This is a genomic window from Methyloceanibacter sp. (assembly GCF_050726195.1).
Classification (GTDB): Bacteria; Pseudomonadota; Alphaproteobacteria; order Rhizobiales; family Methyloligellaceae; genus Methyloceanibacter.
Genome location: NZ_JBOHJC010000007.1, coordinates 1 through 55,083, shown reverse-complemented (window position 1 = coordinate 55,083; position 55,083 = coordinate 1). Strand labels below are relative to the sequence as shown.

The following is a 55,083-nucleotide window of genomic DNA, read 5'->3' as shown; positions in this document are numbered from 1 at the left end:
TATGCCGATGTGATGATCCATGCTGGTGACGGCGACGCACCGATAACCGCCGTTCCGAACAGTGCCGTCATCGACAGCGGCACGCGCCAGGTCGTGCTCGTCGTCAAAGGCGAGGGGCGCTTCGAGCCGCGTGAGGTCAAGATCGGACGGCGCGGGGACGGCTACACCGAGATCACCGAGGGTCTGGAAGATGGCGAGGAAGTCGTCACCTCCGCGACCTTCCTCATCGACGCCGAGAGTAATCTCAAAGCCGCGCTTCAGGCCTTCAGCCAGGAGGAGCCGCAATTGTGATTGCCGCCGTCATTCGCTGGTCCGCACGCAACATCTTCCTAGTCGGGCTCGCCACGGTCTTCGTGACGTTGGCCGGCCTCTACGCCGTGTCGCGCGTGCCGCTCGACGCCATCCCCGATCTGTCGGACGTCCAAGTCATCGTCTTTACCGAGTATTCGGGGCAGGCGCCTCAAGTGGTCGAGGATCAGGTGACCTATCCGCTGACCACCAGGATGCTGACGGTGCCGGAGGCGCGCGTGGTCAGAGGCTTCTCGTTCTTCGGGGTGTCCTTCGTCTACGTGATTTTCGAGGACGGCACGGACCTCTATTGGGCCCGCTCGCGGGTGCTGGAATATCTCAGCGCCGCCGCGCAGCAATTGCCGGCGGGTGTCACGCCGAGCCTTGGGCCCGACGCGACCGGCGTTGGCTGGGTGTACCAATATATCGTGCGCGGTGAGCAGAAGAGCCTGGCCGAGCTCCGCACGCTTCAGGATTGGTACGTCCGCTTCGGCATCGTCAATGCGCCGGGGGTCGCCGAAGTGGCGAGCGTCGGTGGCTTCGTCAAGCAATACAGCGTCGTTGTCGACCCGCGCCGCCTGCAAGCCCTCAACATCCCGCTTTCCAAGATCCGCGACGTGATCCGCGAAAGCAATATGGATGTTGGCGGCCGCACCGTTGAGATATCGGAGACCGAGTTCGTCATCCGCGGGCGCGGCTATATCAAAAGTCTCGGCGACCTCGAACAGATCGTCGTCAAGACCGAGAGCGGCGTGCCGGTGCTGCTCAGGGACGTGGCGCGCGTCGAGCTGGTGCCCGACGAGCGCCGCGGCATCACCGAGCTCGACGGCGAGGGCGAGGTCGTTACCGGCATCGCGCTCCAGCGCTTCGGCGAGAATGCGCTGACCGTCATCAAAAACGTCAAGCAACGCATCGCGGCGATTACACCGAGCCTGCCCAAGGGCGTGACCATCGAGACGGTGTACGACCGGTCGGACCTGATCTATCGCGCCATCGACACCTTGAAGCGCACCTTGATCGAGGAAAGCCTCATCGTCGCGCTGGTCTGCGTGATCTTCCTCCTACATGCCCGCAGCGCGCTTGTGGCCATAGTCACGCTGCCGCTCGGCGTGCTCATCGCCTATATCTGCATGTGGGTCCTGGGGCTCAGCTCGAACATCATGAGTCTGGGGGGCATCGCCATTGCCATTGGCGCCATGGTCGACGCGGCCATCGTCATGGTCGAGAACGCGCATAAGCACCTGGAGCGCGCGCCGCCGGGCAAGCCGAGGGGCGAGGTGATGATCGAAGCGGCGGTCGAGGTCGGTCCGGCGCTGTTCTTTAGCCTGCTCATTATCACCGTCTCCTTCCTGCCGATTTTCACCTTGGAAGCGCAGGAAGGCCGGCTGTTTAAGCCGCTGGCCTACACCAAGACCTTCGCCATGGCCGCCGCGGCACTGCTCTCGGTCGTGCTCGTGCCGGCCTTGATGATGCTTCTGGTGCGCGGACGCATCCTGCCGGAGCGCAGGAACCCCGTGAACCGATTCCTGATCTGGATCTACCGCCCGGTGATCGAGATTGCGCTCCGCTTCAAGGCCGCCACCATCGCCATCGCGCTCGTAGTGCTCGCAGTGAGCCTGTGGCCCGCGACGAGGCTCGGCAGCGAGTTCATGCCGAACCTCAACGAAGGCACGCTGTTCTACATGCCGACCACCTTGCCGGGCATCTCCGTCACCAAAGCGGGCGAACTGCTTCAGACGCAGAACAAGATCATCAAGAGCTTTCCGGAGGTCGACTCGGTGTGGGGCAAGGCCGGCCGGGCGTCGACGGCGACCGATCCGGCGCCGACCGAAATGATCGAAACGGTGATTAACCTCAAGCCGGAGAGCGAATGGCGCGAGGGCGTGACCATCGACACTCTCATCGCCGAAATGGACAAATCGCTGCAATTCCCCGGCGTGTCCAATGCCTGGACCATGCCCATCAAGGCCCGGATCGACATGTTGTCCACCGGCATCCGCACCCCGGTCGGGGTCAAGGTGTTCGGCACGGACCTCGGCGAGATGGAGAAGCTTGCCCGCAAGATCGAGGCGGCCATCAGGACAGTCCCCGGCACGACCAGCGCTTACGCCGAGCGCGCCATTAGCGGCTACTACCTGAGCGTCGATCCAGACCGCGCGCAGCTTGCCCGCTACGGTCTCATGGTCGGCGACGTGCAGGACGTCATCGCCATGGCGCTTGGCGCCGAGCCGGTCACCACGACGGTCGAGGGCAGGGAACGCTATTCGGTCAGCATCCGCTATCCGCGTGACTACCGCTCGGATCCCGAGACTATTGCAAGCCAGGTGCTGATCCCCACTCCGGATGGTGGCACCGTTCCGCTCGGCGAGGTCGCCAAGGTCAGCCGCGAGCAGGGGCCGTCTAGCCTCCGCACCGAGGATGCCCAGCTCGTGCTCTATATCTTCGTCGACTTCCGCGATCGGGACGTTGGCGGCTATGTCGCCGACGCGCAAAAAGCGGTGGAGGAGCAGGTTGAGTTTCCGCCGGGCTATTACGCCACATGGAGCGGCCAGTTCGAATATCTTGAGCGCGCCAAAGCGCGGCTCATGATCGTGGTTCCGATCACCATCCTGATCATCTTCCTGCTGCTCTACTTGAACTTCAGGCGCATCACCGAGACGCTCATCGTCATGCTGTCCGTGCCCTTCGCGCTTGTCGGCGGCTTCTGGCTGATGTGGTGGCTGGGCTTCAATCTGTCGGTGGCTGTCGTCGTTGGGTTCATCGCGCTCGCCGGCGTGGCGGCGGAGACGGGCGTCGTCATGCTGATCTACTTAGACAACGCGCTGAAAGAGCTGAAAGCGAAGCGCGAACACGAGGGTCGCGCCTTCACCCGCGAGGACCTGCACGCCGCCGTCATGTCCGGCGCGGTCGATCGCGTCAGACCCAAGATGATGACCGTCGCCGCCATCATGGCCGGCCTCCTGCCCATCATGTGGACCCATGGCACCGGCGCCGAGGTGATGCAGCGCATCGCCGTGCCGATGATCGGCGGCATGGTCTCCTCGACTCTGCTCACCCTGGTCGTGATCCCGGCGATCTATGCCGTGGTGAAGGGCTTCGGTGTGCCAAGGCACGGCGCACCGGAGCGTCGGGGCCGCTCGCTCAAGAACCCTGAGGCCGCCGCACATGTGTAGGCAATCATGCAAAAAGGGAGCGCAAATCCGCAATTGGCTCGCAACTATGGAAGGAAACACACCATGAAGAAGGCAATTTGGCTAAGCGCCGTCATCGCCCTCCTCGCGCTGCCGCTTGAGGCCCTGGCGGGTTCCACCCACGCGACGCTCTACAAGAATCCACACTGTAGCTGCTGCGAGAAATATGTCGCGTATTTGCGCCAGGAAGGGTTCGAGGTCGAGGTCAAGGTGACCAACGATCTCGAGGGGGTCACTCTGAAGGCGGGCGTGCCTGAGCAGCTTGAAGGCTGTCACACCATGTTCGTCGACGGCTACGTCGTGGTCGGTCATGTGAGGGCGGACGTCGTGCGCAAGCTGTTGACGGAGCGTCCGGCGCTCGTCGGCATTGCCATCCCCGGAATGCCCTCAGGGGTGCCCGGCATGGAAGGCCCGAAGGAAGGCCCGATCGCCATCTACGCGGTGAGCAAGGACAAGGCTCCCACAGTCTACGCCGTCCAATAGCGGGGTTGGACGCGGTGCGCTTGACGTTGCCAGCTGTGTCCCATGGTGACGGTGCCCAAGGGCCCGTCAGTGCCCATGCTCTAAGGCAGTTGCCGAACTTTTGATCGAGGCTCCCTTGATTTCCTCGGCCAGGGGTTCAAAATAACGATTGAGGTCAACAGTTTGGGTTCCCTGATGGTAATCGGGATAACCATAAGACTGACCCTTGGGGTCCTGCTTGCCGCCGCGGTGGGTGCGATCCTCGTGCTAAGCGCAAGTGCCACTATCGCCCACGACAGGAGCTTTGACGGGATAACCCAAGCGGTGCTCTCGGCGCCTCCAAGTACCGGCGACTGTGACCAGTGCGAGGACTGCGCCAAGCCCTGTGCTGCCTCGATGACATGTAGCGCCGCCTGCATTTCGGGTCTTGCTCCCGCTGCTCCACGCGCTGCGCTTCACGGCCACTGCCGGCGATTAACCGGGTATCCGGGCTGGCAGCGCTCTTCCGCCGACCTCCGCACGCCTACTCCACCTCCTCGGCTTAGCCACTTGGTTTGAGCCAGCGCCGCATGGCGCTGCGCTGATCGCTGTCCTTCCGAAGGGAAGGCCAGTTCCTTGTCCGTTGCTACGGACAAAGCATCAAGCTCAAGGAGTTGAAACATGAGAACCTCACTAGCACTCGTCTTTGCAATTGCGCTTGCAGCGGCGGCGCTGACCTTCGGCGCACCTGTGAGCCCGATTTCGGGCACGGCTGTCGCTGGTAGCCCGGCGGCGCCTTGGACATGGTGCGGCAAGAACCTCTGCCCACCGAAGAAGACGCCCTCAGGACAAATTCGTGGGCGGTAGCCGCGATGAGCTCAGCCGGCCTTCCGTCGAGAAGGCCGGCTGATAGTCCTTCGGTATCTGACCGGACTTAGATTAGGGAGCACGAAATGTGGCGACCGACAACGAATAAGATGAACGATGAACCACGGTTTATGCAGCTCTTGGAGCCCATTCTCCTGCTCGTGTTCATCGCCATCATCGCCGTTCTATTGCGGCTGCTCTAGTTGAGAGGCAGCCCGCAAGTAGTGATTGGCCTGAGCGCTTGTCCCTGACCCCCGCGGAATCCGTTGAGCCAGCGTCAGGGAGCGATCACCCGCAGCGCCTTGGGCAGTGAGCGATAGTGCAGCGGCGTGTGCAAGACCCGCACCTCGCCGTCGAGCGCCACCGGGAGCCGGCTCGACTTTGCGGCGATCTCCGCCTCACTTAGCTCGAACGTGTCGAGGTCACCCTCCGGGTCGAGGTGGCTGAAGCACATGCGGCAGGCGATCCAAAAGAGCCCGAGCGGGCTGCGCGGCTTCACCACGTAGAACCAGAGCTTGCCCGTATCCAGACGCCGGCGGCGCCCCAGGGTAAAGAGGTCGGTGCCGTATTCGTTGTTGCCCACGAACACGCAGGGCGTCCGGTAGGGCCTCTCGAAGCCTTCGGCCGAGATACGCAGGCGCCGCCACGGGAGATGCCGTAACATGCGGAAGAAGGCCGGCACCATGGCCATCCATTTGCGAAGCCTTTTGCGGGCGCGCCGCCGCTCGCGGTCCATGACCAGGTAGGGATAGATGCCGATGGAGGAGTTGTTGACGAAAGTTTCGCCGTTGACTTTGCCGAGATCGACGAGGCGGGAGCGGCCCCTGGCAATGACGGCGGCTGCGGACTCGATATCGAGCGGAAGACCGAGATCCTTGGCGAAGTGATTGAGCGTGCCGAGCGGCAGCACGCCGAGCGGCACGTCCGACCGGGCGAGCAGGCTGGCCGCGGTATGCACGCTGCCGTCGCCCCCGCCGATCACGATGGCATCGATCTCGCCCTGTTTGGCCTGTTCAAGCGCTCGGGTTATGGCCCCCTTGAGCTGGCTGCCATCGACGAGCTCGATACAGGTCTGAATGCGATGGGCCGCGAAGGCTGACTTCGCACGATGCTCAAGCGTCTCGAAAACCGGCTTGCCAGCTCCGCCGGCCCGAGCATTCAGCACGGCGGCGACGCGCCGTATGGCGCGATCCTGGCTCAGGATCTTCGCGCCTCTTCGATGTAAAGCCCGCGAAAAGCGCGCGCGATCGGCCCCGGGCGCCCGTCGCCGATCGGCCTTCCGTCGATCTCGACAATCGGCAGCACGAATGCGGATGCCGCGGTCATGAACGCCTCCCGTGCGGACAAGGCTTCCTCGATCGTGAACGGGCGCTCTTCCCCGCGCAACCCTTCTTGCTTCGCGAGCCTGAGCACCGCGCGCCGCGTCACGCCGGGCAGGATGTGGGACCCGAGCGGCTGGGTCCGGAGCACGCCTTCAACGTCGAGTATGAACGCCGACGACGAAGTGCCCTCGGTCACGAAGCCGTCTTCCACCATCCAGGCTTCATAGGCGCCTTTGAGCTTCGCCGCCTGCTTGCCCATGGCCTGAGCGAGCATCGCCGTCGACTTGATGTCCCGCCGCTTCCAGCGCAGGTCGGGGATGGTCACGATCTTCACCCCGGTCGTGGCGTACGGGTTGTCCAACAGAGGGCGCGTCTGGGTGAAGGCGACGACCGTCGGGGCAGGGCTCTCCGGATAGGCGAAGTCGCGTTCCGCCGGCCCCCGGCTGATCTCCAGATAAACGATGCCCTCGTCAACGTGGTTCAACGCGATCAGTTCCGTATGAATCTCGCGCAAGCCCTCATGGTTGAGGGAATGTTCGAGCGCGATCTCCATGAGCGAGCGGTCGAGGCGGGCGAGGTGAGCGTCGAAATCGACAAGCCTTCCGCCGAGCACGGCGGTGACCTCGTAAATCGCGTCGCCGAACAGAAAGGCACGGTCGAAGACCGAGACCTTCGCCTGCTCTTCGGGCACGTAGACGCCGTTCACATAGACGATGCGGGACATGGGCCGGGGGACGTTGGCAGGGTGTTCGGGATTGGGTAGCGCCGCCACAGGTCAAAGGCAAGACGCGACGCCGTGGCTTCCTTTTCTTGTTTTGTCGCTTGAGGCATACTCGCCTTACTTTGGCAACGAGTCGGCTCCGCAAGCAGAGCCGGTCGAATAGGGGGGAGATATGACATCAGCGAGCCTCTTGATTGTTTTTTTGGTAGGAACCGTCGTTGGAGCGCTGACAGGGCTGGTGCTGGGCGGCTCCATCGGCACCGTTTATCTCGCGATCCTTGCCGGGTTCCTGGGCTCGATCGCTGCGCTCTTCGTGCGCAATACCATCATCGCAAGAGGGGCCGGCATCGGGCCGGACGACTCACGCACGCCCATCCTGGTGATCATTTATGCCGCAGTGGCATCGCTGGCGGGCAGCCTGGCGGCAAAAGAGGTGCTGGATCTCAGCGAGATTTCTTCTGCACCGGTCGGGCTCGGAGCGCTGGCCGGCTTGTTTTCGGCATTCCTGCTGGCGATGCTGATGATCACCTACTACACCAATCCCGGCGAGCCGCCGATGCTCCGGAAGCGAAGCTGATCACCGAGCGCTGGGCGCTTTGACGCGCAGTCCTGCCTCCGCGATCAGGGCGAGGTCGTCGTCCACGTCGGGGTTGGCGGTGGTAAGCAGCTTGTCGCCGTAGAAGATCGAGTTGGCGCCGGCGAGAAAGCAAAGCACCTGCGCCTCGCGGGTAAGCGCGGAGCGCCCCGCCGATAGCCGCACGGCGGATGTGGGCATCAGAATGCGCGCCGCCGCCACCATGCGCACGAGATCGAGGGGATCGACGGGAGGCTGGTCCTCGAGCGGTGTGCCGGGCACGGCGACCAGAGCGTTGATAGGTACGCTCTCCGGGTGCGGGTCGAGCGTGGCGAGGGTCTGGAGCAGCCGCGCCCGGTCCTCGATGCTCTCGCCCATGCCGATGATGCCGCCGCAGCAGACTTGCAGTCCGGCGGCCCGTACATGGGCGAGCGTGTCGAGCCGGTCCTGATAGGTGCGCGTGGTGATGATCTCGCCGTAGAACTCTGGCGACGTGTCGAGATTATGATTGTAGGCGGTGAGCCCGGCTTCGGCGAGGCGGATCGCTTGATCCTCGGTCAGCATGCCGAGGGTGACGCAAGCCTCCATGTCGAGCGCACGCACCCCGCGCACCATGGCGAGCACGCTATCGAAGGCCGCGCCGTCCTTTACCTCGCGCCAGGCGGCACCCATGCAGAAGCGTGTGGCGCCTGCGTCCTTGGCGATACGCGCCTTGCCCAGCACGTCATCCACGTCGAGCAGCGCCTCACGCTCGAGCCCGGTCTGCTTGGCGTAATGGGCCGATTGCGGACAGTACTTGCAGTCCTCGGGACAGGCCCCGGTCTTGATCGACAAGAGGCTCGCGAGCTGGACTTGGCCATCCGCGTGGTATCGCCGGTGGACTTCCCGCGCCTCGTCCACGAGGTCGAGCAGAGGCGCGGTCAGGTGGCCAACGATCTCATAAGAGGTCCAGTCATGGCGAATGCCGAGCGAGGGCTCCTGCGCGCGCGCAGTCTCCGCCCGCCGGGCCTTTCCGTTGATAGGATTCACGCTTTCCAGGGCTTCTGACACGGTTTCCAAGGGTTGCGATTGCTGGCGGGTAGGCCCTTCGCTAATACAGGATCATGGTTGGAAGCGAAAGCCGGTACCAGGCCTTTCTCGATGCGCTCGGGCAGGATCGCCTGCGGCGCGAGCTCGTCACGGTCACGGCGCGCGATTCGCGCACCCTCGAAGCCGGCGGCCGGACTTATGTCAATCTGGCGAGCAATGACTATCTGGCGCTGCGCTTCCATGACGCACTGATCGCACGGGCGGCGGAGTGGGCGAGGGACTACGGCGCTGGGTCCGGCGCCTCGCGCCTCGTCACCGGCAATCTCGATCTCTTTGCAGGCATCGAAACCAAGGTCGCGGCGCTCAAGCGGAAGCCCGCCGCCCTCGTCATGGCCTCCGGGTTTCAGGCGAACGCCGCGGTGCTGCAGGCGCTGTTCAACCGGACCGTGCTCGGCGCCGAGCCGCTCGTGTTCGCCGACCGCCTCAACCACGCCAGCATGCATTTCGGCTGCAAGGCGGCGGGCATCCGCCAGCTTCGCTACCGCCATGGCGACGTGGCCCATCTCGCCGAGCTTCTGACTCAGTATCAAGCAGATAGCCGGCCGAAATTCATTCTCACCGAGAGCGTGTTCTCGATGGACGGCGACATCGCACCGCTGCCTGAGATCGCGCGTCTGGCGCGAGGCCATGACGCGACCTTGATCGTCGATGACGCGCACGCCACTGGCATTCTGGGCAAGGGCGGCAGCGGGCTGTCCGAGGGCGCCGAAATTGTCATCGGCACGTTCTCCAAGGCGCTCGGCAGCTTCGGCGCCTATGTCGCCTGCTCGCAAACGGTGCGTGATTATCTCGTCAACAGGTGCAGCGGCTTGATCTACTCCACGGCGCTGCCGCCGCCGGTGCTCGGCGCCATCGATGCCGCGCTCGACCTTGTTCCCGGCATGGACGCCGCGCGCCGTCATGTGGCGAGCATCGCCGCGCGCTTCCGTGCCGGCGCACGCGCGCTCGGGCATGACACCGGTGCCTCCACCACCCAGATCGTGCCCGTCATCGCCGGTTCCGCCGAGGCGGCGCTTCGCTTGAGCGCCAGACTGCGCAAGGCCAGCTTCTGGGCCACGCCGATCCGGCCGCCGACGGTGCCGCAAGGAACTGCCAGGGTGCGGCTCGCCTTCACCGCCGCACATACGGACGCGGACATCGGCCGCTTGCTCGACGCCCTTGGCGAACCGGCCTCGATCGAACCAGCGAAGGCCGTTTTGCTCTAACGCCATGCATTTCGTACTCGTCCATGGCTGGGGCTTCCATGCCGGCATCTGGGCCGACGTCGTCGGCCATCTCGGGGACGTGGACACCACGCTTGTCGACCTCGGCTTCGTGTCCGGCGGCCCTAAGGGCGATGCTGAATGGCCTGAGGATGCCATTGCCGTCGGCCATTCGCTCGGCTTGCTCTGGCTGCTGATGCGCGGGGAGGGGCGGTACAGGGCGCTGATCAGCATCCAGGGCTTCGACCGCTTCTGCCCCCATGTGGCGCCCTCTCGGGTCGCGTCGCTCAAGCGGGGCTTGGAGCGAGATCCAGGCGGCACCCTGCAAGCCTTTTGGCGGACTTGCGGCGCCGCCGGCTTTGCCCTGCCTGAGGCGCTGAACGTCGCGAAGCTCGACGAGGGCCTCGATTGGCTGATGCATTGGGACGCGCGAGAGGCTAAGGAACGGCTCGGATGCCCCGTTCTCGCCCTTGGCGCCCGCGACGATGCCATAGTCACCCCCGCCATGACCGAGGCCATCTGGCAGGAGACCGGCATCGTCTGGTCGCCGGACGGCGGCCATGTCCTACCCTTGAGGCACCCGCGCTGGTGCGCCCGTCATGTCCTTGAATTCGCCAATTCTCTCCCGTCGTAGCGCCGAAATCGCGGCACGCTTCGGGGAAAGCGCCGCGTTCTACGAGGCACATGCCGGCTTGCAGGCCGCAGTCGCCGACCGCCTCGCGCGGCTCCTGCCGGATTTCGACACGCCGACCGTGCTTGAGCTTGGCTGCGGTACCGGCCTTCTCAGCCGCCATCTCGTCAGGCGCTACCCGCAAGGGCGCTTCGTGCTCACCGACGTGGCCCCGGCGATGATCGCCGAATGCCGCCGCAATCTTGCGCAAATTGGGACCCCGCGCATCAGCTACGAGGTGATGGACGCGGGCGAGGCGGGCGGTCATGCCGAACTCGACCTCATCGTCTCCAGCATGACCTTGCACTGGCTGCCGGACCCGGCGGCGAGCCTTGAACGGCTGCGTCGGCTTCTCGCTCCGGAGGGCGTCTTGCTCTACGCCACGCTCGGGCCCGCCAGCTTCGCCGAATGGCGCGCCGTCCTTGTCGCGGAATCGCTGCCGAGCGGCATCGCCGACATCCCGGCGCTTCCCGGCGTGGTCGAGGACGAGCATGTAACGCCCGATAACGATTCGCTGTCTTTCTTGCGCCGCATGAAGGCCGTTGGCGGCCTCACGCCGCGCGAAGGCTATGCGCCGCTCACGCCCGGCGCGCTCCGCCGCGCCATCCGCGCCACCGATTTGCGCTTCGGCGGCCGCGTCACCTGGCACATCGTCTACGGCCGGCTCTACGCGCCGGAGGCGAGCGCGTCGAGCCCGTCGATCATGCCCGCATAGGCGCGGGCGAGCTCCTCGTCGGTGATGCAGTAGGGCGGCATGAGGTAGACCGTCGCGCCCATGGGCCTGATGTTCAGGCCGTGGGCGAGGTACCAGTCCCGAAGCGCCCGACTCTGCTCCGACTGATACTGGCCGCCTTCCTTGACCTCGAAGGCAAGCACCGAGCCGAGCACGCGCGGCTTCGTCACATCGGTCCGCGCCGCCAAAACGCCGAGCATGTCGCGGTGACGCGCATGGATGTGGGCAATACGATCGAACGTCCGCTCCTCATCGAACAGGTCGAGCGAGGCGAGCGCCACGGCGCAGGACAGCGGGTTGGCGGTAAAGGAATGACCGTGCGGCAGCGCGCGCTCGAAACTGTCGCCAAGAAACATATCGAAGATCGCATCGCGTGCCACGGTGGCCGAGAGCGGCATGTAGCCCGCGGTGAGCCCCTTGGAGAGGCAGATCAGGTCCGGCACCACGCCTGCCTGCTCGAGCGCAAACAAGGTTCCTGTGCGCCCAAAACCCGTCGCCACCTCGTCAAAAATCACAATGATTCCAGCTTTTTGTGCCGTCTCGACGAGACGCTTGAGAAAACGCGGCCGGCAGAAGCGCATGCCGCCCGCGCCCTGCATCAATGGCTCGATGATCAACGCCGCGATGGTCTGCCCGCGCTCGGTGAGGAGAGCATCGAACGCGCTGAGCGCGCCGGCTTCCCGCTCGTCCGCGGCGTCGTCACCATCGAACGTCGCCGGGTAGGGCAGCACGCACACTTTGCACATCAGGTCGCGGAACGCGCCGAACATCTGCGAACCGCGCCCGACCGACATGGCGCCCAACGTGTCGCCGTGATAGCCGCCGTCGAAGGCGAGCAGCATGCGCCGCCGCGGCTCGCCGCGATTGATCCACGACTGGTAGGCGATCTTGATCGCCACCTCGACGGCGGTTGAGCCGTCGTCGGAGAAGAACACGCGATTGAGGTCGGCGGGGAGGAGGGCCGCGAGCCGCTCGGCGAGCGACACGGCAGGCTCGTGGGTGAAGCCCGCGAACATCACATGATCGAGTCGCTCCGCCTGACGCGCCAGCGCCGCGTTGATCTTGGGATGCGCATGTCCGTGGGTGCAGGTCCACCACGAGGAGATGAGATCGAGGATCTCGCGGCCTTGCGCGTCGAACAGGGACGCGCCCTTGGCCCGGGCGATGACCGTGGGCTCAGCCTCGGTGCCGTGCTGGGTGAAGGGATGCCATACATGGCGGCGGTCGCGCGCGATGAGATCGCGGGCGGCGGGCGAAGTCTGATCGGTTCGCTTGTCGTTCACGGCAGCACCGTCGCCAGCTTCACGAGATCGAATTCGGGCTGAATGGCCCTGAGCACCGAACGGTCGATGGTTTCGAGCCAAGGGATTTCCGCGATCACTTCGATCTGGCCGTAGCGCTCGATTGCGGCGCGATTATGCGGCGTCTCCGGCCCGGTGATCACTACGCCGGCAAGCGGCAACCCGCGCCGCCTGATCGCCTCGATCGACAGAAGCGTGTGATTGATGGTGCCGAGCGTCGAGCGGGCGACGAGAATGATCGGCAGATCGAGCTCGGCGGCGAGATCGATCACATAGGCCTCGTCGGTGAGCGGCACCATGAGCCCGCCGGCACCCTCGACCACCAGCAGCCCCTCATGCTCCGGCGCGTGAAGCTTTGCCATGTCGATAACGATGCCGGCCCGCCGCGCGGCCTCGTGCGGCGCGAGCGACTCCGGCAGAAGATAGGCCTCCGGCAGAATACGCGCCGCATCCACCTCGGCAAGGCGCCGCACCGTGGCGGAATCGGTCTCGGGCTCAGTACCCGCCTGCACCGGCTTCCAGTACGACGCATCGAGCTGGCTCAAGAGCCACGCCGCGACAAGGGTCTTGCCGACGTCGGTATCGGTTCCGGTGACGAAGAAGCCATGCATGGTCGGAAAGGGCCTCCAACGGGGCCGTTGAGCGCGGGGAGGGCGACTTTATCGGCCGGAGCTTGCGAGGCAAGAGGCTGGACGAGGCCGTTGTTTTCAGGTGACAAAGTACCCGCCCATGCGTCTCTGCCTGATCCTCCCCGTCATTGCGCTCCTCGCTTTCGGCCCCGCCGTAGCGGCCGGGGACAAGACCCTGCGCATGGCCTATGACGCCGATCCCACCTCGCTCGATCCCCATGAGCAGCTTGCCTCGGCGACGCTGCAGCTGTCGCACCTCGTGTTCGATCCCCTGGTGCGCTTCCGCCAGGACATGACCCTCGAACCGCGCCTCGCCAAGAGCTGGGAAGAAATTGATCCGCGCACCACCCGCTTTCATTTGCGCGACGACGTGCGCTTTCACTCCGGCCGCAAGCTGACCGCGGACGATGTGGTGTGGACCTTCGACCGCCTGAAGCGGAGCCCGGATTTCAAGGCGCTGTTCGAGCCCTTCGCGGCGGCCAAGGCGATCGACGAGACGACCGTCGATCTCATCACCAAGGAGCCCTATCCGCTCGTGCTCAACCTCGCCACCTACATCTTTCCCATGGACCGCGCGTTTTACTCAGGCACCGACGCGCGCGGACAGCCGAAGGACGCCGTGGTCAAGCACGGCGCTTCGTTCGCCTCGACCAATGTGAGCGGGACGGGACCGTTCATCGTCACCGAGCGCGAGCAGGGGATCAGGCTCAAGCTCAAGCGCTTCGACGGCTATTGGGACAAGTCCTCGCCCGGCAATTTGGATGAGATCGTGCTGACCCCGATCAAGGAGCCGGCGACGCGGGTGGCGGCGCTCCTTGCCGGCGATGTCGACTTCATCACGCCCGTGCCCCCCACCGACCTTGCGCGCATCGAGAAGGCGGGATGCTGCACCCTTGTGACCATGCCGAGCCCGCGCATCCTGACCTTCGAGCTCAATCGGGAGCGTGTGGAGGCGTTCAAGGATCCGCGCGTGCGGCGCGCCATCAGCTACGCCATCAACCGCGAGGGCATTGCCAACAAGATCATGCGCGGCTTCGCTACCGCGGCGGGCCAGCTAAGCCCGCCGGGCTACGCCGGACACGATCCCGAGCTCGCCCCGCCCTACGACCTCGCCAAGGCCAAGGCGCTGATGAAGGAAGCCGGCTATGCGGACGGCTTCTCGGTCACCATGATGGCGCCGAACAACCGCTATATCGGGGATGCGCGCATCGCCGAGGCGGTCGCCGCCATGCTCGCCAAGATCAACATCAAGGTCGATCTCCAGACCTTGCCCAAAGCGCAATATTGGCAGCGCTTCGACGAGCGCGCCGCCGACATCATGATGATCGGCTGGCAGTCGGACACCCAGGACTCGGCCAACTTCTACGAATTCCTGGTGATGACGCCGGACGCGGCAACCGGCTACGGCCAATACAACGCCGGCAACTATTCGAACCCGGAGGTCGACCGGCTGACGCTCGCGACCCAGACCATGACGGACGCTGCGGCACGCGCTGCGGTGCTGAAGAAGATCGAGCGCATCGTTTACGACGATGCCGCCATCCTGCCGCTCCAATGGCAGCATCTGTCCTGGGCCTCGCGAGAAAATGTGAACATCGCGCCGGTGGTCAATGTCATCGACATGCCGTATCTCGGTGATCTCGTGATCGAATAAGGCCCAAGGGGAGGGACATCACATGCTCAAGAAGATTTTGTTCGTGCTGGCGGCGCTGATCCTCGTGTTCGTGGTGGTCGTCGCGCTGCAGCCGTCCGAGTTCCACGTCGAGCGCACCGCGACGGTCGACACGCCGGCAGCGGCGGTATTCGCCGAGGTGAACGACTTCCACAAATGGGACGCCTGGTCGCCGTGGGCGAAGCTCGACCCGAATGCCAAGGTCACCTTCGAAGGGCCTGAAGCCGGCGAGGGCACCGTCATGACCTGGGCCGGCAACAGCGAGGTCGGCGCCGGCAAGATGACCCTGGTCGAAAGCCGCCCTGACGAGCTGGTGAAGATCAGGCTGGACTTCACCGAGCCGTTCGAGGGCACGAGCGGCTCCGAGTTTGTGTTCAAGCCCGAGGGCGACAAGACTGCGGTGACCTGGAGCATGAGCGACCATCACAATTTCATGGAAAGGGCCGTGTGCCTGGTGATGAACGGCAAGAAGATGGTCGGCGACCAGATGGAGAAGGGCCTGGCCAACCTCAAGTCGGTGGTCGAGTCGAAGAGCTGACGGCAAATCGGCGCTGCCGCCTTCGCGTTGGTCAGCCTGACAGGCCTCAGGTATAGTGGTCCTGGGCGCGAGAAATCACTGAGGGGGGCGGCAGCGCAGTTGGAATTGCCCGCTAGCGGGGATGAAGTGGCATTTCCTGAGGGCCGATACGCCGCCGCGGCCGCCGCCGGGCCCCCAAGCCGTTGCCATCATGGCGGCCGTGGGCGTCCTGACCGGGCTCATCTCAGCCATTCCCTCTCCGCTCCCCGACATCCGCCTCGACGACACCGGTCTCTTGATCAACGCCGAGGTCGTGCCGCTCCATGCAGGCATTGCCTTCGGCGCGGCCATCGCCGCCATGTTGTGGCTGTGGGTTGCGCGAGACCCGGCGAAATGCCTGCTCGCCATGGCGCTCGTGCTGATCGGCTGGCTCGCCGCCGTCAATACCGCCAACGACGTGTTCACGGCGACGGTCGGCTCGGAGCTGTTCGGCACCGTCGAGGGCGCCAAAGCGAGGCGCGAGACCATCGGCCTGCTGCTCGCCGGCTTGAGCGGCGGTGCGATCGGCGCAGGCCTCACCGCCTTCGGCTCTGGCATCCCGGCCGAAGCCATCAGGCGGCCGCGCGCCTGGATGCTGATCGTGGTGGTGGGCGCGCTGCTGGGGTTGCTCCTTTATCCCGCCGCGGACCTCGACGCGCTGGTCATCCTATTTGTGCCATGGCAAGCCGCAGTCGCCGCCGCCATCGCCTATGGCCTGACCCGGGCCTGATGCGTTCATGAAGGCCTTAGCGGAGGGAGCCGCTTTCATCGCGCGACGGCTCGCCCAGGCCTTGCTCGTCATGCTGGCGATCCTCATCATCGCTTTCGCCGTGCGGCAAAGCCTCGGCGATCCGCTGCGCGAGATCATGGGTCAGGCGGTGCCGGAATCGGAGCGGGCAGAGCTCCGCCGCGCGCTCGGTCTCGATGCGCCGTGGCCGGTGCAGCTCGCCCGCTATCTCGGGGGCGCCGCCACCGGCGACCTCGGCACCTCAATCATCTATAAGCGGCCGACCGTCGAGGTCGTGCTCGCCAAGTTTCCGGCGAGCTTCGAGCTCGTTTTGGGCGCGAGTCTCATCGTGCTTCTCTTGTCGCTGCCGGCCGGCGTCTATTGCGCGGTGCGCCCGCGAAGCCTCACCGCTAAGCTGATTTTGGGGTTAAGCGTGCTCGGCATCTCGGTGCCGGTGTTCCTCACCGGCATCTTCCTCATCACCATCTTTTCCGTATGGCTCGGCTGGCTGCCTGCCTTCGGCCGCGGCGAGACGGTCGATCTCGGCATCTGGCAGACCGGGCTTCTCACCCTCGATGGGCTCAAGCACCTCATCCTCCCGTCGCTGACGCTCTCCTCCATCATGCTGCCGCTCTTCATCAGGCTCGTGCGCGGCGCCATGCTCGACGAGCTCGGCCACGACTATGTCCGCACCGCCCGCGCCAAGGGCGCGTCGCCCTTGCGTGTGTGGATCGTTCACGCGCTCCGCAACGCGCTGTTGCCCCTCGTCGCGGTCGGCGGCCTCCAGGTCGGTACCTTGATCGCCTACACGCTCCTCACCGAGACGGTGTTCCAATGGCCCGGCATGGGCTTCCTGTTCCTCGAAGCTGTGACCCGCGCCGACATTCCTCTCATCACCACCTATCTCGTTCTGGTGGGTCTCCTGTTCGTCATCGTCAATACGCTCGTTGACATCGTGAGCCTCATGCTCGATCCGCGCATCAGTCTCGAGGGCGCGCGATGACCGTCGTGCAATCAAGCTCCCGCGCGCTCGGCTTTGCCGTCGAGCGGCCGGGCGCGGCGCTTGCCGCGCTCTTGCTGTTCATCGTCGCGCTGGCGTCGCTCCTCGCCCCGTTCATCGCGCCGCAAGACCCGTTTGATCTGGCGAGCTTCGACGTCCTCGACGCCGAGCTGCCGCCCATCTGGCAAGCGGGCAGCGACCCGCGCTTCCTACTCGGCACCGACGCCCAAGGCCGCGACCTGTTCAGCGCCATTCTCTACGGCACGCGAATCTCGCTCCTGGTCGGCATCCTTGCCGTGGTCATCCAGGCGGCGATCGGCATACCGCTCGGCCTGCTCGCCGGCTATTCTGGGGGGAGGCCGGACGGCGTCGTCACCCGCCTGGCCGACATCCAGCTCTCGCTCTCGACCCTGATGATGGCCATCATCGTCATGGCGCTGTTCCGCGCCGGCCTTGGCGGCGAGGCCTTGAGCCGGTTCGCCGTGCCGCTCCTCGTCCTCGTCATCGGCTTGGCGGAATGGCCGATGTTCGCCCGCACGGCCCGCGCCGCGACCCTGGTCGAGGCGGCCAAGGACTATGTCCGGGCGGCCCGCGCCGTGGGGAGCAGCGATGGTGCCATTGTGCACCGCCACATCCTGCCCAACATCTTGTCGCCGCTCATCGTCGTAGCCACCACCCAGGTCGCCGGCGCAATCATGGCCGAGGCTGCCCTTTCCTTTTTGGGCCTTGGCATGCCGGTAACGAAGCCCTCACTCGGCACTTTGATCCGCTCCGGCTACGACCTTATGTTCGCCGGCGCCTGGTGGGTGACGGTGCTGCCCGGCCTCGTGCTGATTGGCGTTTTGATTTCGGTCAATGTGCTCGGCGATGCCCTGCGCGATGGGCTCGATCCGCGGCGACGCGCCCGCTAGACCATTGACGAGACGGGCGCTAATCAGCCGCGACCCCTTGTTAATTGGGGCCGCACCGACCCATAAGGTATAGTGAGGTAAGGCTTTGCGCCCACCTAAGAACACTGCCGGCGGCTCCCCGATGAACCGCCGAGGAGGAGACGTTATGGTGACTACGGACCCGGTCCATCCGGATCTCGTCTATTCTCTGCGCCGTGTAACGGAAGGCGCGGCCTGCGCCGCGTTCAACTGGATCGGGCGCGGCAACGCCGATGACGGCGGCCGCGCCGCCCTCGATGCCATGCGCAGCGCCATGGCCGAAATCGATATCGATGCCGTGGTCGTCATCGGCGAGGCGACCAAGGGCGAGGCGCCGCAGCCCCAGCGGGGCGAGCATCTCGGACACCCCGGTGCGGCGTTCAAGGCGGACATCGCCGTCGATCCCGTGGAGGGCACGAGCTACCTAGTGCGAGGATTGACCAACGCGCTTGCGGTGCTCGCCGTCGCGCCGCGCGGCGCCATGATGAATCCCGGCCCTGCCTTCTATATGGAGAAGTTCGTGGCGAGCCCCGCGGCGCGCGGCAAGATCGACCCGACCTCGCCCACGCCGGCAAAGCTCGAAGCCCTTGCCAAGGCGCTCAACAAGGACATCTCCGATCTGACGGTCTTCGTTCTGGAGAAGCCGCGCCATCGCGAACTCGTCAATTCCATCCTCGCCGCCGGCGCGCGCGTTGCTATGTATCCCGCGGGCGACGTTGCCGGTGCGCTCATGGCGGCGATCCCGGGCTCCGGCATCGATGCGCTGATGGGGACGGGCGGCACGCCGGAAGGCGTCATGTCCGCGTGCGCCATCAGGGCGATCGGCGGGGAGTTTCTCGCCCGCCTCGATCCCCAGCTGCAGACCGAGGCCAAAGCCGTCAAAGAGGCCGGCATCGACACCACCAGGTGGTTCGAGCGCGACGAGCTCATCACCTCGAGCAATGTGTTCTTCTGTGCGACCGGCATCACCACCGGCCTCATGCTTGAAGGGGTGGAGCGGAGCAAGTCGCACTACAAGGTGCAGACCATGATGATAACCGGAGCGACGGGCGAGCGGCAGATCATGACGAGTTACGTGCCGATCGATCGCCTGGCGAGCGTGGCGGCTCGCGATGTCGCTTAACAAGCCGAAGTGAGGAACGCCTGGAGCGAACTATGCCGAACTTGTTGAATCATGCCGAAGCGAGTTGATCATCCGATCATCCTCGGCATCGTAGGCGACTCTGCGTCGGGCAAGACGACGCTGTCGGCCGGCGTCGCTCAGATTCTGGGCGAGGAGCACTGCTCGGTGTTCTGTACCGACGACTATCATCGCTACGACCGCAAGACGCGCAACGACATGGGCCTGTCGGCGCTCGACCCGCGGGCGAACCATATCGATATCCTGGAGCAGCATTTGCGCCTGTTACGCCGCGGCGAGCCGGTGCTGAAGCCGGTCTATTGCCATGAGGGCGGCACTTTGGGTCCGCCGCGATACTTCAAGCCTACGGAGTTCGTCATCGCCGAGGGCCTGCTCGGCTACACCACGCGGGCCATGCGCGATTGCTACGACGTGAAGGTCTATCTCGATCCGGAGGACGACCTGCGGGTGAAGTGGAAGATCCACCGCGATACATCGAAGCGCGGCTATACCCTGGACGAGGTGGTCACTTCCTTGGAACGGCGCAAGCTCGACAGCCCGAACTTCATCCACCCGCAGCGGACCTTTGCCGACATCGTCATTCGCTTCCAGTCGCCGAAGGGCGCCAACGGGTCCGATACTCAGCTCGACGTGCGCCATTTGCTGCGCCCGACCCTGCCGCATCCCGATTTCACCCCGCTGTTCGACGGCTCCAGCAATGCCGGGCTGCACCTCGAATTGGTCCGGGACAAGGACGGAAAGCCTGTTGATGTGCTTGAGATCAACGGCAATATCTCCGACAACAGAGCCGAGCGGATCGAGGATCTGCTGTGGAACCTCATCCCGGAGGCGGGCCATCTGCGCGACCAGGTCGGTCGCATCGATGTCGCCAATGGCGCCCGCAAGAGCCACCCGTTGGCGCTGACCCAGCTTCTCGTCGGCTACCACGCGGTCAAGGCGGCGATGGGCGTCCGCGCTTATTAAGTGTCGCCGCTGGTTGCTGGAAATCGAGACTTCGGCGCGCTATGTTCCCGGCATGAATGCAGTGGTGAAAAACATTCTCGAACGAGTGGCCGCCTGGCCCGAGGAAGACCAGGAAGAGCTTGCCGCCTTGGCGCGCGAGATCGAGGCGCGTCGCACTGGCGTCTATCAGCTGAGTGACGATGAGAAGGCGGCGATCGACGCGGCCCGGCGCAGCGGGCTTGCGTCCGACGACGGCGTCGCCGCCTTCTGGAAGCGCTACGGCCTCGGATGAGAGTGCGCTACCGCGAACTGGCGCTCTCCGATCCCGACCACATTTTCCACGGGTGTTGAAACCACTTGTGGCGGCTTGTCTGGACGTTTGCGAGCCTATATTGACGCTTGCATCGTCGGCGTTTTCCGAGCTTGGAACACACCTGGACAAGCTGAAAGTTGGACGTTTTCCGGTGAAAATGCCCCGCTTCCGCAAGACCTCATCTTTTGGGGGAGAACAGATGGCTGAAGCCCTGATGCAGGATCAGGCGTTACCCGCAGCGGCGCATAAGGACATGGCGAACGCCATCCGGGCGCTGGCCATGGACGCGGTGCAGAAGGCCGATTCCGGCCATCCCGGCATGCCCATGGGCATGGCCGATGTCGCCACCGTGCTGTTCACCCGCTTTTTGAAGTTCGACGCCGCCCACCCCGAGTGGCCCGACCGGGACCGCTTCGTGTTGTCGGCCGGCCACGGCTCCATGCTGCTCTACGCGCTGCTCTATCTGACCGGCTACCCGGAGATGAGCATCGAGGAGATCAAGCGCTTCCGGCAGCTTCACTCCCGCACCGCGGGCCATCCCGAATATGGGCATGCCCCCGGCATCGAGACCACGACCGGGCCCCTCGGCCAGGGCCTCGGCAATGCCGTCGGCATGGCGCTCGCCGAGCGGCTTCTCAACCAGCGCTACGGCGATGACATCGTCAGTCACTACACCTACTGCCTCGCCGGCGACGGCTGCCTCATGGAAGGCATCAGCCAGGAGGCGATCTCGCTCGCCGGCCACCTCAAGCTCGGCCGCTTGATCGTGCTGTTCGACGACAATCACATTTCCATCGACGGGCCGACCAGTCTCTCCACCTCCGACGACCAGCTCGAACGCTTCAGGGCCTCGCATTGGCACACCGCCGCCGTGGACGGGCACGACCCCGAGGCCGTCGCCCTTGCCATCGAGAACGCGCGAAGCGTGACCGACCGGCCGTCGATCATCGCTTGCCGTACCGTCATCGGCTATGGCGCGCCGAAAAAGGCGGGCACCGCCGCGACTCATGGCTCGCCGCTCGGCGCCGAGGAGATCGAGGGCGCGCGCGAGAGACTGGGCTGGAGCCACGAGGCCTTCGAGGTGCCGAAGCCGATCCTGGCGAGCTGGCGCGTAACGGGGGCGCGTCACCGGGCGAAATACGAGGCATGGGTGAAAGCCGCCAACCGCCTGGATCCTGCGGCGCGTGCCCACCTCACCGATCCCATCGACGTCGGCGTGGGTCAGGGGATCGTGCGCGCGATTGAGGCCATCAAGGCAGACTTCATGGCCGAAGGGGCGAAGCTCGCTACCCGCCAGTCGTCGCAGAAGGTGCTTGAAAAGCTAATGCCGGTCGTCCCCGGGCTGATCGGCGGCTCCGCCGATTTGACCGGCTCGAACGGCACGCTCACCAAGCTGCACCAGATCGTCAAGCCCGGCGACTTCGCCGGCAACTACATCCATTACGGCGTGCGCGAGCACGCCATGGCCGCGGCCATGAACGGGCTCGTGCTGCACGGCGGCATCGTGCCCTATGGCGGCACGTTCCTCGTGTTCTCCGATTATTGCCGGCCCTCGATCCGCCTCTCTGCGCTCATGGGCCAGCGGGTCATCTATGTCATGACCCACGATTCCATCGGCCTCGGCGAGGACGGCCCCACCCACGAGCCGGTCGAGCAGCTCGCGGCGCTCCGCGCCATGCCGAACCTCAACGTCATGCGCCCCGCAGATTCGGTCGAGTGCGCGGAATGCTGGGAGCTTGCGCTGCTCGCCAAGGGCACCCCGACCATTCTTGCGCTGACCCGCCAGGGCCTGCCTCTGCTGCGCACCGCGCCGAGCGGCGAGAACCTATCGGCCAAGGGGGCCTATGTGCTTGTCGAGCCCGAAGGGCGCCGCGACGTGACCCTGATCGGCACCGGCTCCGAGGTCTCCGTGGCTGTCGCTGCCGCAAAAATGCTTCAAGGGGAGGGCATCAAGGCCGCCGTCGTGTCCATGCCCTGTTGGGAGCTGTTCGCCGCGCAGGATGCAAGCTACCGGAATTCGGTGCTAGGAACGGCCCCCAAAGTCGGCGTCGAGGCCGCCGTCGAGTTTGGCTGGCAACAATGGCTCGGGCCTAAGGGCGCGTTTGTCGGCATGCGCGGATTCGGCGCTTCTGCCCCGGCGGAAGCGCTTTACAAGCATTTCGGCATCACGCCGGAGGCGGTCGCGGCCGCCGCGCGTGATCTGGTCGTCAAGAGCTAAAGGTAGGAGCAAATGGGTACTACGCGGGTCGCCATCAACGGATTTGGCCGGATCGGCAGGCTCACCTTCAGGGCCTTCCTCGAGGCCGGCCGCAAGGATCTCGACTTCGTGGCGATCAACGACCTCGGCTCGGCCGAGGCGAATGCGCATCTGCTCGAGTTCGACAGCGTGCACGGCCGCTTCCCCGGTAAGATTTCCGTGGCCGACGGTCACCTCAAGGCCGATGGCCAGAATGTCGCGGTGCTGTCCGAGGCCTCGCCGGAAAAGCTGCCGTGGCGCGATCTCGGCGTCGACATCGTCATGGAATGCACCGGCCGCTTCACCAACCGCGATCAGGCGGCGCAGCACCTTACCGCCGGCGCCAAGCGCGTGCTGGTCTCCGCCCCTTGCTCCGGCGCCGACCTCACCGTGGTCTATGGCGTCAACAACGACAAGCTGACGCAGGAGCATCACGTCGTCTCCAACGCGTCGTGCACCACCAACTGCCTCGCCCCTGTGGCGGAGGTGCTGCACAAGGCCATCGGCATCGAGCGCGGCTACATGACGACGATCCACGCCTATACCGGCGACCAGCGCACGGTGGACACGCTTCACAAGGATCTCCGCCGGGCCCGCGCCAGCGCCGTGAACCTGATCCCCACCTCGACCGGCGCCGCCAAGGCCGTCGGCCTCGTCCTGCCGGAGCTGCAAGGCAAGCTCGACGGTGTCTCGATCAGGGTGCCGGTCCCCAATGTCAGCCTGATCGATCTCACCTTCGACGCGTCGCGGCCGACCACGGTCGACGAGATCAACGCGGCGATCGTCAAGGCCGCCAACGGGCCGCTCAAGGGCGTGCTCGGGGTCAACGACAAGCCGCTGGTTTCATCGGACTTCAATCATGACCCACTAAGTTCCGTCTTCGATTTGACCGGCACGCAGGTCATCGACGGTACGTTCTGCCGCGTGGTGGCCTGGTACGACAACGAATGGGGCTTCTCCAACCGGATGAGCGACACCGCCGTCGCCATGGGCCGGTTGATCTAAGCCCGATGTAGACAGCGAATGGCAGAGTGAAATGAAGACGATCGATTTTTCGAGTATCAGAACCATCGACGGCCTCGACGTTAAGGGGAAACGCGTCCTCGTCAGGGCGGACCTCAACGTGCCGATCGAGGATGGCAAGGTTGCCGACGCGACCCGCATTAAGCGCGTGCTGCCCACCATCAACAAGCTCCGGCAGGGTGGGGCGAAGGTGATCGTCCTGTCGCATCTTGGCCGCCCCAAGGGCGTGCGCTCGCCCGAGACATCCCTGCGCCCCGTCGCCGCGAAGCTGCAGGAACTGTTGGGAGCCCCGGTGCGCTTCTTCGACGATTGTGTCGGGCCGGACGTCGAGGCTGGCGTCAATGCGCTTGCACCCGGCGACGTGGCGATGCTGGAGAACCTGCGTTACCACAATGGCGAGACCGCGAACGACATGGAGTTTGCCAAGCAGCTTGCCGCGCTCGGCGACATGTATGTCGACGATGCCTTCTCGTCGGCCCACCGGGCGCACGCTTCGGTCGAGGCCATCGCCCATCTGATGCCGTCTTATGCTGGACTCCTGATGATGGCCGAGATCGATGCGGTTGGCCGCGCCATCGAGGATCCCAAGCACCCCGTGATGGCGATCGTCGGCGGCGCCAAGGTCTCGACCAAGATCGATGTCCTCTCGAACCTCACCTCCTGCATGGACGTCATCGTGGTTGGCGGCGGCATGGCCAATACCTTCCTCCACGCCCAGGGCGTGAATGTCGGCAACTCGCTCTACGAGCCCGATTTCGTCGAGACGGTGAAGGACGTGGCCGCCAAGGCCAAAGCCTCCGGCTGCGAGATCATGCTGCCTATCGACGAGGTCGTGGCCAAGGAGTTCGCGGCCGGCACCGAGTGGAAGGTCTGCGAGGTGAACGCGATCCCCGCCGACATGATGGTGCTCGACCAGGGGCCTAAGAGTATTGAGCGCCTCAAGCAGCGCTTGAACGAGATCAAGACGCTACTGTGGAACGGGCCTCTTGGCGCGTTCGAGATCGAGCCATTCGGCGAGGGCACGCTCGCCCTCGCTCACGAAGCCGGAAAACTATCGCGCGAAGGCAAGCTCATTTCCGTCGCTGGCGGCGGCGACACCATTCGCGCGCTGAACATTGCGGGCGTCGCGCCAGACTTCACTTATGTGTCGACGGCGGGCGGTGCGTTTCTCGAATGGCTGGCAGGGCGCCAATTGCCGGCCGTCGCCGCGCTTGCGTCGCGCCGTGTGGCCCCGCCGCCCCCCAAGACTATGGCCGCGTAGGGTCTTAGCGCTAACATTAACGTGACTTGTCATTGCCCGGCCTGACCGGGCAATCCAGTATCCTACTGATCCGATGATGTTTACTGGATTGCCCGCCTTTCGCAGGCCATGACGTCCAGGAGAAGCGGAGTGGATGTCACCTATATCGGCGCCCTTTTGGCAGGGCTCCTGAGCTTTCTCAGCCCGTGCGTGCTGCCGCTCGTGCCGCCCTATCTATGCTTCCTCGGCGGCACGACCTTCGATCAGCTCACCGGCGAGGACGAGACGCCAAGCCACGTCTACTCGACGGTGGTGATGTCGTCGGTTGCCTTCGTGCTCGGCTTCACCACGGTGTTCGTGCTGCTCGGCGCCACCGCCACCACGCTCGGCCAACTCCTCGCCGAGAACCTGCCGCTGCTCGCCAAGATCGCCGGCATCATCATCATCATTGCCGGGCTGCATTTCCTTGGCGTGATCCACATTCCGATCCTGCACCGCGAGGCGCGCTATCACGCCGATACGCGGCCCGCGGGGCTGGTCGGCGCCTATGTCATCGGCCTTGCCTTCGCCTTCGGCTGGACGCCCTGTATTGGCCCGGTGCTCGGCGCCATCCTTGCGGTCGCTGCTGGCGAGGACTCGGTGCGCCAAGGCGTGAGCCTGCTCTTCGTCTATTCGCTCGGGCTGGGCATCCCGTTCATTCTCGCCGCCGTCGCCATCAAGCCGTTCATGAGCGCCATGCGGCGCTTCAAGGGCCATCTCTCAATCATGGAGAAGGTGCTTGGCGGCTTTCTCGTGCTGACCGGCATCCTCTTCCTCACCGATTCCATGACCTTGATCGCCGGCTGGATCCTGCAAACGTTTCCAGCCCTTGCCACCATCGGCTGACGAAGCCGCTTGCGCCTCTGAGCAGGCTCTGAATAGTGGCGCGCATGACCGCCATCGCCCTCACCATCGCCGGCTCCGACTCCTCGGGCGGCGCAGGCATCCAGGCCGACCTCAAGACCTTCTCCGCGCTCGGCGTCTATGGCGCGAGCGTCATCACCGCGCTCACCGCCCAGAATACGCAAGGCGTGGACGATGTGATGGTGGTGCCGCCGGAGTTCGTGCTGGCGCAAATGCAGAGCGTGGCGAGCGACCTCACGGTGAATGCCATCAAGATCGGCATGCTCGGCACTGGCGCGGTCATCGACGCCGTCGCCGACGGGCTCGACGCCTTTCCCTCGGTGCCCGTCGTTCTGGACCCGGTCATGGTGTCGACGAGCGGCGACCGCCTGCTCGACGAGGATGCCGTCGGCCAGTTGCGCTTGAGGCTCGTGCCGCGCGCCACCGTGATCACGCCGAACCTGCGCGAGGCGGCCGTACTGCTTGGCGAGCCCGACGAGAGCCGCGAGCGGTTGATGGAAGGGCGCGCCGAACGGCTGTGCGAGCTTGGCGCGGGCGCTGTGCTGCTCACCGGCGGCGAGTCGGACGCCGACACGGCGCTCGATATTTTTATCGACCGGAGCGGCATCCAGCGCCTGGAAGCGCCGCGCGTGGCGACAAGAAATACCCACGGCACCGGCTGCACGCTGTCTTCGGCGATCGCCGCCGAGCTGGCCAAGGGCGCGCCTTTGGTCAGGGCGGTGAAGGCGGCGAAGCTCTACGTGACTGCCGCGATCATGGCCGCCGACGAGATCGCCATCGGCGCGGGCAGGGGCCCCGTCCACCATTTCCACGCACTGTGGCCTAAGCCCTAGTCCTCCGCCACGACCTTGAACCGCTGCTCGCCGAGGCCGGAGATAGTGGCGCGGATCTCGTCGCCGGGCTTGAGGAACACGCGCGGCTTCCGCGCCATGCCGACGCCAGGCGGCGTGCCGGTGGTGATGACGTCGCCCGGCATCAGGGTCATGTACTGGCTGATATAGCTGACGAGGTCGGCGACGCTGAAGATCATGGTCGCGGTGTTGCCGGTCTGCATCCGCTCCCCGTTGAGGTCGAGAGTGAGATCGAGGGTCTGCGGATCGGGAATCTCGTCGGGGGTGACGAGCCAGGGGCCCAGAGGGCCGAAGCTGTCATAGCTCTTGGCCTTGATCCACTCGCCTGGCCCGCCCTTTTGCAGGCTGCGCTCGGAGATGTCGTTGCCGATGCAATAGCCGGCGACGTAGGTGAGCGCCTCGCCGGCCCCGACCCGCTTGGCTCTGGTGCCGATGACCACGGCAAGCTCGACCTCGTAGTCCATGCGCTCGAAGCCCTTTGGCGCCCACACGGGATCGTAAGGCCCTGAAACACAAGAGCTCGCCTTGGCGAACACGATCGGCACTTCCGGGATCGGCATGCCGGTCTCCTCGGCGTGGTCGCGGTAATTGAGGCCGATGCCGAGGAATTTCGGCACGAGACCGACCGGCGGCCCGAGCCGCTTCCGCCCTTCAACCAAAGGCAGCGTTGCGGGATCGAGCGCCTTGATGCGAGCGAAGCTTTCAGGCCCGAGCGCGCGGCCGGCGAGATCGCCGACGGTCCCCGACAAGTCTCTGATTTGGCCCGTGTTATCAAGGATGCCCGGCCTCTCCTGTCCTGGCTCGCCAAAGCGTAGCAGCTTCATCGTCGTCCCCCGGCTGATGGTTTTTCCGCATGTTGCATGCAAGGACCGGAGGCGCAACGGCGGTCGCCATGGCGATGGGGCGCGCCATTGATTCTGTTTGCATTTGCGCCTGACTCGGTGCGCTCTGTGGCCGGCCAGCCTGCCGTTGCTCAAGTGCAACAGGAACCCATAAAGTTTTCGCCACAGAGCCTGCCGGCACCGCCTCCTTGAGGCGATCCGCGCGCGCGCCGCCGCTCCCGCAACCGCCGGGCTGCTCCCGCCTAACAGGCTGATTCACATACACAAAATGGCGCGCATACACCGCCGCGTGCCAGCGCCAAGCCGCACTTTTGCATTTCCGCAACAGTGCCGGAGCGTTTTGCATTTGCGCCCTCGCGGATTGTTGAAGGCTCTGGCCGGACTGGCTAGCCTTTCACTCACAAACGGGGGACGGGGGCTGGGGGGCCTCTTTCCAAGACGAAGCCAGAAGCATTTGACGCGCGACTTACGAGGGACCTGAAGCAAAAATCATAGACGGCTCAGGAACATGATGGGGGGGCGAGCCGAAGCCCGCTGATTAGGCTAAAGCCTTTTCGCATTCGGCTCGTTTCGCAGGGAAGACCGGCCCGGCCTGTCCGGGCCGGTTCTTTTTTCGGCGTTTTGGCGGGGTTCGCGGCGCGTTCGGCGGCAGTTTCGGCGCATTCGGCGGCAGTTTCGGCGCGTTCGGCGGGTGACATGGCGCGCCACCCCGCATCACACCCCGAACCGCGCCAGGACCCGGTCGATACCGGCGAGATAGCTCGCCCCGAACAGCCGCACATGCACCAAGAGCGGGTAGAGGTTGTAGAGGTCGCGGCGGCCCTCGTGGAACCCCGGCTGAAGCGGCAGCACCGCCTCATAGCTCTCGAAGAAGGCGCGGCCGAACGTGCCGAACAAGGTGGCGAAGGCGAGCTCGATCTCAGGCGCGCCGCAATAGATCGCCGGGTCGACGAAGCCGGCGATCCGCCCGGCCCGCACGAGCACGTTACCGGTCCACAGATCGCCATGCAGCAGCGCCGGATGCGCGGGCTCGATCAGATGCGCATCGAGCCGCGCCGCAAGAATCGCGATGCGCGCGTGCATCGCCGCCGGCAGGCGCCCCTCGTCGCGCGCTTCGTCCGCCATGTGCATGAGGCGGTGATCGCGGAAGAACGGGATCCAGCGCATGCAGCGCGGATTGGGCTGGGGCAGGGGGCCGATCAAGGTGTCGCGCGCATAGCCGAACGCCTCGCGCGGGGTCGCGTGCAGCCTCGCGATCAGTTCGCCCGCGTGGCGCTCCGCGTCCTTGGTGATGGCGCCGCCGTCATTGTCGATGAAGTCCATCACCAGCAGGTCGGGCGCCGCGGCATGAACGGCGGGGACCGGCAGGTCGGAGAGGCGGGCGAGCTCGGCGAGCATATACGCCTCGATCTCCAGGCTCGGGCCGGCGCGCGTGCCTTGTGTGTGGGCGCGCGCCTTCACCGCGAGGCGGCGGCCGTCGGCGAGCGTGATGCGCATGCCGGTGAGCCCGAACCCGACCGCCATCGGCGCGGAGTCGAGGATGCGCGAGCCGAGGGCTGATTCCAGGCGATTTTTCAGGGTTTGCGCCATCTGCGACCAAGAGTTGCCGATCTTCACGCCGCGCGCCAGAATACCCCGCCGGGAGGGAGCCAATGTTCGAGCAAACCTTCAAAAATATCGATGATGTGCTGTGGAAAGAGGCGGGTTGCGCCACGGAGCTGGACTATGCCGAGCAGACCTCCTGGCTCCTTTTCCTGAAATACCTGGACGACCTGGAGAAGGCCAACGGACAGAAGGCCGAACTGGAGGGGAAGAAATACGAATACAAGCTCGACAGCAAGCATCGCTGGTCGGCCTGGGCCGCGCCAAAGAAGCGGGACGGCTCTTTCGATCATGACAAGGCGCTAACCGGCCCCGATCTGATCGAATACGTCAATCGCGATCTGTTTCCCTATCTACAGGGCTTCAAGGCTCGCGCCACTGGCCCAGATACGATCGAATACAAGATCGGCGAGATTTTCGGCGAGATCAAAAACAAGTTCCAGAGTGGCTATTCGCTGCGCGATGCGCTGGAGCTGGTCGACGCGCTCAGCTTCAAGACCCAGGCGCAGAAGCACGAACTCTCGGAGCTCTACGAAGCCAAGCTCCGCAACATGGGCAATGCGGGGCGGAACGGCGGCGAGTACTACACGCCGCGCCCGCTGATCCGCGCCATGATCCAGGTGGTGAAGCCCAAAATCGGCGAGCGCATCTATGATGGCGCTTGCGGGTCGGCGGGCTTCTTGTGCGAGGCCTTCGAATACCTATTGCCCAAGGCAGACTCCACCAAAGCGAGAAGGACGCTTCAGGAGCGAACGTTCTACGGCCAAGAGAAGAAGAGCCTCGCTTACATCCTCGGCATCATGAACATGATCCTGCATGGCATCGAGGCGCCGAACATCGTCCATATCAACACGCTCACTGAGAACATCACCGACATTCAGGAGAAGGATCGCTTCGACATCGTGCTGGCCAATCCTCCCTTCGGCGGCAAGGAGCGCCCAGAGGTACAGCAGAACTTCCCAATCAAGACAGGTGAAACCGCCTACCTGTTCCTCCAGCATTTCATCAAGAAGCAGAAGGCCGGCGGCCGCGCAGCCATCGTCATCAAGAACACCTTCCTGTCGAACACCGACAACGCCTCCGTAGCGCTCCGCAAAGAGCTGCTGGAGAACTGTAATCTGCACACAGTCTTGGACGTGCCGCACGGATCGTTCCAAGGGTCCGGCGTCAAGACCGTTGTCCTGTTCTTCCAGAAGGGCGCGCCGACGCGGAAGATTTGGTTCTACAAGAAGGACCTTGACCGCCCCCTCGGCAAGACCAATCCGCTCACTGACAATCACCTCAAGGATTTTGTCTCCCTCCAAACGAAGTTCGCGAACAGCGAGAACTCGTGGACGGTCGACGTCAAGGACATCGACCAAGCGACCAATGACCTCTCGGCCAAGAATCCCAACAAGGCCGATGAGGAGGCCTTGCGTGATCCCAAGGACATTATTTCCGAGATGATAGCTTTGGATGCGGAAAGCGCGAAAATCCTCGCGGACATCGGGAGGACGCTGTGAAAGAGGGGTGGTCAGTGTTACCGCTCGGCGATCTCTGTGGCATCGAGATTGGCGGAACACCACCCCGGTCGCAACTCCGATATTGGGACGAGCGAAAGTCGACCAACAATGTCTGGCTTTCAATAGCTGATTTGCCGAAGTCCCTACATGCCAGGATGTCAAAAAGTGCCGAGCATTTATCCGATGAGGGCGCCTCGCGGGTCAGAGTTGTGAAAGCTCGGACCTTGTTGGTGAGTTTTAAGCTAACCCTCGGGCGCTTGGCCTATGCCGACATTGACCTGAGGACAAACGAGGCCATCGCGGCTCTCACAGTCTTGAATGCCAGACAGCTTGATCAACAGTACCTGTATTGGTTCCTAACCTACTTTGACTGGCAGCAAGCCGCCGAAGCCGACGAAAAAGTCAAAGGCAAAACGCTCAATAAGGCGAAGCTGAGAGAGCTGCCTGTCATCGTCCCACCGTTGGACGAACAGCAGCGCATCGTCGCCATTCTGGACGAAGCCTTTGCGGGGCTGGCGACCGTGACCGCCAACGCCGAGAAAAATCTCAAGAACGCCCGCGAGCTGTTCTACAGCTATCTCAACTCTGTTTTGAGGGCGCCAAACGACACCTGGAAGCGTGTCTCGATTCGAGATGTGTGCGACTCGATTGTTGATTGTCCCAATCGAACAGCGCCATCGATAGACGATCCTTCTCCGTTCAAGATGATCCGCACGACCAACGTGCGGGATGGTCGTATCAGCCTCGAAGAGGTGAAGTACGTCTCCGAAAACGTTTATCGTCGTTGGACCAGACGACAGATACCCCAAAAGGGAGACGTTCTCTTAACGCGCGAAGCTCCCTTGGGTGAGGTTGGAATGATACTTTCCGACGAGAAAGTTTTTCTAGGCCAGCGTTTGGTGTCCTATCGAGCTGACCCCGAGAAACTGGATAACCACTTTCTTTTATTCGCACTGCAGTCACGCGACCTGCAAAAGCAAATCCATGCTTTTGGCTCTGGGGCCACTGTCCAGCATATGAGAGTTCCCGACTCAAAAGCGCTCATGCTCAGCGTCCCACCGTTATCTCTTCAACAGAAAGTATCAGCCGACTTGAAAGAGCTATCGGAGCTCTCTGAGCGACTCCGTGTTACCTATGAACAGAAACGTAAGAAACTGAGCCAGCTAAGACAGTCGATTCTAAAATTCGCCTTTGCGGGCCAGTTGACCTCACCTCCATCAAGCGCAGTTAAAGAGGCGGCCGAGTGAACGAGGCTGAGACCCGTGCCGAGCTCATCGATCCTGCTCTGCGGGAGGCGGGCTGGGGCGTGGTCGCAGACAGCCGCGTGCGCCGCGAGACAATCTGCCCAGGCCGCATCGAAGGCGCCGGACGGCGCGGCCAGCCCGAGATCGCCGACTATGTCCTCACCTTCCGCAACCACAAGCTCGGCGTGATCGAGGCCAAAGCACGCGACAAGGCCGACACCGAGGGTGTCGGCCAGGCGAAGACTTACGCCGAGAAGCTGCAAGCGCGCTTCGCCTATTCCACCAACGGGCGGCGCATCTACCAGATCGACATGGAGACCGGGAAGGAGGGTTATGTCGAGCGCTACCCTTTCCCGGACGAACTGTGGGCCAAGGTCTTCGAGAAACCCAACGCTTGGCGCGACCGCTTCGCCGCCATTCCCTTCGAAGAGCGCGGCGGCACCTGGCAGACTCGCTACTACCAGCACAACGCCATCGAGAGCGCGCTTGAGGCGATCGCCGCCGGCAAGCAACGCATCCTCCTGACGCTTGCTACCGGCACCGGGAAGACGGCCATCGCGTTCCAGATCGCCTGGGCGCTCTTCCAAAGCCGCTGGAATCTCTCGCGCGAGCCCACGCGGCGGCCGCGTGTCCTGTTTCTCGCCGACCGCAACATCCTGGCCGATCAAGCCTACAACGCCTTCTCGGCGTTTCCCGAAGACGCGCTGGCGCGCATCAAGCCAGACGAAATCCGCAAGAAAGGCCGCGTACCGAAGAACGCCAGCATCTTTTTCACCATCTTCCAAACCTTCATGAGCGGGACGAACGAGGACGGTGAGCCTGAACCCAATTTCGGCGACTACCCGCCCGACTTCTTCGACTTCATCATCATCGACGAGTGCCATCGCGGCGGCGCCAACGACGAGAGCAATTGGCGCGGCATCCTCGACTATTTCAAACCCGCGGTTCAGCTCGGCCTGACCGCCACGCCCAAGCGCAAGGACAACGTGGACACCTACCGCTATTTCGGTGAGCCGGTTTACACCTACTCGCTGAAAGAGGGCATCAATGACGGCTTCCTCACGCCGTTCAAGGTGAAACAGATCGCCACCACCATCGATGACTACGTCTATGTACCTGACGACAAAGTGGTCGAAGGCGACGTGGAGCAAGGGCGGCGCTACACCGAAAATGATTTCAACCGGATTATCGAGATTAAGGAACGGGAAGCTTATCGCGTCGAGCTGTTCATGGACCAGATCGATCAGCGCGAGAAGACGCTGGTATTCTGCGCGTCACAGCTTCACGCACTGGCGGTGCGCGACCTAGTCAATCAAATGAAGACGAGCGCCGACCCGAGCTACTGCGTGCGTGTCACGGCCGATGACGGCGCGCTCGGCGAGCAATTCCTCCGCACGTTCCAGGACAACGAGAAGACGATCCCGACGATCCTGACCACGTCGCAGAAGCTCTCGACCGGCGTGGATGCGCGCAACGTGCGCAACATCGTGCTGATGCGCGCGATCAACACCATGATCGAGTTCAAGCAGATCATCGGGCGCGGCGCGCGGCTGTTCGACGGCAAGGACTATTTCACCATCTACGACTTCGTGAAGGCTTATGAGCACTTCAACGACCCCGAATGGGACGGCGAGCCGATGGAGCCTGAGCCGGTAAAGCATCGGGAGCGCGAGCCGGCACCCGGCCTCAACGACGACGGTGATCCCGACTACGACCCGCCCCCGGAGCGGCCCAAGAAGATCAAGATCAGGTTGGCCGACGGCAAGGAGCGCACCATCCAAAGCATGATGGCGACGACCTATTGGAGCCCGGACGGCAAGCCGATCTCGGCAAACCAGATGATCGAAACCCTCTACGGGGAGTTGCCGCGCTTCTTCAAGGACGAGGACGAGCTACGGCGTTTGTGGAGCAAACCGGATACGCGCAAGGCGCTGCTGCAAAGCCTGCGCGAGAAGGGTTTTGGTTCCGAACAGCTCGCCGAGATCAGCCGAATGATCAACGCGGAGAAGAGCGACGTCTTCGACGTCCTGGCCTATATCGCCTTCGCGCTTGCGCCCATCACCCGCTTGGACCGCGTGGAGGTCCATCGGGACGAAATTTTTGCGAAGTACAATGGACCGCTCCAGACCTTCCTGGAGTTCGTGCTGGCGCAATATATCAACCAAGGCGTCGAAGAGCTGGACCTGGAGAAGCTCAGCCATCTCCTCGAACTCAAGTATCACACGGTCAACGACGCGACCGAAAAGCTGGGCGGCGTGCCTGCGATCCGAGACAGCTTCGTCGGCTTCCAGCAATATCTCTACCGCGCCTAACCCCGGACCGCGAGCCAATAGCCGGAGCAGACGCCGGAGGGGCCGGTGCCGTTCCACTTGCCCTTGCCCTTGGTCTTGGTGAAGTGCCCGGTGCCGATCGCCTGGCGGGGGCCCGCCACGGCATTCATCTTGGTCGCGCCGCCGCCGGACACTTGGCCGGCGATCTTGATCGGCCGCATCACGAACTTGCCGCGCGTCGAGGTGATGTGGCCGCCGCTGATGGCAAGCCCGACGCTGATGACGCCGCAATGGCCGTCGGTGGTCACCACCGACATGGTCCAGCTGCCGTCGTAAGGCGCGGCGGTTGCCGGCGTGGCGAAGGCGGCGGCGGCCGTGAGGCCGAGCGCGCCGAGAAGCGCGCGTGTCGTGGAAGTCCTCATAGGCGTTCTCCTGCTTGAAGGTGCGAATCTCCGGCGCGAAGTATTGTCCCGGCGCGCGGGCCGCGGCAATGGGGCGATGCGCCGCCGGTTAATCATGGGTGGATGGGCTCGCAGGCGCTGCCCCAAGTTCACCTCTCCCCAGCGGGGAGAGGAGGGTTAACCCTGCCACCCGCCTGTCATATGCCTGATACAAAATCACTTTAAGTCGCGCCGCATCGATGCTGAACACGCGGCTTGCAGACGACGCGCCCCACGACCCCGATCCCAGGCGGTACCGCGCGCTGTTCATTTCCGACATCCATCTCGGCACCAAGGCCTGCCAGGCCGACGCCTTCCTCGATTTCCTGCGCCATCACGAGGCGCCAAAGATCTATCTCGTCGGCGACATCGTCGATTTCTGGCGCATCAGGCGCGGCGTCTATTGGCCGCAAAACCACAACGACGTGCTGCAGAAGCTGCTGCGCAAGGTGCGCAAAGGCGTCGACCTCGTCTACGTGCCCGGCAATCACGACGAGGCCATGCGCGAATATTGCGGCGCGCAGTTCGGCGGCATCGCCATTCTGCGCCAGACCATGCATGTGGCCGCCGACGGCCGGCGCTATCTCGTCATGCATGGCGATGAGTTCGACGTCGTGGTGCGCTACGCCAAATGGCTCGCGCTGTTCGGCGACTGGAGCTACATGGTGGCGCTGTGGCTCAACACGCATTTGAACGCGGTGCGCCGCGTGCTCGGCATGCCCTATTGGTCGCTGTCGGCCTATCTCAAGCACAAGGTGAAGCGCGCGGTGAACTATATCGGCGAGTTCGAATTGGCGCTGGCGCAGGAGGCGCGCCGCCACGGGGCGCAAGGGGTGATCTGCGGGCACATCCACCATGCCGCCATGCGCCAGGTGGGTGACGTGATCTACATCAATACCGGCGACTGGGTGGAGAGCTGCACGGCGGTCGCCGAGACCGAGGAGGGGGTGTTCGAGATCATCCGCTGGAACCCGCATCAGGCCACGCCCAAGTCCGGCGACAAGTCCCGCGTCGAGGAGCTCGAGGCTGCCGCTTGATGCGCATCCTCGTCGCCAGCGATGCCTGGTACCCCCAGGTCAACGGCGTGGTCCGCACCTATGAGAGGCTCGCGCAGGAAGCGCCGAAACTCGGCGCCGAGATTTCGTTCCTGGTGCCGACGCCCTACCGCACTCTGCCGTGCCCCACTTACCCCGAGATCAGGCTGGCGCTGGTCAGCCCGCGCACCATCGCGCGGGCCATCGAGGCCGTCGCGCCGGATTTCATCCACATCGCCACGGAGGGACCGATCGGGCTCATGACGAGGCGCTATTGCAGGAAGCGGAAGCGGCCGTTCACCACGAGCTATCACACGCGCTTTCCCGAATATGTGTCGGCGCGGCTGCCGATCCCGGAATCCTGGTGCTACGGCTTCCAGCGGCGGTTTCATAACGGCGCCGCGGCGACCTTCGTCGCCACGCAATCGGTCGAGGCGGATCTCGCGGCGCGCGGCTTCAAACGCATGATGCGCTGGTCGCGCGGCGTCGATGTCGCGCTGTTCCGCCCGCGCGATGAGCGCCTGTTCGGCTCCGGCCCGGTGTTCCTCTATGTCGGCCGGGTCGCCGTCGAGAAGAACATCAAGGCGTTCCTCGATCTCGACCTGCCGGGCAGGAAGGTGGTGGTTGGCGGCGGCCCGCAAGCCGCGGCGCTCGAGCGGCTCTATCCCGACGTGCTGTTCGCCGGCCACCGCGAGGGCGAGGAGCTCGCGCACGCTTACGCCTCGGCCGACGTGTTCGTGTTCCCGAGCCTCACCGACACGTTCGGCCTCGTGCTGCTCGAGGCGCTCGCCTCAGGCTGCCCGGTGGCCGCCTTCCCCGTCAGCGGGCCGAAGGACGTGCTGACCGACCCGGCCTGCGGCGCGCTCGACGAAGACTTGAGGGCCGCGGCGCTGCGCGCGCTCCACCTCGACCGCGGCGCGGCCCGCGCACATGCGCTGCGCTATAGCTGGGAGAATTCGGCGCGGGAGTTCATCGACAATGTGCTGGCGGCGCACCATCTCGGCCTGCCCGAGAGACGCCTCAGATTCCGCCGCTGGCGGGCGAAGGCCGCACCGCAAAAGAAAACGCCCGGTTGGGGGGAAACCGGGCCGCTTCGTTATCATGCGTCAGTTTGGGGGACGCTTTGGGGGAAATTGCGTCCACCCAAAGATGGTTAGCGGACCGTCTCTTTTCAAGAGGCGGGCGGCCAAGTTGTCGCACCCCATGCTAAGGCCCTGACCTGATTTGCGGAAATCCTAGCCGAATAGGGCCGCGCGCTTGACCGCGTGGAGCTGGTCGAGGGTCAGCGGCTCGGGCCGCTCGAAACGCTCTCCGCCTCCCGCCTCTTGCTGCGGGGCGGGGGCTTCGCCTTTCGGCTCATGGCCAAGCATCCTGTCCACGTCGGCCTGCTTCAGGCCTTCGCCGGCGCGCTGCGGGCCGCTCAGGAACTCGCCCTCAACGTGCGCCGCGCGCCCGGTCTTGGCGGAAATCTCGTCGACCTTCGAGGCGATGTCGTCCACCCCCCAGATCTCGATCATGGCGTTGATACGCTGCTCGATGAACCGCAGCGCCCGCACCACCTTCTCGGTGCGCTGGCCGGTGATGTCCTGGAACGAGCAGGCGGTGTAGATGTCGATCGCCCGGTGATCGAGCCGGTCGCAAAATTCGACGGCAACGTTCTGCTCGCGCAACGTCCACGCCACCTCCTGGATGTCCTCCGCCGCCGACAGGATCTCGGACGTCGCGTTCTCGGTCGCCTCGACGATATGGTCGAGCTCTTCCGAGGCGTTAAGCAGTTGCTTGTCGAAGCGGTGCGGCGGCTTGAGCTTGGCGATCTCGCGCCGCGTGCGGGCGATCGCCTCGCTCATCTCCACGAGCTCGGCCAGCACCATGGACATGCCCGCCCGGCGCGGCGGCTTGATCACCGCCGCCTCGAGCCGGCCGATGGCGTCGAGCAGCATCTGCGTCTCCGGCGTGCGGTTCCGCCGCGCATATTCGGCGAGGAACCAGCGGCCGAGCGGGCTGGCGCGCAAGGTCGCCTCAAGCGCGGCATAATCTTCCGCCAGCCCTTGCTTGAAGGACTTGGCCTTGGGCTCGATTGGGTCGGTGCCGTCTTCAGCGCGTTCCGGCATGGTCATGGCAACGCTAGCCTGATTCGGGGATGGGGGCCGAGGGTAAGCCGCCAAGGGCAAGGGATTCGTTAACTTCTATGACAAACGCCGCGTCAACCGCCGCCCCGTGGCCGTCCTTTGCCTGGCGGCTCGGCTTCCTCTATGCGGCCTATATTCTGGTGGTCTCTGGACATAATACGCATTGCGTATTATGTCTCATGTATGATCAAGTCCTGGGGGGACAGCGCTTCGCGGCGCTTCGCCGAAAGCGGCAAAGGCGGTTTCCCTGGGCTTGATCGGGAGCTTGCGGTGAGACGCCTGAACATGTTGGACTCAGCCGTGTCACTACGGGAGATCAGGCCCCTGAAGAGCGTCGGACTGCACAAGCTCAAGGGCAACCGCAAGGGGCAATGGGCGATCGCTGTGAACGGCCCCTGGCGCATCTGCTTCCGATTTCGTGACGGCAATGCCTATGATGTGGAATTGACCGATTATCACCAAGGCTGACCCCATGATCCGCGTGCACCCCGGAGAGATTCTCGCCGACGAAATGCGAGCGCGAGCGCTTTCGGCCAATGCGCTGGCGCTGAAGCTGCGCGTGCCCGCCAATCGAATTACCGAGATCATCAACGGCAGACGCAGCATCTCGCCGGAAACGGCCATCCGGCTCGGACATTATTTCGGCACCGGTGCAGGTCTCTGGATCCGTCTGCAGGCCGACTATGATCTTGCTGAGGCCGAGAAGGAACTCGGCGCCGCTATCCGCCGCGAGATCGCTGCGGCGTGAGCGCGAGAACTCCCCGGCATCGGCGCGCTGGGTTTTCTACGAAGACTGAGAGTTAGCCCGTGGATCAGCCGCGCCTTTCCCTCGCCTGGCGGCTCGGCTTCCTCTATGCGGCCCTGTTCCTGGTGGTGGGCGTTTACTTGCCGTACCTGCCGCTGTGGCTGAAATGGCGGCATCTCGACGCCGACCAGATCGCCATATTGCTGGCGGCGCCGCTTTTCGTCCGCATCCTGTTTAGCCCGGCCATCAGCTTTGCCGCCGACCGTATCGGCGGGCGCCGCACCATCCTCATCGCGCTTGCGTGGGGCTCGCTGGTCTCGTTCGTCCTGCTTTGGCTTGGGGACGGGTTCTGGCAGATGCTGTTCGCCGCCATTCTGCTCGCCGCCAACTGGACCACGATCATGCCCCTGATCGAGACGGTGGCGGTGAGCGGCATCCGCACCAGCGGCCTCGATTATGGCCGGGTGCGGGCCTGGGGCTCGCTAAGCTTCATTGTGGCGAGCCTCGGCGCGGGCTTCGTGATCCAGGTGGCAGGCGCCGGCGCCGTGCTGCCGCTTCTTCTTGGCGCGACGGCGCTGATGGTGGTGGGGGCCTATCTCCTGCCGCGTGACATTGAGGGCAGGGGTCCCGCCGCCCCGGCGGCACTGCGCCGCCTCAAGCTCAAGGACGCGTTCGCCCTGGCCAGCGCGCCGCTCTTCCTTCTGTTCCTGCTCGCTGCGAGCATGATCCAGGCGAGCCATTCGCTTCTCTACGCCTTCGGCTCGGTGCATTGGCGGGCACAGGGCTTTTCCGGCGGAACGATCGGCGCGCTATGGTCGATCGGCGTCATCGCCGAGATCGCCCTGTTCGCCGTGTCGGGCAGGCTCATCGCCTTCGCCGGCACGACTCGGCTCATGATGCTCGCCGGACTGGCGGCGGTCGTCCGCTGGGGCCTCCTCGCCATCGACCCGCCGCTTTGGGCGACGGGACTGCTCCAGGCGCTGCATGGCTTGAGCTTCGGCGCGACCCATCTCGCCGCCATCCATTTCTTGACCCACGCCGTGCCGGAGGACCGCGCCGCCACGGCGCAAGGCCTCTACGCCGCCGTGGTCGCCGGCATCGTCATGGGCTCCGTCACCGTCGCCTGCGGGCCGCTCTACACGCGGCTCGGCGGCGAGGCCTATGGCGTCATGGCGCTGATCGCGCTGTTCGGAAGCGTGGCCGCATTCCTGCTGCACCGGCATTGGCGCGGCGGGCTTGTCGTCGAAGCTTTCTCGGAACCGCTGGGGGCCGGCGCCGAGGGCGGCAAACTCCCCGTGTCCCGGGATTGATCCGCCGCAAGGTTCTTGCCTTCGTCTGCGGCCAGTCTCGGAGCACAAGGAGGCGGTGATCATGACCTATCATTTCTCGAAAAACCTTGACGTTCCCTTCGACCGAGCCATCGCGCAGGTGACCGAGGCGCTCAAGGCGGAAGGCTTCGGTGTGCTGACCGACATCGACGTCGCCGCCACGATGAAGGCGAAGCTCGGCGCTGACTTTCGGCCCTATCGGATACTCGGCGCGTGCAATCCGCAACTCGCCTACCGCGCGCTTCAGGTCGAGGACAAGATCGGCACGATGTTGCCATGCAACGTCATCGTGCAAGAGCACGGAGGCGGCCGCGTCGAGGTCTCGGCCGTCGATCCGGTCGCCTCGATGCAGGCGATCGACAATCCGGCCCTCGCCGAGCTGGCGAGCGAGGTCCGGGCCAAGCTCAAACGGGTAGTCGAGCGCCTATAGCTGTGTCAGCCGCACCCGTACGAGAGCACGTCGACGCCCGCTAAGGGGCATGAGGGCCTGTTCCACAGGTCTGTAGACTTCAACAGAGCTGTGGAGTACTCTATATTGATGAAGGCCAGCGAACTCAAGAAATACCTGGCTAAAAAAGGTTGCACTTTTGAAACGCACAAGGGCGGGAGCGGCCATTTGACGGTTCGGCGCGGCGATCGGGTTTCGCAATTGCCGATGCATGGCAGCCGGAAGGAGCTCGGGACCAAGCTGGTGGACAAGATACTCAAGGACCTTGGATTGAAATGACTTTGGCTTACGCGGTCAGACTTACTCCAGATGACAACGGCACCCTGCTTGTCACTTGCCCGGCTCTGCCGGAGGTGACCACCTTCGGCGAAGATAGGACCGATGCGCTGCTGAATGCCGGCCGGGCCATCGAGGAGGCGATCGCCGCGCGCATCGCCGACGGCAGGGATGTTCCAGTGCCGCAAGTGAAGGCTGGCAGCCGCGTCATTCTTCCCACGCAGACGGCCCTCAAGGTTAGCCTTTACCGGGCGCTGAAACGGGAAAACATCACGCGTGCAGAGCTTTCGCGGCGCCTTAACTGGAAGCGCGAGCAAGTCGATCGACTGTTCAGGCTCGGACATGCGACGCGCCTCGACCAGTTCGATGCCGCGTTCAAGGCTCTCGACCGCCAGGTCCGTGTGTCCGTGGACTAGTGCCCGTGGCGCCGAGCCATCTTCAACCCCACAGTTCGGGCGGCGGTGGCAGCACCAGATCGCCTTCATAGACGAGGCCCGGCGCGCGGTCGCGCGCGAGCAGCAATGGTCCGTCGAGATCGCACCAGTCCGCGTCTTGCGCAAGAAGCAGGGCAGGGGCCATGGCGAGCGATGTCGCCACCATGCTGCCCACCATGATCTTGAAGCCGAGCTCGCGCGCACGTCTCGCGGTGAGCAGCGCCTCGGTCAGGCCGCCGGTCTTGTCGAGCTTGATGTTCACCGCGTCGTAACGGCCGAGAAGCTGATCGAGCGTAGCGCGGTCATGCGCCGATTCGTCGGCGCACACAGGAACGGCCCGCTCGATATCCGCAAGCGCCGCGTCGTCCTCCGCCGGCAGAGGCTGCTCGACCAGCTCGATGCCCGAAGCCGCGGCGAGCGTCAGAAGCGATTCGGTTTCATCCACTTGCCACGCCTCGTTGGCATCGGCGATGAGCCGTGCATGCGGCACGGCCAACCGCACCGCGGCGATGCGCGCCGCGTCGCCTTCGCCGCCGAGCTTGATCTTGAGCAGCGGGAAATGAGACGCCTCGCGCGCCTTGGCCGCCATGACCTCCGGCTCATCGAGCGAGAGGGTGAGGGCCGTTTGCACAGGGCGGAGCGGCGCAAGCCGTAACAATTCGGCGACGCATCTGCCCGAGCGCTTCGCCTCGAGATCCCACAGGGCGCAGTCGAGCGCGTTGCGCGCCGCGCCGGGCGGGAGCAGCTTGGCAAGCGCGTCGCGGTCCAAGCCTTGCGCCAGCGCGGCACGGCACCCTTCGATGGCCGCCACCACTCCCTCGACGCTCTCGCCATAGCGGGCGTAAGGCACACACTCGCCGCGGCCCTTATGGGTGTCGCCGATCTCGGCCACCACCACCACGGCGTCCCGTTTTGAGCCGCGCGAGATGGTGAATTCGCCGGCGATCGGCCAGCGCTCCACGCGCGCCTCAAGCCGCAGACGCCCCGATTTGCCGGCACCATTAAGCTCAAGCTCCGATCCCGCCATAACGCCTTTCTTTCTCCTGAGATTTCGGTCAAATACAGGGCACTTCCATCGGCGTCGGCGCCCGAAAGCGTAAAGTACGAGCCAAGCTAAGCCCTTCCATGCTCAAGCGCGACCACCAGCTCGTCCTGCCGACGCAAGCCCGCGCCCCCGGCTTCCGCGTCGAGCTGAGCGGCACCACCTTCCGGCTGGTGGCGACCGGCGCCTGGACGGTCGCCGAGGCCGCCGATCTGGACAAGGCCCTGAAACGGCTTCGGGTGCCGATCCCGCCGACCCCGGAGTTCACCGGCGAGATGGACATCGCCGGCATCGCCGAGATCGACACTGCCGGCGCCTGGCTCCTCCAGCGTACGGCCAACGCCTGGCAGAAGGGGGGCCTGCGCACCCATTACGCCGGCGCCACTGAAGGCTTCCGCATCCTCATCGAGGAGGTGCAGCGCCGCGGCCGCGCCCAACTGCCCGCGATCGAAAAAAAGGGCGCGCTCCGCCAGATGACCGACGACCTCACCAAGGCGGCGACCGGCGTGTGGCGTGACGCGGTGCAGCTCACCGGATTCCTGGGCGAAGTCACCGCCGCCTTCTTGCGCCTGTTCAGGGAGCCGTGGCGCTTCCGCACCACGTCCTTCGTCCATCATCTGGATCATGCGGGCTTGCGCGCCGTGCCGATCATCGCACTGATCTGCTTTCTGATCGGCGCGGTGGTGATGCAGCAGGGCGTCGGGCAGCTCAGGCCGTTCGGCGCCGAGCCGTTCGCCGTGAACATGGTGGCGATCCTCGCGCTCCGCGAGGTCGGCATTCTGTTGACGGCTATTATGGTTGCCGGCCGCTCGGGCTCCGCCTTCACCGCCGAGATCGGCTCGATGAAGATGCGCGAGGAGATCGACGCCATGCGCACGCTCGGCATCGATCCCATGGACACGCTGGTCTTGCCGCGCGTGCTCGCACTCGTCGTGGCGCTGCCGCTGCTCACGTTTCTCGGCGACATCATGGGATTGGCAGGCGGCGGGGTCATGGCTTTCGGCGTGCTCGGCCTCGACCTCTCCACCTATATGGACAAGCTGCACGAGGCGGTCGACTTCCAGCACTTCATGGCCGGCATGATCAAGGCGCCGTTCGCCGCGGTGATCATTGCGCTCGTCGGGTGCATGGAAGGCCTCAAGGTCGAAGGCAGCGCCGAGTCGCTCGGCACCCATGTCACCAGCGCCGTGGTCAAGGCAATCTTCCTCGTCATTATTCTCGACGCGGTGTTCGCCATGTTCTTGTCGGGGATCGGGGTGTGATCGTCGAGAACGGACGAGAGGTGGTAATTCGCGTGCGCGGGCTCGCCAAGAGCTTCGGCAGCCACCAGATTTGGGACGCGCTCAATCTCGACGTCTATCGCGGCGAGATCCTCGCCATTGTCGGCGGCTCCGGCCAGGGCAAGTCGGTGCTGATGCGGGTCATCACCGGCTTGGTCAAGCCGGACACCGGCGTGGTCGCGCTGTTCGGGCAGAACGCGCAGACGCTCACGCCGCAAGACCGTCTCGACATCGAGAAGCGCTGGGGCATTTTGTTCCAGGACGGCGCACTGTTCTCTTCGCTCACCGTGCTCCAGAACATCCAGGTGCCGATGCGCGAGCATCTCGACCTGCCGCAAGCCATGATGGATGACCTCGCCTTCCTCAAGCTCACCATGGTCGGCCTGCCGCCCGTCGCCGCGCACAAATTTCCCTCCGAGCTGTCGGGCGGCATGCGGAAGCGCGCAGGGCTCGCCAGGGCGCTTGCGCTGGACCCCGAGATCGTGTTCCTCGACGAGCCCACGGCGGGCCTCGACCCGATCGGCGCCACGGACTTCGATCACCTGATTCGCAAGCTGCAACAAACACTTGGCCTGACTGTCTATATGGTGACCCACGACCTTGATACCATCTTCACGGTGTGCGACAGGGTGGCCGTATTGGCCGACAAGAAGATCGTACGGACGGGATCGCCAACCGAATTGCAGCGCCAGCCCAATCATCCGTGGATCAAGGAATATTTCTGCGGCGAGCGGGCCCGCGCCGCGAGCCCGATGGAGCAGCGGAGGCTGATTGTCTGATGGCGTGTGTCTGTTGAGGGTTCGATGGAAACCAAAGCCAATTACTTGATGATCGGCGGCTTCGTCCTTGGCGTCCTCGCCTTCGCCTTCATCTTCGTATTCTGGATGAGCAACTTCGCCGGCGGCGGCAAGCGCTACCTCATCGTGTTCGAGAGCTCGGTGGCCGGGCTCACGTCAGGGTCGAGCGTCGGCTTCAACGGCATCAAGGTCGGCGAGGTGCAGTCCTTCGCGCTCGATCCCGACGACGGGCGGAAAGTCCAGGTGCTGATCAGCGTCGACGACAAGACGCCGGTGCGCGAGAACTCCCGCGCCAGCATCCAGTCGCTCGGCCTGACCGGCGGCAGCGGCATCCAGATCTCGCCCGGCACGCCCGATTCGCCGCTCCTCGTCGCCAGCGCAGAGGATCCCATCCCCACCATCCAAGCAGACCGCGGCGCAGGGCAGGGCCTGTTCGACGCGGCGCCCGCCGCCCTCAACAACGCCAATGCCTTCATCGAGCGGCTCGACGATCTCGTCGCCGCCAACGAGAAGGCGATCACCACGACCCTCACCAATGTCGAGCAGTTCACCACCATGCTGAACGCCAAGAACGAAGAGATCGGCCAGGCGATCACCGACGTGAGCGACGGCGCCAAGGCGTTCTCCAGCTTGAGCAGCAAGCTCGAAGTCTCGCTCGGCGACAACATGGATGGGCTCACCCGCCAGGCTCAGGAGGGCATGCAGGAGTTCAGTTCCGCCATGAGGGAGGGGCGTCGCGCCGCGGCCACCCTGAACCGGATTCTCGAGAAGCTGGAGGCGGATCCCAGGGGCTTTTTGCTTGGTGGTTCACAGGTGCCGGAATACACTCCCAAAGGTCAATAAAGGCACGTTCGGGGGCCACGAAAGTGCCTCGTAACAGGGGGCGATCGGACATGTCTCGGTCGGCGCCGATTCTTGCTGCGGGCTTGATTTGCCTGGGGCTTGTCGGCTGCGCGCTGGCCGGCGGCGGCGGCAGGGCCCCTGACACCTTCGACCTCGTGGCGCCCAGAAGCTTCGCCGGCAGCGCCCGCGCCGTTCCCTGGCAGCTCGTCGTCTATGAGCCGACCGCCGTGCATGCGCTCGAGACCAACCGGCTGATGGTGCGCCCCCGCGCCGAGCAGGTCTCCTATTACAAGGACGTCTCCTGGAGCGACCGGCTGCCGCGGCTGGTGCAGACCCGCATGATCGAGAGCTTCCAGAACTCCGGCGCGGTCAAGGCGGTAAGCGCGACTTCCGGCCAGTTCGGCCTCGCCAGCGAGCTGCGCGCCTTCAATGTCGACGTGTCGAGCGGGCGCGCCGCCGCTGAGGTCGACATCTTCGCCAAGCTGGTCAATACGACCTCCGGCCACGTGGTCGCCACGCGCGGCTTCAGCGCCCGCGTGCCGGCGACGACCGACAAGCCGCAAGACGTCATCGCCGCGCTCAACCAGGCCTTCACCGAGGTGCTGCAAGACATCACCACCTGGGTCGCGGCGCGGCGGTAGTTATCACTACGTTCGGGCCTAGTTTGACCATATATTTGTATGGTATTCTTGCCATATGCAAAACGGGCCGAGCTTCGAATGGGACGAGGACAAGAATCGTCTCAATCAAGCGAAGCACGGCGTGTCATTCGAGCGTGCGCAGTTTGCCTTTCTCGATGAACGTCGCGTGATTGCCGAAGACCTGAGCCATAGTGGGGGCGAGCAGCGCTACTATTGCTTCGGCTGGGTCGAAGATGGCGTGATGACGGTGCGCTTCACCTGGCGCGAGGGTCGTGTTCGCATTTTCGGCGCCGGGTATTGGCGCAAGGGAAAGAAAGTCTATGAGCGAGAGAACAAGAAAGTATAGCGAAGGCGAAATCGGCGACTTCAAGATCGTGGAGGACTTCCTGCCGCGGCCGGACCAGCTCGTGCTTCGCGAAGACAACGTCAAGGTGACGCTGTCCTTGAGCCGCCGCAGCGTCGATTTCTTCAAGCGCGAAGCTGATCGGGCAGGCGTTCCGTATCAGCGCATGATCCGGGCGCTCGTCGATTCCTATGCCGCCCGGAGGGGACGTCGCACGCAAGCAGCCAAGCGGTAGCGCCTCAGGAACTCAGACCTACCGGGCTGTCGCGGACTCTAGACCTTGGCTTTCTCAAGCACGCGTGCCATGCGTGCGCGCCAGTCCTTGCCCGCCGCCCTGAACTTATCGAGCGTCTTCGGATCGAGGCGCAAGGTTACGGCCTCTTTCGGCGCCTCGACCTTTGGCCGGCCCCGCGCGCGCCTGATGCTCGCCATCAACTCGGGGTGCGCTTCGGCGAACGGCTTGGCTTGCGCCAACTCCTCGTCGGTCGCTTCCGAATCGTCGGGATCGGCGGCGATCATTCTTTGGATCTCCGCTTCCTCCGCGTCGGTCAGCGGCCTGAAGCGTCGTTTACGAATCTTGTTCATAGGCTCTCCTTTCTTTGCGGCTTGCCGGGCGCATCGAAATGACCGCGAGGGCTTCGCGACCGAGCGGCTTGTAGATCACCGTGAGCAGTTTGCCGCCGTGAGGACCGATTGCCTTGAGGCGGCCGTGCTTGGCGGGAATGACCGCCGAGGCGGCGAAGAAGTCGAGATCGAGGTCGGCTAAGTCGAGACCCCTGGCCTCCAGATTGGCTCGCCGCTTCGGCTCGTCCCAAATGATCTTCACAGGATTATTCGTACACGAAAAATCCTCGCTGGGCAAGAATTATCGTGTACGAAAAATACTAAATCGTGGATGGCCGGGCCTTCGCCCGGCCATGACAGGGTGAAGAGGGCTGACCTTAAGGGCTCAGGCTAGCGTTATCAGGCTTGCGCGTTGGCGAGGCGCTGCGAGAGCTTGGAGCGCGACGCGCGGTCACGGCGCTTGGCCGGCTCCGGGTCGCACGGGATCTCGATGTCGATCTCGAGCAAGGACACGGCCTTGCCGCGCTCGATCTTCACCTGCACCTTGTCCACGTCCACCGGCACGTGCTTGGCGACGGCGGCGAGCACCTCCTCGCGCAGGAGGGGGATGAGGTCGGACTGGCCCTCCGCCCCGCGCTCATGGGTCAACAGAATCTGCAGGCGCTCACGCGCGACGGAAGCGGTCTTCCGTCTCCTGAATGGAAAGAACCAATTCATGCGGCTCTCCTGCCGAACAGCTTGCCGAACAGGCCGTTGCGGTCGCTCTGGAGCGCCATCGGCACGTCCACCCCCATCAGCCGTTGGGCGGCGTCATGATAGGCGCGGGCGGCAGCGCTCTTGGGATTGCTGATGGTGACCGGCGCGCCGAGATTGGACGCGCGCAGCACCTCTTCGCTCTCCGGGATGATGCCGAGCAGCGGCAGCGACAGAATGTCGATGACGTCGTCAACCCTCAGCATGTCGCCGCGGCCGGCGCGCACCGGATCGTAGCGGGTGAGCAGCAGGTGCTTGTCCATGCGCTCGCCTTTGGCCGCCTTGTCGGTCTTGGCGTCGAGCAGGCCGACGATGCGGTCCGAATCGCGCACCGACGACACTTCCGGGTTGGTCACCACCACGGCCACGTCGGCGTGGCGCATGGCAAGCGTGGCGCCGCGCTCGATCCCCGCCGGGCTGTCGCAGATCACGAAGTCGAAGGATTCGCGCAGCTCGCCGATGACCTTCGCCACGCCGTCGTCCGTCAGCGCGTCCTTGTCGCGGGTCTGCGATGCCGCGAGCAGGTAGAGCGTGTCGAGCCGCTTGTCGCGGATCAGTGCCTGCGAGAGTTTCACCGTGCCCTGCGCGACATAGATCAGGTCGTAGACCACGCGGCGCTCGGCGCCCATAACGAGATCGAGATTGCGCAAGCCGACGTCGAAATCGACCACCACCACGCGCTGGCCGTTTTGCGCGAGCGCGGCGCCGAGGGCTGCCGTCGTTGTCGTCTTGCCGACGCCGCCCTTTCCTGATGTCACCACGACGACCTGGGCCATGTGCCTGCCTCCCTTGCCTCTAGTCGAGTGCCTTGATGTTGAGTGCGCCGTCTTCCAGCCAAGCGTGAACCGGCCTTTCGAGCAGGCTGAGCTCGATATCCTCGGCCATGCGGTAGAAGCCGTCGATGGCCACGAGCTCGGCGGCGAAGCGGCGGCAGAAGATGTGCGCCGCCTTGTTGCCGTCGGCGCCGGCGAGCACCCGCCCGCGCAGCGCGCCATAGATGTGGATCGAGCCGGTGGCGACGATCTCCGCGCCCGACGACACCGAGCCGATGATGGTGAGGTCGCCGTCGTGAAACAGCGTCTGCCCCGAGCGCACCGGCGCATCGATGACGAGCGGCTTGGGCGCGGGCTTGGCGAGTTCCGGCGCCGGCGCCACCGGTTGGGACATATCGCGCGGCGTTCCGAGCTCCGCCATGCGGTTCGCCGACAGCACGGGCGGCAGATCCGAATCGGCCCAGGCTGGGTCGGCGCCAAGCAGACCCATGACGCGAATGCCACGAGAGCCGAGATCGGCAATCAGCTTGGCGAGCTTGGCCTTGGTCAAAAGCAGCCGCGACACGTCGATCACCACAGGCTTCGCGGCAAAGAAGTCGGGGGAGCGGGCGAGCCAGGTATCGGCCTCACTGAGCCAGCGGCCGAGCGGCATTTCCGGCTGAAGGACAAAAGTGAGGAACGTGCGGCCGTGAAACTGGAAGGAGCGTGCGGGCTGCTTTTCTGTGGTGGGCTGCTTGAGGGCTGCGACGGCCATGGCTTTTTGCGTTGGGTTTCCGATTGGTTAATAAGAGGGCCGCGATGGTTAACGCGCGGTTAATGAGGGGCGAGACGCGCAATATTTTCGTGCCAAGGCATAAGCGATGGAGAACGCGTTGGCTAAGCCGATGCGTCATGCCCGGCCTTGTGCCGGGCATCCATTAGTGACTCTCAGTATGGGGGTTAGACCTTATTGAATTGCTGGGACGAGCCCGGCAATGACGAGGACTGTGGTTCTAACAGGAAAAAAAGCCCCCTCGCTCCGGAAGCGGAGGAGGGGGCCTTGGCTCTGGGGGAGCCTCGCAGAAACTCTAGCGCAGCCGTCCGCTCGCGTGCGCGAGCAGGAGATAGACGCGGCCGGTCTCCGAGGTGAGGTAGTTCTGGAGCATGTGACCTGCGGGGTCGGACTGCTCTGCTTCCGCGAGCAGGCGCTCGAAGTCGCCGATATAGCGGTCGACCGTGTTGCGGAACTCGCCTTCGCGGTCGTAGCGGGTCGAGATCTCGTCGAACGTCGCCTGGCCTTCGTAGCTGTAGATGTGCCGGCCGAGCACGCCGCGCTCGCCGGCCCGCAAGCGGTACCAGACATCGGCGGCATTGCGGGCGTCGATGGCGCGGGCGAGCTCGTCGATACGGAGCTGGCCGCCGGGCGCCGTGCTGCGGCCGCCGTGGGCTGGGGCGCCGCCGTAGCCTGGAACACCGCCATGGCCCGGATCAGGCTGGTCGGCGCGGGTGAGGAGATCGCCGACCGACCAATTGCTGCCGCGGCCCGAGGCGCTGGAAATCTGCTGCGCGAGGCCGGGCTGGTCGTAGTCGGCCGCATCCTGCGGCGACGGCCGTCCCCTTGCGTCGAACCGCGGCATTGGCGGCATGGGCGCCAGGCCGTAATCGCCGCCTTGCGGCGGGAAGGGCTGGCTCCTCGGTGGCTGGGCGGGCTGCGGAGGCTGCGGCAGTTGCGGCGGCTGCCGGTAGGGATCGGCCGCATGGCCCATCGAGGCGGCCTGCACGCTCGCCCGCGTGAGGGTCGGAGCGAGCGCCTCGATCTCGCGGAACTGATCGGTGAGCGCCTTGCGGATCGCGGCGGTCGCTTGCGCGGTCTGCTCCGGGAGAGAGTCCATGCGCTTCTGCATTTCCTTGCGCAGCCCGTCGAGATCGCTCGCCGTCTTCTGCGCCGCCTCGCGCATGCCGCGCGAGGTGTGGTCGAACTGGCCGCGCATCTGCTCGAGCTGCTTGCCGATCTGGGTGATGACCGTCTCGAAGCTGCCCTTGAGGTCGGAGACGGCGCGGGCGGTGTGCGCTTGCGCCTCCTCGCGCAGCTTCTCGATCTGCGCCAGCGCCTGCTGCGCCTGGCCGGCCGTGTCGCGGCCGAGCGCGGTGGTCACCTGCTTGGCTCTTGTCTCGGCCTGGGTCAGCGCGTTCTCGACGATACCGGCATAGTTGCGCATCATGCCGTCGAGCTCCTGCGCCTTGGTGTTGACCGTGTGGAGCAGGGCGATGATCGACTGATGGCGGCCCTCGAGGATCGAGTCGATCTTGGCGTTCGACGAGTCGAGCGCCTTGGCCGCGGTGAGGATGGCCTGACCCTGATTCTCGAAGCGCTGCGTGAGCCCGTGGATCTGCTCGAGCAGCCCGCGTGACACGTCGCGCAGATTCCCGGTCTGGCTGGTGAGGATGTTCACCGCCTCCTTGGACTGGGCGCCGACCTGTTGCGCCGTCTCCTGCATCATCTGCGAGTTGGCGGCGAGAACCTGGTTGAGCTGCATCGTCTGCTGGCCGAAGGTCTCGTCGACGAGGCGGGTATGCTCGGAGAGCATCGTGTCGGTCTCGGCGGTGCGCTGGCCGAACGTCACGTCGATGGCCTTGAGCCGCTCCGCGAGCGCGGTGATGACGAGCTGAGTGCGCTCGCTCATGGTCTGGTCGAGCGCCGCGGTCTGCTGCGTGATCGCCGTCTCGAGGCTCTTCGCCTTCTCGAGCAGCGACTTGGTGAAGCTGTCGGCGCGCTCGGCCAAGGTCCGGTCAAGCGCGATGGCGCCCTGATTGACCGCCGAGGTGAACTGAGACGTGCGGCTGTGCAGGGTCTTGTCGATGGCGCTCGCCTTCTCGTCGATCGTGGCCGCGAGCCCGTCGGTGCGCTCCTTCAAGGTCGACTCGAAGGCGACAACGCCTTGCGACACGAGGCCGGTGAACGCCTCGGTACGGTCTTTCAGCGTCTTGTCCAGCGCGCCTGCGCCCTCGGTCACCACCTTGGTGAAGGCGTCGGTGCGCTCCTTCAGCGTCTTGTCGAAGGTGACGGCGCCTTGCGCCACGACGTTGGTGAAGGCGTCAGTGCGATCCTTCAGGGTCTTATCGAACGTCACGGCGCCTTGCGCCACGACATTGGTGAAGGCGTCGGTGCGGTCCTTCAAGGTCTTGTCGAGGGTGACGGCGCTCTGCGCCACGACGTTGGTCAAGCCGTCGGTGCGCTCCTTGATGGTCTTGTCGAGCGCCACGGCCCCTTGCGCCACCACATTGGTGAAGGTCTCGGTCCGCTCGGCCAGCGTCTTGTCGAGGGTGACGGCGCTCTGCGCCACGACGTTGGTGAAGGTCTCGGTGCGATCCTGAAGCATCTTGTCGAGGGTCACCGCGCCTTGCGCCACCATGCCGGTGAACGCGTCGGTGCGCGCCTTCATGGCGTTATCGAGCGCGCCGGCATTCTGGGTGATGGCCGTGGTGAAGCCCTCGGTGCGGTCCTTCAAGGTCTTGTCGAGCATGATGGCGCCCTGGGCGACGGACGTCTCGAGCCCCTTGATGCGCTCGGCGAGCGAGCTTTGCAGCGCCTCGGTGCGCTCTTTCATGGTCTTGTCGAGGGCCGTGGTGCGCTGCGCTACGACGCTTTCCAGCGTGGTGAGGTTCTGGGTCGCGCCGTCGATGACCTTGGCCAGGCGTCCCTGTTCCTTGGTCAGCCGCTCCAGCAGACCCGGCACGACCTCGGTGACCTTGGCTTGCGCCTTGTGCACCTGTTCGGCCGCCTCGCTGGAGCGGGCGACGAGCAGCTCGGTGAGCTGCGTGCCGCGCTCGGACAGCTTCTTGTCGATCGAGTTGCTGGCGTTGGAGATGTCGCGCGCGACCTGCGCGCCGACGCCCTTCAGCGCTTCGCTGACGCGGGCGCTGTTATTGGCCAGCGCCTCGCGCTCGGTGGCAAGCTCACTGATCAAGTTCCTCACGCGAAGCTCGTTCTCGCCATAGGAGCGCTCGAGCGCGGCGACCTCGTTATGCACCATCGCTTCGAGCTCGCTCGCCCGGCCGATGGCGCGGGAGATGGCGTCGTTCATCGCCGCTACTTGCCGGCGGATGGTCTGCCCCACCGAGGCGACCGACTGCTCGGCCATCCTGTCCGGTTCGGCAAGGCGCACGGCGACCTCGGTCATGGCCGAAGCCATGAGGCGAAGCTCCTGGGCGCGCCACACGAGGAGGGCGAGGAACCAAAAGAGGACGATGGGGATGAGAATGGCGGCCGTGGCCGACAGCGCCGAGGCGCTCAAGAACCCGCCGGTAGCAATGGCGTCCGAAATGACGCCGTAGGCGAAGAAGCTGCCGATGATGAACCAGGCGACGGAGGCCGCGAGCGCAATGAGGAACGGCGTGCGCGACGGCCGCTGCTGGAGGGCGAAGATCAGCCCGCCGATGGACGGCACGTCGTCGTTGGCCGGGGGCGAGAGCCGGCGCTGCGGCGGCGGCCCCGCGGGGCGGCGCGTTCTGGTCAGGTGCTTGGGCGAGGGCGGAGCGGATTGGCTCTCGGCGTATTCGAGCGGCTTCGTCTCTTCTTCGCGCTCGCGCTTGAAATCTTGGAGCTTGTCTTGGAGCTTGGCTTCGTCGCGCTTCGGCTCCTCGCGCTTGCGCTGCTCGGCCTTGAGCCGGTCGGCGAGGCTGGAGCGCCGCGGAAGTTCGGAGCTGCGCTCAAGGATCGGGGGCTCCTCCGACTTCGCCTTGTCTTGATTGCCCCGTGTCATCGCATCGAGGGGGCCTTTGGCTTCGTCTTTGGCTTCGGGCGTCGCTTTCCCCGGCGGCGACTTCGCTTGTTCCTGCGCCATCACGCGTTCCTCGCACCACTGCACTCAAGAATGGGAGATTACGCCGAACCGAGATTTCCGCCTCAAGCGGCGCATCGCGTCTCGCGGGGACCGCCTCACCATCCGGAAGCAAAGACTAACCGGAAGAGCCCCCAACGCTTTTCCCCCTCATTGAACATCGTTAACGAATTTTTAGGGCTAAAAAAAGCTGAATCGGCAGCTTGGGTTAACGCCGGATAAGCCATTAGTATTGCGCGCAAATTTGCTGCGGGCAAGGCGCGAATCGCGTAAGAGCAGGCAGTTGGGGGCGTTTCCGTGCGGTCCGAAGGTTGCAGTGCCGCGAGATCGCCGCCTCCGGGGTGTCACTTCGGGACGGCAAGGCTCCGTCGGACGGGGCCCACTCTGAGCGGAGACGGCCTCATGGCAAGCGAGCGAGCGATCCAAGAACCGGACGGGGGGCGCAAGTTCCCCTCCAAGCCCGTCGATCTCGTGCATTTGTCCCGCTACACCCTCGGCGAGCGGGCGCTTGAGCGCGAAGTGCTCGAGCTCTTCTGCAGCCAATCGGTGCTCTATTTGGAGCAGCTCCGCGCCGCCATGTCGGACAGAGCGTGGAAAGAGGCCGCCCATTCCTTGAAAGGCTCGTCCCGCGCCATCGGCGCCTGGCGGACGGCGCAAGCCGCCGAGCGGGCCGAGGCGCTTCACGGCGACGGCCTCGCCCAATTCCGCGCCGCGCGGATCGGTGAGATCGAGGCTTCTTTGCGCGAAGCTGAAGCCTATATTGCAATTCTGCTCAAGGATCGCTGAGCGCCGCCCCTTGAGATAAAGCGCCGCAAGGCGCTGGAGTCTCACTTTCAATTGCCCTATAGAGCACGGGCCGCGAGCGGGCCCGCCGTCTCGCCCCCATATTCTTCGGGCGCAAGCGCTTCCCGCCGCCCGGCTCCCGAGATCGGACCACGCTTAAAGCCCGCCAATGTCATGGCCAGGATCACCTTTATTCAGAACAACGGGACGGAGAATGTCGTCGAGGCGGATCCCGGCATGACGGTGATGGAGGCCGCAGTGAAGAATTCGGTTCCGGGCATTGCGGCGGAATGCGGCGGGGCCTGTGCGTGCGCCACGTGCCATGTCTATGTCGAGGAGGAGTGGCGCGAGACGACCGGCCAGCCGGAGCAGATGGAGGAGGACATGCTCGATTTTGCCTTCGACGTCCGCCCGTCGAGCCGGCTCTCGTGTCAGATCAAGGTGACCGAGGCCCTCGATGGCCTTAAGGTTCGGATTCCCGAGAAGCAGTTCTGAGGCGCTATGGCAGACGAAGTGATTAAAACCGACGCGGTCATCATCGGGGCAGGGCCAGTTGGCCTGTTTGCCGTGTTCGAGCTCGGCCTGGTCGACGTCAAGGCCCATGTCATCGACATCCTCGACCGGCCCGGCGGCCAGTGCGCCGAGCTTTACCCCGAGAAGCCGATCTATGACGTTCCCGGGCTCACCGTGGTGACCGGCCAGGAGCTGACCGACCGGCTCATGGACCAGATCAAGCCGTTCGGCGCCGAATTCCATTTCAGCCAGCGGGTCGATTCGCTCGAGCGCCTCGATGGCGCCTTCAGGCTCAAGACCGACATGGACACCACCGTTGAGTGCAAGGTGGTGATCATCGCCGCCGGCGGCGGCTCGTTCACGCCGAAGCGCCCGCCGCTCCCCGGCATCGAGGCGTACGAGGGCACGTCCGTGTTCTATTCGGTGCGCAAGATGGACGCGTTCAAGGATCGCGACGTGCTGATCGTCGGCGGCGGCGACTCCGCGCTCGATTGGACCTTGAATCTCCAGCCGGTGGCCAAGTCGCTGACCTTGCTGCATCGCCGCTCGGAGTTCCGCGCCGCGCCGGCCTCGGTGCAGAAGATGCTGGAGCTGGTCGAAGGCGGCGACATTGCCTTCAAGCTCGGTCAGGTGACGGAGCTGCATGGGGCCGACGGCAAGCTCACCGGCGTGACGGTGAAGGGCTCCGACGGCGCGACCTTCGAACAGAAGGCCGAGGTCATGCTGCCGTTCTTCGGGCTCACCATGAAGCTCGGCCCGGTCGCCGACTGGGGCCTCAATCTCGAGGAGAACCTGGTCCCGGTCGATACCGAGAAGTTCGAGACGAGCGAGAAGGGCATCTTCGCCATCGGCGACATCAACACCTATCCAGGCAAGCTCAAGCTGATCCTGTCGGGCTTCCACGAGGCCGCGCTCATGGCGCAGCATGCGCACCATTACGTCCATCCCGACAAGAAGCTGATCTTCCAGTACACCACCTCGTCGTCGAGCCTGCAGAAGAAGCTCGGCGTGAAGTGACTGTCCTCTGCCCTGCAGTGCAGACTCCACCTCTCCCCGTCGGGGAGAGGTCGGCCGCG

56 protein-coding genes (1 of these 56 only partly in view) are annotated in these 55,083 nt (G+C 64.7%); 40 read left to right on the top strand and 16 right to left on the bottom strand.

What is annotated here, in order from left to right:
• The 3 genes from ACRECX_RS06675 to ACRECX_RS06665 form a co-directional block, all read left to right on the top strand.
• A protein-coding gene (locus tag ACRECX_RS06675; RefSeq protein WP_431558045.1) for an efflux RND transporter periplasmic adaptor subunit crosses the window boundary here: on the top strand, window positions 1-291 show its end. The gene continues 975 nt to the left of window position 1, outside the view; 291 of the gene's 1,266 nt are visible here — the last part of the coding sequence; its start codon lies off the left edge, out of view; it ends in the stop codon at window positions 289-291.
• Window positions 288-3,461 (top strand): efflux RND transporter permease subunit, encoded by a 3,174-nt coding sequence (locus ACRECX_RS06670; protein WP_431558044.1) that lies wholly within the window; start codon window positions 288-290, stop codon window positions 3,459-3,461. The genes ACRECX_RS06675 and ACRECX_RS06670 overlap by 4 nt, the downstream gene beginning before the upstream one ends.
• A 63-nt stretch (window positions 3,462-3,524) precedes the next feature.
• On the top strand, window positions 3,525-3,962 hold the full coding sequence (locus tag ACRECX_RS06665; RefSeq protein WP_431558043.1) for a DUF411 domain-containing protein: 438 nt from the start codon (window positions 3,525-3,527) through the stop codon (window positions 3,960-3,962).
• 1,102 nt (window positions 3,963-5,064) lie between these two features.
• Here the strand turns inward: ACRECX_RS06665 and ACRECX_RS06660 are convergent.
• Together ACRECX_RS06660 and ACRECX_RS06655 are read right to left on the bottom strand one after the other, a co-directional pair.
• Entirely contained in the window at window positions 5,065-5,952 is an 888-nt protein-coding gene (locus ACRECX_RS06660; RefSeq protein WP_431558042.1) for a diacylglycerol/lipid kinase family protein, read from the bottom strand.
• A gap of 32 nt (window positions 5,953-5,984) precedes the next feature.
• Entirely contained in the window at window positions 5,985-6,833 is an 849-nt protein-coding gene (locus tag ACRECX_RS06655) for a D-amino-acid transaminase (RefSeq protein ID WP_431558041.1), read from the bottom strand.
• A 169-nt stretch (window positions 6,834-7,002) separates the two neighbouring features.
• On the opposite strand from ACRECX_RS06655, the gene ACRECX_RS06650 reads away from it, so the two are divergent.
• The gene (locus tag ACRECX_RS06650; protein ID WP_431558040.1) at window positions 7,003-7,407 is read left to right on the top strand and encodes a hypothetical protein; all 405 of its coding nucleotides are present in this window, start codon (window positions 7,003-7,005) and stop codon (window positions 7,405-7,407) included.
• Here the strand turns inward: ACRECX_RS06650 and bioB are convergent, their stop codons facing one another.
• Window positions 7,408-8,424, bottom strand: coding sequence for a biotin synthase BioB (bioB, locus tag ACRECX_RS06645; protein WP_431558131.1), 1,017 nt, complete (start codon window positions 8,422-8,424; stop codon window positions 7,408-7,410).
• Between the two features lie 83 nt (window positions 8,425-8,507).
• On the opposite strand from bioB, the gene ACRECX_RS06640 reads away from it, so the two are divergent.
• From ACRECX_RS06640 to ACRECX_RS06630, 3 genes are read left to right on the top strand one after another with little or no spacing between them, the layout of a single operon-like run.
• Complete coding sequence (locus ACRECX_RS06640) at window positions 8,508-9,698, top strand: aminotransferase class I/II-fold pyridoxal phosphate-dependent enzyme (RefSeq protein ID WP_431558039.1); 1,191 nt, start codon at window positions 8,508-8,510, stop codon at window positions 9,696-9,698.
• 4 nt (window positions 9,699-9,702) lie between these two features.
• Entirely contained in the window at window positions 9,703-10,329 is a 627-nt protein-coding gene (locus ACRECX_RS06635; RefSeq protein WP_431558038.1) for an alpha/beta fold hydrolase, read from the top strand.
• Window positions 10,295-11,080 (top strand): methyltransferase, encoded by a 786-nt coding sequence (locus tag ACRECX_RS06630; RefSeq protein ID WP_431558037.1) that lies wholly within the window; start codon window positions 10,295-10,297, stop codon window positions 11,078-11,080. The genes ACRECX_RS06635 and ACRECX_RS06630 overlap by 35 nt, the downstream gene beginning before the upstream one ends.
• Here the strand turns inward: ACRECX_RS06630 and bioA are convergent.
• Together bioA and bioD are read right to left on the bottom strand one after the other, a co-directional pair.
• Entirely contained in the window at window positions 11,032-12,381 is a 1,350-nt protein-coding gene (bioA, locus tag ACRECX_RS06625; RefSeq protein ID WP_431558036.1) for an adenosylmethionine--8-amino-7-oxononanoate transaminase, read from the bottom strand. The two genes, ACRECX_RS06630 and bioA, sit on opposite strands and share 49 nt — an antisense overlap.
• On the bottom strand, window positions 12,378-13,010 hold the full coding sequence (gene bioD, locus ACRECX_RS06620) for a dethiobiotin synthase (RefSeq protein ID WP_431558035.1): 633 nt from the start codon (window positions 13,008-13,010) through the stop codon (window positions 12,378-12,380). Before bioD ends, bioA begins: the two co-directional genes overlap by 4 nt.
• Before the next feature lie 118 nt (window positions 13,011-13,128).
• Between bioD and ACRECX_RS06615 the strand changes: the two genes are divergently transcribed.
• The 13 genes from ACRECX_RS06615 to thiD all read left to right on the top strand — a co-directional run bounded on the left by ACRECX_RS06615 (window position 13,129) and on the right by thiD (window position 26,543).
• Window positions 13,129-14,682 (top strand): ABC transporter substrate-binding protein, encoded by a 1,554-nt coding sequence (locus tag ACRECX_RS06615; RefSeq protein ID WP_431558034.1) that lies wholly within the window; start codon window positions 13,129-13,131, stop codon window positions 14,680-14,682.
• A 22-nt stretch (window positions 14,683-14,704) separates the two neighbouring features.
• Window positions 14,705-15,238, top strand: coding sequence for an SRPBCC family protein (locus ACRECX_RS06610; RefSeq protein ID WP_431558033.1), 534 nt, complete (start codon window positions 14,705-14,707; stop codon window positions 15,236-15,238).
• Between the two features lie 121 nt (window positions 15,239-15,359).
• Window positions 15,360-15,986, top strand: a complete 627-nt coding sequence (locus ACRECX_RS06605; protein ID WP_431558032.1) for a hypothetical protein — start codon at window positions 15,360-15,362, stop codon at window positions 15,984-15,986.
• 7 nt (window positions 15,987-15,993) lie between these two features.
• A complete protein-coding gene (locus tag ACRECX_RS06600; protein WP_431558031.1) occupies window positions 15,994-16,986 on the top strand; it encodes an ABC transporter permease in 993 nt (330 codons plus the stop codon).
• A complete protein-coding gene (locus tag ACRECX_RS06595) occupies window positions 16,983-17,894 on the top strand; it encodes an ABC transporter permease (RefSeq protein WP_431558030.1) in 912 nt (303 codons plus the stop codon). Before ACRECX_RS06600 ends, ACRECX_RS06595 begins: the two co-directional genes overlap by 4 nt.
• A gap of 145 nt (window positions 17,895-18,039) precedes the next feature.
• The gene (gene glpX / locus ACRECX_RS06590; protein ID WP_431558029.1) at window positions 18,040-19,035 is read left to right on the top strand and encodes a class II fructose-bisphosphatase; all 996 of its coding nucleotides are present in this window, start codon (window positions 18,040-18,042) and stop codon (window positions 19,033-19,035) included.
• A 51-nt stretch (window positions 19,036-19,086) separates the two neighbouring features.
• A complete protein-coding gene (locus tag ACRECX_RS06585; protein ID WP_431558028.1) occupies window positions 19,087-20,016 on the top strand; it encodes a phosphoribulokinase in 930 nt (309 codons plus the stop codon).
• 13 nt (window positions 20,017-20,029) lie between these two features.
• Entirely contained in the window at window positions 20,030-20,287 is a 258-nt protein-coding gene (locus ACRECX_RS06580) for a hypothetical protein (RefSeq protein WP_431558027.1), read from the top strand.
• A gap of 220 nt (window positions 20,288-20,507) precedes the next feature.
• A complete protein-coding gene (tkt, locus tag ACRECX_RS06575) occupies window positions 20,508-22,526 on the top strand; it encodes a transketolase (protein WP_431558026.1) in 2,019 nt (672 codons plus the stop codon).
• A 12-nt stretch (window positions 22,527-22,538) separates the two neighbouring features.
• Window positions 22,539-23,549: a type I glyceraldehyde-3-phosphate dehydrogenase gene (gene gap / locus ACRECX_RS06570; protein WP_431558025.1), complete on the top strand. Its 1,011-nt coding sequence runs from the start codon at window positions 22,539-22,541 to the stop codon at window positions 23,547-23,549.
• Between the two features lie 31 nt (window positions 23,550-23,580).
• Window positions 23,581-24,828, top strand: coding sequence for a phosphoglycerate kinase (locus tag ACRECX_RS06565; protein WP_431558024.1), 1,248 nt, complete (start codon window positions 23,581-23,583; stop codon window positions 24,826-24,828).
• A 129-nt stretch (window positions 24,829-24,957) separates the two neighbouring features.
• Entirely contained in the window at window positions 24,958-25,692 is a 735-nt protein-coding gene (locus ACRECX_RS06560; RefSeq protein WP_431558023.1) for a cytochrome c biogenesis CcdA family protein, read from the top strand.
• Between the two features lie 44 nt (window positions 25,693-25,736).
• On the top strand, window positions 25,737-26,543 hold the full coding sequence (thiD, locus tag ACRECX_RS06555; protein WP_431558022.1) for a bifunctional hydroxymethylpyrimidine kinase/phosphomethylpyrimidine kinase: 807 nt from the start codon (window positions 25,737-25,739) through the stop codon (window positions 26,541-26,543).
• On the opposite strand, the gene ACRECX_RS06550 is transcribed toward thiD, so the two are convergent.
• A complete protein-coding gene (locus tag ACRECX_RS06550) occupies window positions 26,540-27,385 on the bottom strand; it encodes a fumarylacetoacetate hydrolase family protein (protein ID WP_431558021.1) in 846 nt (281 codons plus the stop codon). The two genes, thiD and ACRECX_RS06550, sit on opposite strands and share 4 nt — an antisense overlap.
• Window positions 27,386-28,117: 732 nt before the next feature.
• On the bottom strand, window positions 28,118-29,020 hold the full coding sequence (locus ACRECX_RS06545) for a fructosamine kinase family protein (protein WP_431558020.1): 903 nt from the start codon (window positions 29,018-29,020) through the stop codon (window positions 28,118-28,120).
• Window positions 29,021-29,055: 35 nt separating this feature from the next.
• On the opposite strand from ACRECX_RS06545, the gene ACRECX_RS06540 reads away from it, so the two are divergent.
• The 3 genes from ACRECX_RS06540 to hsdR are packed head-to-tail and all read left to right on the top strand — an operon-like array spanning window position 29,056 to window position 34,063.
• Complete coding sequence (locus ACRECX_RS06540; RefSeq protein ID WP_431558019.1) at window positions 29,056-30,507, top strand: N-6 DNA methylase; 1,452 nt, start codon at window positions 29,056-29,058, stop codon at window positions 30,505-30,507.
• A 14-nt stretch (window positions 30,508-30,521) separates the two neighbouring features.
• On the top strand, window positions 30,522-31,754 hold the full coding sequence (locus ACRECX_RS06535) for a restriction endonuclease subunit S (RefSeq protein ID WP_431558018.1): 1,233 nt from the start codon (window positions 30,522-30,524) through the stop codon (window positions 31,752-31,754).
• Entirely contained in the window at window positions 31,751-34,063 is a 2,313-nt protein-coding gene (hsdR, locus tag ACRECX_RS06530) for an EcoAI/FtnUII family type I restriction enzme subunit R (RefSeq protein WP_431558017.1), read from the top strand. Before ACRECX_RS06535 ends, hsdR begins: the two co-directional genes overlap by 4 nt.
• Here the strand turns inward: hsdR and ACRECX_RS06525 are convergent.
• Complete coding sequence (locus ACRECX_RS06525) at window positions 34,060-34,443, bottom strand: hypothetical protein (RefSeq protein ID WP_431558016.1); 384 nt, start codon at window positions 34,441-34,443, stop codon at window positions 34,060-34,062. The two genes, hsdR and ACRECX_RS06525, sit on opposite strands and share 4 nt — an antisense overlap.
• A 218-nt stretch (window positions 34,444-34,661) precedes the next feature.
• On the opposite strand from ACRECX_RS06525, the gene ACRECX_RS06520 reads away from it, so the two are divergent.
• Both ACRECX_RS06520 and ACRECX_RS06515 read left to right on the top strand, forming a co-directional pair.
• Entirely contained in the window at window positions 34,662-35,498 is an 837-nt protein-coding gene (locus ACRECX_RS06520) for a UDP-2,3-diacylglucosamine diphosphatase (RefSeq protein ID WP_431558015.1), read from the top strand.
• Window positions 35,498-36,652, top strand: a complete 1,155-nt coding sequence (locus tag ACRECX_RS06515; protein ID WP_431558130.1) for a glycosyltransferase family 4 protein — start codon at window positions 35,498-35,500, stop codon at window positions 36,650-36,652. Before ACRECX_RS06520 ends, ACRECX_RS06515 begins: the two co-directional genes overlap by 1 nt.
• A gap of 78 nt (window positions 36,653-36,730) precedes the next feature.
• On the opposite strand, the gene ACRECX_RS06510 is transcribed toward ACRECX_RS06515, so the two are convergent.
• Complete coding sequence (locus tag ACRECX_RS06510) at window positions 36,731-37,612, bottom strand: hypothetical protein (protein WP_431558014.1); 882 nt, start codon at window positions 37,610-37,612, stop codon at window positions 36,731-36,733.
• A 195-nt stretch (window positions 37,613-37,807) separates the two neighbouring features.
• Here ACRECX_RS06510 and ACRECX_RS06505 point away from each other — a divergent pair, with 195 nt between their 5' ends.
• The 6 genes from ACRECX_RS06505 (at window position 37,808) to ACRECX_RS06480 (ending at window position 40,837) form a co-directional block, all read left to right on the top strand.
• Window positions 37,808-38,092: a type II toxin-antitoxin system RelE/ParE family toxin gene (locus tag ACRECX_RS06505; RefSeq protein ID WP_431558013.1), complete on the top strand. Its 285-nt coding sequence runs from the start codon at window positions 37,808-37,810 to the stop codon at window positions 38,090-38,092.
• 4 nt (window positions 38,093-38,096) lie between these two features.
• The gene (locus ACRECX_RS06500; RefSeq protein WP_431558012.1) at window positions 38,097-38,372 is read left to right on the top strand and encodes a HigA family addiction module antitoxin; all 276 of its coding nucleotides are present in this window, start codon (window positions 38,097-38,099) and stop codon (window positions 38,370-38,372) included.
• Between the two features lie 59 nt (window positions 38,373-38,431).
• The gene (locus ACRECX_RS06495) at window positions 38,432-39,679 is read left to right on the top strand and encodes an MFS transporter (protein WP_431558011.1); all 1,248 of its coding nucleotides are present in this window, start codon (window positions 38,432-38,434) and stop codon (window positions 39,677-39,679) included.
• Between the two features lie 61 nt (window positions 39,680-39,740).
• Window positions 39,741-40,127, top strand: coding sequence for a DUF302 domain-containing protein (locus tag ACRECX_RS06490; RefSeq protein WP_431558010.1), 387 nt, complete (start codon window positions 39,741-39,743; stop codon window positions 40,125-40,127).
• 108 nt (window positions 40,128-40,235) lie between these two features.
• Window positions 40,236-40,424 carry a type II toxin-antitoxin system HicA family toxin gene (locus ACRECX_RS06485; protein WP_431558009.1) on the top strand — a complete coding sequence of 63 codons (189 nt, stop codon included), beginning with the start codon at window positions 40,236-40,238 and terminating at the stop codon, window positions 40,422-40,424.
• On the top strand, window positions 40,421-40,837 hold the full coding sequence (locus ACRECX_RS06480; protein WP_431558008.1) for a type II toxin-antitoxin system HicB family antitoxin: 417 nt from the start codon (window positions 40,421-40,423) through the stop codon (window positions 40,835-40,837). The genes ACRECX_RS06485 and ACRECX_RS06480 overlap by 4 nt, the downstream gene beginning before the upstream one ends.
• A 22-nt stretch (window positions 40,838-40,859) precedes the next feature.
• Here ACRECX_RS06480 and dgcA read toward each other — a convergent pair whose 3' ends face one another.
• Window positions 40,860-41,882 (bottom strand): N-acetyl-D-Glu racemase DgcA, encoded by a 1,023-nt coding sequence (dgcA, locus tag ACRECX_RS06475; RefSeq protein ID WP_431558007.1) that lies wholly within the window; start codon window positions 41,880-41,882, stop codon window positions 40,860-40,862.
• Between the two features lie 98 nt (window positions 41,883-41,980).
• On the opposite strand from dgcA, the gene ACRECX_RS06470 reads away from it, so the two are divergent.
• The 6 genes from ACRECX_RS06470 to ACRECX_RS06445 are packed head-to-tail and all read left to right on the top strand — an operon-like array spanning window position 41,981 to window position 46,036.
• On the top strand, window positions 41,981-43,159 hold the full coding sequence (locus tag ACRECX_RS06470; RefSeq protein ID WP_431558006.1) for an MlaE family ABC transporter permease: 1,179 nt from the start codon (window positions 41,981-41,983) through the stop codon (window positions 43,157-43,159).
• On the top strand, window positions 43,156-43,956 hold the full coding sequence (locus tag ACRECX_RS06465; protein WP_431558005.1) for an ABC transporter ATP-binding protein: 801 nt from the start codon (window positions 43,156-43,158) through the stop codon (window positions 43,954-43,956). Before ACRECX_RS06470 ends, ACRECX_RS06465 begins: the two co-directional genes overlap by 4 nt.
• Before the next feature lie 24 nt (window positions 43,957-43,980).
• Complete coding sequence (locus ACRECX_RS06460; RefSeq protein WP_431558004.1) at window positions 43,981-44,817, top strand: MlaD family protein; 837 nt, start codon at window positions 43,981-43,983, stop codon at window positions 44,815-44,817.
• 50 nt (window positions 44,818-44,867) lie between these two features.
• Window positions 44,868-45,458: an ABC-type transport auxiliary lipoprotein family protein gene (locus tag ACRECX_RS06455; protein WP_431558003.1), complete on the top strand. Its 591-nt coding sequence runs from the start codon at window positions 44,868-44,870 to the stop codon at window positions 45,456-45,458.
• A 55-nt stretch (window positions 45,459-45,513) separates the two neighbouring features.
• Window positions 45,514-45,804, top strand: a complete 291-nt coding sequence (locus tag ACRECX_RS06450; RefSeq protein WP_431558002.1) for a BrnT family toxin — start codon at window positions 45,514-45,516, stop codon at window positions 45,802-45,804.
• Window positions 45,779-46,036, top strand: coding sequence for a hypothetical protein (locus ACRECX_RS06445; protein WP_431558001.1), 258 nt, complete (start codon window positions 45,779-45,781; stop codon window positions 46,034-46,036). Before ACRECX_RS06450 ends, ACRECX_RS06445 begins: the two co-directional genes overlap by 26 nt.
• A gap of 38 nt (window positions 46,037-46,074) precedes the next feature.
• Here the strand turns inward: ACRECX_RS06445 and ACRECX_RS06440 are convergent, their stop codons facing one another.
• From ACRECX_RS06440 to ACRECX_RS06415, 6 genes are all read right to left on the bottom strand, one after another.
• On the bottom strand, window positions 46,075-46,386 hold the full coding sequence (locus ACRECX_RS06440; protein ID WP_431558000.1) for a BrnA antitoxin family protein: 312 nt from the start codon (window positions 46,384-46,386) through the stop codon (window positions 46,075-46,077).
• On the bottom strand, window positions 46,370-46,627 hold the full coding sequence (locus ACRECX_RS06435) for a BrnT family toxin (protein WP_431557999.1): 258 nt from the start codon (window positions 46,625-46,627) through the stop codon (window positions 46,370-46,372). Before ACRECX_RS06435 ends, ACRECX_RS06440 begins: the two co-directional genes overlap by 17 nt.
• Before the next feature lie 137 nt (window positions 46,628-46,764).
• The gene (gene minE / locus ACRECX_RS06430; protein ID WP_431557998.1) at window positions 46,765-47,082 is read right to left on the bottom strand and encodes a cell division topological specificity factor MinE; all 318 of its coding nucleotides are present in this window, start codon (window positions 47,080-47,082) and stop codon (window positions 46,765-46,767) included.
• The gene (gene minD / locus ACRECX_RS06425; protein ID WP_431557997.1) at window positions 47,079-47,894 is read right to left on the bottom strand and encodes a septum site-determining protein MinD; all 816 of its coding nucleotides are present in this window, start codon (window positions 47,892-47,894) and stop codon (window positions 47,079-47,081) included. The genes minE and minD overlap by 4 nt, the downstream gene beginning before the upstream one ends.
• Window positions 47,895-47,913: 19 nt before the next feature.
• Window positions 47,914-48,645, bottom strand: coding sequence for a septum site-determining protein MinC (minC, locus tag ACRECX_RS06420; protein WP_431557996.1), 732 nt, complete (start codon window positions 48,643-48,645; stop codon window positions 47,914-47,916).
• A 313-nt stretch (window positions 48,646-48,958) separates the two neighbouring features.
• On the bottom strand, window positions 48,959-52,714 hold the full coding sequence (locus ACRECX_RS06415; RefSeq protein WP_431557995.1) for a hypothetical protein: 3,756 nt from the start codon (window positions 52,712-52,714) through the stop codon (window positions 48,959-48,961).
• Window positions 52,715-53,113: 399 nt separating this feature from the next.
• Between ACRECX_RS06415 and ACRECX_RS06410 the strand changes: the two genes are divergently transcribed.
• The 3 genes from ACRECX_RS06410 to ACRECX_RS06400 all read left to right on the top strand — a co-directional run bounded on the left by ACRECX_RS06410 (window position 53,114) and on the right by ACRECX_RS06400 (window position 55,024).
• The gene (locus ACRECX_RS06410) at window positions 53,114-53,497 is read left to right on the top strand and encodes an Hpt domain-containing protein (protein WP_431557994.1); all 384 of its coding nucleotides are present in this window, start codon (window positions 53,114-53,116) and stop codon (window positions 53,495-53,497) included.
• A gap of 171 nt (window positions 53,498-53,668) precedes the next feature.
• Window positions 53,669-53,989, top strand: coding sequence for a 2Fe-2S iron-sulfur cluster-binding protein (locus ACRECX_RS06405; protein ID WP_431557993.1), 321 nt, complete (start codon window positions 53,669-53,671; stop codon window positions 53,987-53,989).
• A 6-nt stretch (window positions 53,990-53,995) separates the two neighbouring features.
• Complete coding sequence (locus ACRECX_RS06400; RefSeq protein WP_431557992.1) at window positions 53,996-55,024, top strand: NAD(P)/FAD-dependent oxidoreductase; 1,029 nt, start codon at window positions 53,996-53,998, stop codon at window positions 55,022-55,024.
• The last annotated feature ends 59 nt before the right edge of the window (window positions 55,025-55,083 follow it).

What these genes read in the sequence shown, in the direction of transcription:
- ACRECX_RS06665 (WP_431558043.1), top strand. Translation starts at nt 3,525, where the DNA reads ATGAAGAAGGCAATTTGGCTAAGCGCCGTCATCGCCCTCCTCGCGCTG.
- ACRECX_RS06655 (WP_431558041.1), bottom strand. Translation starts at nt 6,833, where the DNA reads ATGTCCCGCATCGTCTATGTGAACGGCGTCTACGTGCCCGAAGAGCAG.
- ACRECX_RS06650 (WP_431558040.1), top strand. Translation starts at nt 7,003, where the DNA reads ATGACATCAGCGAGCCTCTTGATTGTTTTTTTGGTAGGAACCGTCGTT.
- ACRECX_RS06640 (WP_431558039.1), top strand. Translation starts at nt 8,508, where the DNA reads ATGGTTGGAAGCGAAAGCCGGTACCAGGCCTTTCTCGATGCGCTCGGG.
- ACRECX_RS06635 (WP_431558038.1), top strand. Translation starts at nt 9,703, where the DNA reads ATGCATTTCGTACTCGTCCATGGCTGGGGCTTCCATGCCGGCATCTGG.
- ACRECX_RS06630 (WP_431558037.1), top strand. Translation starts at nt 10,295, where the DNA reads ATGTCCTTGAATTCGCCAATTCTCTCCCGTCGTAGCGCCGAAATCGCG.
- bioD (WP_431558035.1), bottom strand. Translation starts at nt 13,010, where the DNA reads ATGCATGGCTTCTTCGTCACCGGAACCGATACCGACGTCGGCAAGACC.
- ACRECX_RS06615 (WP_431558034.1), top strand. Translation starts at nt 13,129, where the DNA reads ATGCGTCTCTGCCTGATCCTCCCCGTCATTGCGCTCCTCGCTTTCGGC.
- ACRECX_RS06610 (WP_431558033.1), top strand. Translation starts at nt 14,705, where the DNA reads ATGCTCAAGAAGATTTTGTTCGTGCTGGCGGCGCTGATCCTCGTGTTC.
- ACRECX_RS06605 (WP_431558032.1), top strand. Translation starts at nt 15,360, where the DNA reads ATGAAGTGGCATTTCCTGAGGGCCGATACGCCGCCGCGGCCGCCGCCG.
- ACRECX_RS06600 (WP_431558031.1), top strand. Translation starts at nt 15,994, where the DNA reads ATGAAGGCCTTAGCGGAGGGAGCCGCTTTCATCGCGCGACGGCTCGCC.
- ACRECX_RS06595 (WP_431558030.1), top strand. Translation starts at nt 16,983, where the DNA reads ATGACCGTCGTGCAATCAAGCTCCCGCGCGCTCGGCTTTGCCGTCGAG.
- glpX (WP_431558029.1), top strand. Translation starts at nt 18,040, where the DNA reads ATGGTGACTACGGACCCGGTCCATCCGGATCTCGTCTATTCTCTGCGC.
- ACRECX_RS06585 (WP_431558028.1), top strand. Translation starts at nt 19,087, where the DNA reads ATGCCGAAGCGAGTTGATCATCCGATCATCCTCGGCATCGTAGGCGAC.
- tkt (WP_431558026.1), top strand. Translation starts at nt 20,508, where the DNA reads ATGGCTGAAGCCCTGATGCAGGATCAGGCGTTACCCGCAGCGGCGCAT.
- gap (WP_431558025.1), top strand. Translation starts at nt 22,539, where the DNA reads ATGGGTACTACGCGGGTCGCCATCAACGGATTTGGCCGGATCGGCAGG.
- ACRECX_RS06565 (WP_431558024.1), top strand. Translation starts at nt 23,581, where the DNA reads ATGAAGACGATCGATTTTTCGAGTATCAGAACCATCGACGGCCTCGAC.
- thiD (WP_431558022.1), top strand. Translation starts at nt 25,737, where the DNA reads ATGACCGCCATCGCCCTCACCATCGCCGGCTCCGACTCCTCGGGCGGC.
- ACRECX_RS06550 (WP_431558021.1), bottom strand. Translation starts at nt 27,385, where the DNA reads ATGAAGCTGCTACGCTTTGGCGAGCCAGGACAGGAGAGGCCGGGCATC.
- ACRECX_RS06540 (WP_431558019.1), top strand. Translation starts at nt 29,056, where the DNA reads ATGTTCGAGCAAACCTTCAAAAATATCGATGATGTGCTGTGGAAAGAG.
- ACRECX_RS06525 (WP_431558016.1), bottom strand. Translation starts at nt 34,443, where the DNA reads ATGAGGACTTCCACGACACGCGCGCTTCTCGGCGCGCTCGGCCTCACG.
- ACRECX_RS06520 (WP_431558015.1), top strand. Translation starts at nt 34,662, where the DNA reads ATGCTGAACACGCGGCTTGCAGACGACGCGCCCCACGACCCCGATCCC.
- ACRECX_RS06515 (WP_431558130.1), top strand. Translation starts at nt 35,498, where the DNA reads ATGCGCATCCTCGTCGCCAGCGATGCCTGGTACCCCCAGGTCAACGGC.
- ACRECX_RS06510 (WP_431558014.1), bottom strand. Translation starts at nt 37,612, where the DNA reads ATGACCATGCCGGAACGCGCTGAAGACGGCACCGACCCAATCGAGCCC.
- ACRECX_RS06505 (WP_431558013.1), top strand. Translation starts at nt 37,808, where the DNA reads ATGATCAAGTCCTGGGGGGACAGCGCTTCGCGGCGCTTCGCCGAAAGC.
- ACRECX_RS06500 (WP_431558012.1), top strand. Translation starts at nt 38,097, where the DNA reads ATGATCCGCGTGCACCCCGGAGAGATTCTCGCCGACGAAATGCGAGCG.
- ACRECX_RS06490 (WP_431558010.1), top strand. Translation starts at nt 39,741, where the DNA reads ATGACCTATCATTTCTCGAAAAACCTTGACGTTCCCTTCGACCGAGCC.
- ACRECX_RS06485 (WP_431558009.1), top strand. Translation starts at nt 40,236, where the DNA reads ATGAAGGCCAGCGAACTCAAGAAATACCTGGCTAAAAAAGGTTGCACT.
- ACRECX_RS06480 (WP_431558008.1), top strand. Translation starts at nt 40,421, where the DNA reads ATGACTTTGGCTTACGCGGTCAGACTTACTCCAGATGACAACGGCACC.
- dgcA (WP_431558007.1), bottom strand. Translation starts at nt 41,882, where the DNA reads ATGGCGGGATCGGAGCTTGAGCTTAATGGTGCCGGCAAATCGGGGCGT.
- ACRECX_RS06470 (WP_431558006.1), top strand. Translation starts at nt 41,981, where the DNA reads ATGCTCAAGCGCGACCACCAGCTCGTCCTGCCGACGCAAGCCCGCGCC.
- ACRECX_RS06460 (WP_431558004.1), top strand. Translation starts at nt 43,981, where the DNA reads ATGGAAACCAAAGCCAATTACTTGATGATCGGCGGCTTCGTCCTTGGC.
- ACRECX_RS06455 (WP_431558003.1), top strand. Translation starts at nt 44,868, where the DNA reads ATGTCTCGGTCGGCGCCGATTCTTGCTGCGGGCTTGATTTGCCTGGGG.
- ACRECX_RS06450 (WP_431558002.1), top strand. Translation starts at nt 45,514, where the DNA reads ATGCAAAACGGGCCGAGCTTCGAATGGGACGAGGACAAGAATCGTCTC.
- ACRECX_RS06445 (WP_431558001.1), top strand. Translation starts at nt 45,779, where the DNA reads ATGAGCGAGAGAACAAGAAAGTATAGCGAAGGCGAAATCGGCGACTTC.
- ACRECX_RS06440 (WP_431558000.1), bottom strand. Translation starts at nt 46,386, where the DNA reads ATGAACAAGATTCGTAAACGACGCTTCAGGCCGCTGACCGACGCGGAG.
- minE (WP_431557998.1), bottom strand. Translation starts at nt 47,082, where the DNA reads ATGAATTGGTTCTTTCCATTCAGGAGACGGAAGACCGCTTCCGTCGCG.
- minD (WP_431557997.1), bottom strand. Translation starts at nt 47,894, where the DNA reads ATGGCCCAGGTCGTCGTGGTGACATCAGGAAAGGGCGGCGTCGGCAAG.
- minC (WP_431557996.1), bottom strand. Translation starts at nt 48,645, where the DNA reads ATGGCCGTCGCAGCCCTCAAGCAGCCCACCACAGAAAAGCAGCCCGCA.
- ACRECX_RS06415 (WP_431557995.1), bottom strand. Translation starts at nt 52,714, where the DNA reads ATGGCGCAGGAACAAGCGAAGTCGCCGCCGGGGAAAGCGACGCCCGAA.
- ACRECX_RS06410 (WP_431557994.1), top strand. Translation starts at nt 53,114, where the DNA reads ATGGCAAGCGAGCGAGCGATCCAAGAACCGGACGGGGGGCGCAAGTTC.
- ACRECX_RS06405 (WP_431557993.1), top strand. Translation starts at nt 53,669, where the DNA reads ATGGCCAGGATCACCTTTATTCAGAACAACGGGACGGAGAATGTCGTC.
- ACRECX_RS06400 (WP_431557992.1), top strand. Translation starts at nt 53,996, where the DNA reads ATGGCAGACGAAGTGATTAAAACCGACGCGGTCATCATCGGGGCAGGG.